Below are 57,257 nucleotides of genomic sequence, written 5' to 3' on the forward strand. Positions count from 1 at the left end.
GTAGACGATCTCCATGCCCCGCCCGCCCAGCACGTACGACGGCCGGACCAGCACCGGGTAGCCGATCTCGTCGGCGATCGCCTTCGCCTCGTCGTACGAGGTGGCCATGCCGTGCGCCGGCGCACGCAGCCCGGCCCGGGCCAGCACCGCCCCGAACGCGCCCCGCTCCTCGGCCAGGTGGATCGACTCCGGGGAGGTGCCGACGACCGGCACGCCCGCGTCCTTCAGCCGCTGCGCCAGGCCCAGCGGGGTCTGCCCGCCGAGCTGGACGATCACCCCGACCACGCCCGGCCCGCCGGCCGCCCGGCCGGACGAGTCCTCGGCGTGCCAGACCTCCAGCACGTCCTCGAAGGTCAGCGGCTCGAAGTAGAGCCGGTCGGCGGTGTCGTAGTCGGTGGAGACGGTCTCCGGGTTGCAGTTGACCATCACGGTCTCGTAGCCGGAGCCCGCCGCCCCGCCGAGCGGCGCGCTGCGCAGCGCCTGTACCGCGTGCACGCACGAGTAGTCGAACTCGATGCCCTGACCGATCCGGTTCGGCCCGGAACCCAGGATCATCACCTTCGGCCGGGCCGACGGCACGACCTCCGTCTCCTGGTCGTACGTCGAGTAGTGGTAGGGCGTGGTCGCCTCGAACTCGGCGGCGCAGGTGTCCACCGTCTTGTAGACGGGGCGGACGTCGAGGCGGTGCCGCAGCGTCCGTACGCCGTCCTCGGCGGCCAGCTCCGGGCGCAGCGCGGCCAGCTGCCGGTCCGACAGGCCGGCCCGCTTGGCCCGGCGCAGCAGCTCGGCGTCGAGCACCGGGGCGTCCACGATCTCCGCGCGCAGCTCGACGAGGGCGGCGATCTGGTCCAGGAACCAGGGGTCGATCCCGCCGGACGCGGCGGTGACCTCGGCGATCGACGCGCCCAGGCGCAGCGCCCGCTCGACGGTGTAGAGCCGCCCGTCGTGCGGCATCCGCAGCGCGTCGAGGGTGTTCTCCTTCGTCGCGCCAGCCGGGTCGGGCAGCGTCCAGAAGCCGCCCGCCTTCGTCTCCAGCGACCGCATCGCCTTGTTCAGCGCCTCGCTGAAGTTGCGGCCCAGGCTCATCGCCTCGCCGACGGACTTCATGGTGGTGGTCAGCTCCGGGTCGGCGCCCGGGAACTTCTCGAACGCGAACCGGGGGATCTTCACCACCACGTAGTCCAGGGTCGGCTCGAACGCCGCCGGGGTCTTCAGGGTGATGTCGTTGGGAATCTCGTCGAGGGTGTAGCCGATGGCCAGCTTCGCGGCGATCTTCGCGATCGGGAAGCCGGTGGCCTTGGAGGCCAGCGCCGACGACCGGGACACCCGGGGGTTCATCTCGATCACCACGATCCGGCCGTCGGCCGGGTTGACGGCGAACTGGATGTTGCAGCCGCCGGTGTCCACCCCGACCTCGCGCAGCACCGCGATGCCGAGGTCGCGCAGCTTCTGGTACTCCCGGTCGGTGAGCGTCATGGCCGGGGCGACCGTGACGCTGTCGCCGGTGTGCACGCCCATCGGGTCGACGTTCTCGATCGAGCAGACCACCACGACGTTGTCGTGCCGGTCGCGCATCAGTTCGAGCTCGTACTCCTTCCAGCCGAGCACGCTCTCCTCGATGAGCACCTCGTGCACCGGGCTGGCGGCCAGCCCGTCACCGGCGATGCGGGCCAGGTCCTCCGGGGTGTGCGCCATGCCGGAGCCGAGGCCGCCCATGGTGAACGACGGCCGGATCACCACCGGCAGGCCCAGCTCGGCGACCGTGGCCTCGACCTCCGCCATCGAGTGGCAGACCCGGGAGCGGGGCACCAGGCCCACCGGGTCGTCGATGCCCAGACGTACGCCGGCCTTGGCGACGATGTCCTTGAACAGCTGCCGGTCCTCGCCGCGGTTGATCGCCTCGATGTTGGCGCCGATCAGCTCCACGCCGTACTTCTCCAGCACGCCCGCCCCGTGCAGGGCGACGGCCGTGTTCAGCGCGGTCTGCCCGCCGAGGGTGGGCAGGATCGCGTCGGGACGCTCCTTGGCGATCACCAGCTCGACGAACTCCGGGGTGATCGGCTCGACGTACGTGGCGTCGGCGAACTCGGGGTCCGTCATGATCGTCGCCGGGTTCGAGTTGACCAGGCTGACCCTGATCCCCTCGCTGCGCAGCACCCGGCAGGCCTGGGTGCCGGAGTAGTCGAACTCGCAGGCCTGCCCGATCACGATCGGCCCGGAGCCGATCACCAGGATGTGCTTGAGATCGGTCCGCTTAGGCATGTGTGCGCCCCTCGCTCTGGGTCCGGCCCTCGATGAGTTCGGCGAAGCGGTCGAAGAGGTAGTCCGCGTCGTGGGGACCGGCCGCCGCCTCCGGGTGGTACTGGACGGTGAAGGCGGGCACGTCCTTCGCCCGCAGCCCCTCGACCACGTTGTCATTGAGGCAGACGTGACTGACCTGGACGCCACCGAACTCGGTCTCGATCACCTGGTCGGGTACGACCGCGCCGTGGCCCGCGCCGGGGACCTCGACCGCGAAGCCGTGGTTGTGGCTGGTCACCTCGACCTTGCCGGTGACCCGGTCGAGCACCGGCTGGTTGATCCCCCGGTGGCCGTAGCCGAGCTTGTAGGTGCCGAAGCCCAGCGCCCGGCCGAGGATCTGGCTGCCGAAGCAGATGCCGAACAGCGGCACCCTGCGGCGCAGCACCTCCCGCGCCAGGGCGACCGGGGCGTCGGCGGTGGCCGGGTCGCCCGGGCCGGGCGAGAAGAAGACCGCGTCCGCGCCGGTGGCGAGCAGGTCGTCGATGGTGGAGCCGGCCGGGAGCACGTGCGTGGTGACCCCGCGGGCGGCGAGCCGGCGCGGGACGTTGCGCTTGATGCCCAGGTCCAGCGCCGCGACCGTGAACCGGTGCGCGCCGGAGGCCGCCACCACGTACGGCTTGGCCGTGGTGACCTCGGCGGACAGGTCCGCGCCGACCATCTCCGGGGCCTGCCGCACCCGGGCCAGCAGCGCCCGGGGGTCGGTCTCGACGCTGGAGATGCCGACCCGCATCGCGCCGCGCTCGCGCAGGTGCCGGGTCAGCGCCCGGGTGTCGACGCCGCTGATGCCGACGACGCCCTCGGCGGCCAGCCGCTCCTCCAGCCCGCCGGTGGCCCGCCAGTTGGAGCCGATGCGGGCGGGGTCGCGGACCACGTAGCCCGCGACCCAGATCCGGCCCGACTCGTCGTCCTCGCCGTTGACGCCGGTGTTGCCGATGTGCGGGGCGGTCTGCACCACCACCTGACGGTGGTAGGACGGGTCGGTCAGCGTCTCCTGGTAGCCGGTCATGCCGGTGTTGAAGACGGCCTCGCCGAAGGTCTCCCCGACGCTGCCGTACGCCTCGCCGTGGAACGTCCGCCCGTCCTCCAGGACGAGGATCGCCGATTGTCTGCGGGTCATGCTGTGTCTCCTTCGATCCGGCCTGCGGGGCTCCGCTCCGCTGCACTCCTCGCTCGGATCACTTGAGGGCCTTTCCGTCCAGGACCGTCGGCTCGCCGCGCAGGAAGGTCGCCACGATGCGACCCGGCAGCGTCATGCGGGCGTACGGGGTGTTGCGGCTACGGCTGGCCAGCTCCGCCGGCTCGATGGTGCGGCGGGCGGCGGGGTCGACCAGGGTCAGGTTCGCCGGCACGCCGGGGGCCGGGTCGAGGCCGTGCCCCTCCAGCCCGGCGATCCGGGCCGGGGTGCGCGACATCCGCTCGGCGATCAGGTCCCACTGCGGGCCGAGCACGTCGAGGGCGATCGACAGCGCCGTCTCCAGGCCGAGCATGCCCGGCCGGGCGTACGCCCACTCGCACTCCTTGTCCTCCACCGCGTGCGGGGCGTGGTCGGTGGCGACGATGTCGATCACGCCCTCGACCAGGGCCGCCCGCAGCGCGGCGATGTCGGCCGCGGTGCGCAGCGGCGGGTTGACCTTGTAGACCGGGTCGTAGGTCTCGGCCCGGGAGTCGGTGAGCAGCAGGTGGTGCGGGGTGACCTCGGCGGTGACCCGGACGCCCCGGGCCTTGGCCTGGCGCAGCACCTCGACGCTGCCGGCGGTGGAGACGTGGCACACGTGCAGGCGGCTGCCGACGTGCTCGGCGAGCAGCACGTCCCGGGCGATGATCGCCTCCTCGGCGACCGCCGGCCAGCCGGTGAGGCCGAGCCGGGTCGAGACCTCGCCCTCGTGCATCTGCGCGCCCTCGGTGAGCCGGGGCTCCTCGGCGTGCTGGGCGATGATCCCGTCGAACGCCTTCACGTACTCCAGCGCCCGGCGCATCAGCCTCGGGTCGGCGACGCAGTGCCCGTCGTCGGAGAAGATCCGCACCCGGGCCGCCGAGTCGGCCATCGCGCCCAGCTCGGCGAGGTGCTCGCCGGCCAGGCCGACGGTGACCGCCCCGATCGGCTGCACGTCCACCAGCCCGGCCTCCCGGCCCAGCCGCCAGACCTGCTCGACCACGCCGGCGGTGTCGGCCACCGGCGAGGTGTTGGCCATCGCGCAGACCGCGGTGTAGCCGCCGAGCGCCGCCGCCCGGGACCCGGACTCGACGGTCTCGGCGTCCTCCCGGCCGGGCTCGCGCAGGTGGGTGTGCAGGTCGACCAGGCCGGGCAGGGCGACCAGCCCGGTGCCGTCGACGACGGTCGCCTCCGGCGCGTCCAGTCCGGCGCCGACGGCCGCGACGACGCCGTCGCGGATCAGCACGTCGGTCGGCGCGGCGCCGACGAGGCTGACGTTGGAGATCAGGTACGAGCTCACCGGTTGTTCCCCCCGAGCAGCAGGTAGAGGACGGCCATCCGCACGGAGACCCCGTTGGCGACCTGTTCGACGATGGTGGAGCGGGGCGAGTCGGCGACCTCGGGCGTGATCTCCATCCCCCGGTTCATCGGTCCGGGGTGCATGACGATCGCGTGTTCGGGCAGCCGGCGCATCCGCGGGCCGTCCAGGCCGTAGCGGCGGGCGTACTCGCGGGCGGACGGGAAGTAGGAGGCGTTCATCCGCTCGCGCTGCACCCGCAGCATCATCACCACGTCCGACTGCGGCAGCACCGCGTCGAGGTCGTAGGAGACGTCGGTGCCGGGCGCGAGTGCCTGCGCGATGTGGACGGGGATCAGCGTCGGCGGCCCGACCAGGGTCACCTTGGCGCCGAGCGTGGACAACAGCAGGACGTTGGAGCGGGCCACCCGGCTGTGCAGGACGTCCCCGACCACCGCGACCGACAGGCCGGCCAGCCGCCCCAGCCGGGAGCGCATCGTGTACGCGTCGAGCAGCGCCTGGGTCGGGTGCTCGTGGGTGCCGTCGCCGGCGTTGACCACCGACCCGTCCACCCAGTCGGCGAGCCGGTGCGGGGCGCCGGAGGCGGGGTGCCGGACGACCACGGCGTCGGCCCCCATCGCCTGGAGGGTCAGCGCGGTGTCCTTCAGGCTCTCACCCTTGGTCACGCTGGAGCCCTTGGCCGAAAAGTTGATCACATCGGCGCTGAGCCGCTTCGCCGCCGCCTCGAAGGAGATCCGGGTCCGGGTGGAGTCCTCGTAGAAGAGGTTCACCACGGTGCGCCCGCGCAGCGCGGGGAGCTTCTTGACCTCCCGGCCGGCAACGGTGGCCATCTCGGCGGCCGTGTCCAGGATCTCGGTGGCGGTGGCGGCGTCCAGGTCGGCGCCCGAGAGCAGGTGCCGGATCACTGTGCCTGCCTTTCGTTCGCGACTGCGGGGCTCCGCTGCGCTGCACTCCTCGCGCTCACCGGGGGGTGCCCCCGTACAACTTGACCTCGTCGGTGCCGTCGGTCTCCGCGAGGGTGACCTTCACGCTCTCCGCGAGGGACGTCGGGATGTTCTTGCCGACGTAGTCGGCGCGGATCGGCAGCTCGCGGTGGCCGCGGTCGACCAGGACGGCGAGCTGGACGGACGCCGGCCGGCCGACGTCGTTGAGCGCGTCGAGCGCGGCCCGCACCGTGCGGCCGGAGAAGAGCACGTCGTCGACGAGCACGACCCGTTTGCCGTCGATGCCGCCGGGCGGCACCTGGGTCGGCCCGACCGCGCGGGTGGCGTGCCGGCGCAGGTCGTCGCGGTAGAGGGTGATGTCGAGCACGCCCACCGGGACGGTCACGTCCTCGAAGGTGCTGATCCTGGCGGCGAGCCGCCTCGCGAGGGGGGCGCCCCGGGTGGGGATGCCCAGCAGCACCGTGTTCTCGGCGCCCTGGGTCTTCTCCAGGATCTGGTGGGCGATGCGGTCGACCACGCGCTGGACGTCGGCGCTGGCGAGGATCACCTTCACCGAGGGTTGTCGCGGCGGCAGCGACTGGGCAGCAGGTGGGTAGGCCACGGCGGACCTCCTTCCCCGCCTCACGGGACGGGTCGTTAAAGGACGTCGGATGCCGGTACCGGGACGCGAGCGGCCCGGACCGGGGCTTCCCGCCACGTTACCAGTGGTCACCGCACTGACCGCCGCCGGCCACTGACCCCCTGGTCAGCCCGGCGAAATGGGGACAACTCCCCCGGTGATCCCAACGGTAAGGTCACGACCACTTGACCAGTTGTGCCAATCCCCGTACCGTCACGCTCCGTAGCGATCGCTGGGAGAACCCCGAGCAGCACTGGGAGTGTTTAATGCCCTCTGAATACGCCAAGTCTCTGGGCGCCCGCCTGCGCTCCATCCGCCAGCAGCAGGGCCTGTCCCTGCAGGGCGTGGAGGAGAAGTCGAACGGGCGGTGGAAGGCGGTGGTGGTCGGCTCCTACGAGCGCGGCGACCGCGCCGTCACGGTGTCGCGCCTGGCCGAGCTGGCCGACTTCTACCGCGTTCCCGTCTCGGAGCTGCTGCCCGACGGCAGCGGGGTTCGCCACGAGCCCACCAGCAAGATCGTCCTCGACCTGGAGCGGCTGTACGACGAGGCCTCCGAGGACCTGGCCTACGTCGCCCGGTACGCGCGTGCCATCCAGCAGCAGCGCGGTGACTACAACGGTCGCGTGCTCTCCATCCGCGCCGACGACCTGCGCGCGCTCGCGATCGTGTACGACGCCTCGCCGTCCGGCCTGATCGAGCGGCTCACCGAGCACGGTGTGCTGGTAGCCGACCCGCGGGCGTTCTTCGCCAGCTGACCCCGACCGCGAGAAGGGCCCGTGCCGGACGGCACGGGCCCTTCTCGTCGTCGTACGGTCGTTCGTGTCGCGTCCCCGCCCGCCGTCACCCGCCGGGTGTGACGCACGTCGGCTGTGACGTGCGCCGCGTCAGCGGGTGGCGTACTCGGCGATGCGGCCGAGGATGCCGTTGAGGAAGCGCGGCGAGTCGTCGGTCGACATCTGCCGGGCCAGCTCGACGGCCTCGCTGATGGCCACCGCGTCGTCGATCTCGTCGACGTAGAGCAGCTCGTAGACCGCGATCCGCGCGAGGTTGCGGTCGACCGCCGGCATCCGGTCCAGCGTCCACCCCTCGGCGTAGCTGGCGATCACCTCGTCGATCCGGTCGAGGTGGGCGGCGACCCCCTCGACGAGGCTCACCGCGTATCCCAGGTGCTCGGGCCGGGGCTTCTCGATCCGCTCGATGTAGCCGGCGAGCACCTCGACCGGCGGACGGTCCCGCAGGTCGGCCTCGAAGAGCACGTCCAGGGCCCGCTTGCGCGCCTTGCGACGCGCAGGCATCTGCTGCTTGGGACCCTCGGCCATCAGGCGCGGCCGAGGTAACGGCCGTCGCGGGTGTCGACCTTGATCTTCTCGCCGGTGGTGATGAAGAGCGGCACCTGGACCGTCGCGTCGGTCTCGACGGTGGCCGGCTTGTTGCCGCCGGTCGACCGGTCGCCCTGCAGGCCCGGCTCGGTGTAGGTGACCTCCAGCACGACGCTGGTCGGAAGCTCGATGTAGAGCGGGACACCCTCGTGGGTGGCCACGGTCGCCTCGGCCTCGGGCAGCAGGTAGTTCGCCGCCTCGCCGACGGTGGCGCCCGGCACGTTGATCTGGTCGAACGTCTCCAGATCCATGAAGACGTAGTCCTCGCCGTCGGCGTACAGATACTGCATGGTGCGCTTGTCCACGGTCGCGGTCTCGACCTTGGTGCCCGCGTTGAAGGTCTTGTCGACCACCTTGCCGGACAGCACGTTCTTCAGGGTGGTACGCACGAACGCGCCACCCTTACCGGGCTTGACGTGCTGGAACTCGACGACGGCCCAGAGTTCTCCGTCGAGGTTGAGTACCAGGCCGTTCTTCAGGTCGTTGGTGGTGGCCATTTCCTGCCTTGATCATCAATTGGCGGACAGACCTGGCAAGTCTACTAGTTGCGCCGAACGCCGCTGCCCGCCGCTTCCCGCCACCCTTCCGCAGCGCTTTCCGCCGCACTCCCGCCGCCCGCCCGCGACGCTTTCCGGCACCCTCCCGCCGCCCGCCCGCGACCTCTCCGGCACCCTCCTGCCGCCCGCGACACTTACCGCCGCCTCCCACCGCTCTCCGCCGCCGCCCCGGGTGCTCCCGCCGGTCCCACCAGTCACCCACCGGTCCCACCACGTCGCCCCACCGGCCCCAACCCATGTCGCCCCACCGGCCCGGCCACCTCACCCCGCCGGCCCGGCCACCTCGCCCTGCCGCCGGCCCAGCCACGTCACAGGATTGCCGGCAACAAGGCGTGCCGACATATCACCCTCCGTGAGCCGAGGCTTCCCCGCCGGGAAGTTCCTGCGCCCCCCTTTGCTCTGCACCTGCGGACGCACCAGTTACGCATGGTCATCTTCTCGCTCTCGACCACGATTCGCCGCCGACAAGAAACCCCAGCTCAGCGCGGTGGTGCGAATCCGGATGCAGAGCAAAGCGTCCGGAGGGCAGCGAGCGGGCACCGCGCGGACGGTTACCCTCAGCAATGAGGGGAGATGTTACTCACCGTCACGGCATCCGAAGCGCGGCGTCGGCACGCATCTCGCCGACTCGCGCGACAGGCGGGCGGCGGGCGGCGGGCGGCGGGCGGCGGGCGGCGGGCGGCGGGCGGCGGGCGGCGGGCGGCGGGCGGCGGGCGGCGGGCGGCGGGCGGCGGGCGGCGGGCGGCGGGCGGCGGGCGGCGGGACAGGGTAGCGGGACGGCGACGGGGTTGGTGGCGGGGTGACGGCCTCAGCGGTTCAGGGCGGCCAGATGGTGCAGGGCCAGGCGGTAGCCGTCGACGCCGAGGCCGCAGATCACCCCGGTCGCCACCGCCGACACCACGGAGTGGTGCCGGAACTCCTCGCGGGCGTGGATGTTGGAGATGTGCACCTCGACCAGCGGCCCGCGCAGCATGGCGCAGGCGTCCCGGACCGCGTACGAGTAGTGCGACCACGCGGCGGGGTTGAGGACCACGGCGGCGCCCTCGTCGGCAGCGGCGTGCAGCCAGCCCAGCAGCTCGTGCTCGGCGTCGGTCTGCCGCACCGTCACGTCCAGGCCGAGTTCCCGCCCGGTCGACTCGCAGAGCGTCACCAGATCCGCGTAGGTGGTCGCCCCGTAGACGTCCGGCTGTCGGGTGCCGAGCCGGCTGAGGTTCGGGCCGTTCAGCACGTGGACCTTCACGCGGCCACCTCGCGGTAGGCCGCCTCCAGCAGCTCGTCGTCCGGGCCCTCGAGGATCGCCGGACGGGCCAGCCCGTCCAGCACGACGAAACGCAGCTGGCTGCCCCGGGTCTTCTTGTCCACCCGCATCGCGGCGAGCAGCCCGGGCCAGGCCTGGGCGGGATAGCTGGTCGGCAGGCCGAGCGCCGCCATGGCCGTCCGGTGCCGCTCCGCGGTGGGGGCGTCCAGCCGCCCCGCCAGCCGGGCCAACTCACCGGCGTAGACGACGCCGACCGACACCGCGTGGCCGTGCCGCCAGCGGTAGCCCTCCGCCTTCTCGATGGCGTGGGCCAGGGTGTGGCCGTAGTTGAGCACCTCCCGCACGCCCGACTCGCGCAGGTCGCCCGAGACCACGTCGGACTTCACCCGGATCGCCCGCTCGATCAGCTCGCGGGTCACCGGGCCGGTCGGGTCGGTGACCGCCGCCCGGTCCCGTTCCACCAGGTCGAGGATCACCGGGTCGGCGATGAAGCCGCACTTGACCACCTCGGCCAGGCCGGCGGCGAGGTCGGCCTGCGGGAGGCTGTCCAGCGTCGCCAGGTCGGCGAGGACGCCGACCGGTGGATGGAAAGCTCCGACCAGGTTCTTGCCGGCGCCGGTGTTGATCCCGGTCTTGCCGCCCACCGCCGCGTCGACCATGCCCAGCAGCGAGGTCGCCACCGGCACCCAGCGCACCCCGCGCAGCCAGCAGGCCGCGACGAAGCCGGCCAGGTCGGTCACCGCGCCGCCACCGACGCCCACCACCGCGTCGGTACGGGTGAAACCCGCCTCGCCCAGCCGGTCCCAGCAGGTCGCCGCGACGTCGATGCGCTTGCCCGCCTCGGCGTCCGGCACCTCGATCAGCAGCGGTGCGACGCCGGCGGCGCGCAGCCGCCCGCCGATCGCCTCGGCCAACTCCCTGAGCGGGTGCGCGTGCAGCACCGCCACCCGGGTCGCGTCCGGCAGCAGCCCGGGCAGCGCGTCGAGCAGGTCGCGTCCCACCAGCACGTCGTACGGGCGCTCGCCGCCGACCGGGATCCGGGTCACCTCGTCCATCGCCGGCAGCCTAGTCCAGCCGCCCGGTCCCGGGCGGGAACTGTCCACTTCGTGGCCATCCGCTCGCGCCGGCCCGCCGCCCTTGCGATCGCCCGCATCGTTCGCATGGCTCGCCAGGCGGCACCGGGCCGGTCACGTCGGCGGGGGGTCACCCGGGCACCCGTACGGCCCAGGCGGCCAACCGGCGGGCGTGCTCGGCGACCTCGTCGCGCAGGGCGTCGGGACGCAGCACGGTGAACGGGCAGCCCAGCCCGGCGAGCAGCTGGGCCATCCCGCCCAGGTTCTCCGCGCGGGCGCGCAACAGCACGCCGTCGGCGGTCGCGCTCAGCTCGGCCACGCTGGGCGGGAGGCGGCGCCGGGCGGCGGCCAGGTCGGTCTCCAGCAGCACCTCGACGTCGTGGGCGTACGGCACGCGGGCCAGCGCGCGGGTCACCCGGGCCACCGGGTCGAAGCCGTCGGGGACGGTGAAGGTCTCCTCCCCCGGCTTTACCTCCCCGATCCGGTCCAGCCGGAACGTGCGCACCTCCCCGCGCAGGTGGTCGTGACCGGTGACGTACCACCGGCCGGCGTGGAAGACCAGCCCATACGGGTCGAGTTCGCGGCGGGTCGCCGCGCCGGAGAAGGAACGGTGGTCCAGCCGTACCCGGCGCCGGTGCCGGGCCGCGTCGGCGAGGGTGAGCAGCGTCGCGGTCGCCGGCCGGGCCTCCGGGACCGACCGGCGCAGGGTGAAGTCGAGGTGCTCCTGCACCGCGGCGAGGCGGTCACCGAGCGTGGGCGGCAGCACCCGGCGGATCTTCGCCAGCGCGGTCGCGGTGGCCGGCTCCTCGGTGCCCAGCCCGAGCCGCTCGGCGGCGACCAGACCGAGCAGCACGGCGACGGCCTCGTCGTCGGTGAGCATCAGCGGCGGCAGCTTGTAGCCGGGGCGCAGCCGGTAGCCGCCGTGGCGACCCCGCTCGGCGGTCACCGGGACGCCCAGCTCCGCCAGGGTCGCGGCGTAGCGGCGCACCGTACGCCCGTCCACCCCCAGCCGGCGGGCCAGTTCCGCCCCGGTGAGCCGGTGATGGCTCTGGAGCAGTTCGAGCATGCCGAGCACCCGGGCGGCGGGGTGTGCCACGGGCCACTCCTCGAAAGCGGGCGGAAAGCGTCCGGATTCGATCGTACGGTGGTCCCGGACGACGAGAGAGGGAGGTCGCAGATGGCGACGTTCGTGCTGGTTCCGGGTTTCTGGCTGGGCGGTTGGGCGTGGCGCGAGGTGACCGCCGCGCTGCGCGGGCGGGGTCACGAGGTCCACCCGGTGACGCTGACCGGGGTGGCCGAGCGCGCCCATCTCGCCGGCCCGGAGGTGGGCCTGGAGACGCACACCACCGACATCGTCCGGTTGATCGAGGTGGAGGACCTGCACGACGTGGTGCTGGTGGGGCACTCCGGCGGCGGGCTGCCGGTGACCCAGGCGGCGGACCGCGTTCCGGAGCGGATCGCCCGGGTGGTCTACGTGGAGAGCGGGCCGATGCCGGACGGCATGTCGCAGTTCGACAGCAACCCGCCGGAGGAGCAGGAGCGGCTGCGCGCCGAGATCGGCGGCGGGCACCTGCTGCCGCCGCCCGCGTTCGATCCGGCGGAGGACCCGGAGAACCTGGCGGGGCTGGATTCCGCCGCGCTCGCGCTGCTGCGCCGGCGCGCCACCGCCCACCCGCTGCGCGCCGCCACCGACCCGGTGCGTCGCGCCGGCGGGCGCGCGGTGCCGACGGCCCTGGTCGCCAGCACCTTCCCGCTCGAGGTGGTCGAGGGCATGATCGCGCAGGGCCACCCGTTCTTCGCCGGGCTGGCCGGCGGCCAACTGCACGCGCTGCCCACCGGGCACTGGCCGATGCTCAGCGAGCCGGAGGGCCTGGCCGACGTGCTCGACCGCATCGCCCGCGACTGACGGCCACCGACGCCCCGCCCGCATGCGGCATCCGGCATGCGGGCGGCCGGACCGACCGTGCACGTGCCCCGGTCCAGCGCCGCAGCGGAAGTGCGGCGGCTCAGCGCCTGAGGAGCGCGGCGGGTCAGCGCCTGAGGAGCGCGGCGATCTCGGCGGCGATCTCCGCCGGGGACCGCCCGTCGGTGACGACCGTCGCGGTGGCCACCTCGGCGTAGAGGGGGCGACGCTGGTCCAGCAGGTACTTCAGCGTCGCCCGGGGGTTGATCGCCAGCAGTGGGCGGCCCATGCCGAGCCCGACCCGCTTCACCGCGTCGGACAGCTCGACGGAGAGGTAGACCACGGGGTGCCCGACCAGGGCCGCGCGGTTCTCCTCGGCGAGGACCGCGCCGCCGCCGAGGGCGAGCACGCCCTCGCACGAGGCCAACCCCGCCGCCACCGCCGCCCGTTCGAGGGTACGGAAGTGGTCCTCGCCCTCGTCGATGAAGATCTCGGGGATCGGCTTGCCGGCCAGCCGGACGATGTCCAGGTCGGTGTCGCGGAACTCCACGCCGAGCAGCTCCGCCAACGCCAGCCCGACCGTGGTCTTGCCGGAGCCGGGCGCCCCGACCAGCACGCAGACCGGCGCCATCAGCGGCACCGCCGGCCGGCAGCGCGCCCCGCCCGTCGACCCGCCGCGCGTTCCGCGCTCACCGGATCACCAGCGCGTCGAGGTAGCCGGCCAGGTTGCGACGGATCTCGGCGACCGAGTCGCCGCCGAACTTCTCGGTCGCGGCCTCCGCCAGCACCAGCGCCACCATCGCCTCGGCGACGACGGCGGCGGCGGGCACGGCGCAGACGTCCGAGCGCTGGTTGATTGCGGTGGCCGGCTCGCCGGTGGTGACGTCCACCGTCGCCAGAGCCCGGTTCAGCGACGAGATCGGCTTCATCGCGGCCTTCACCCGCAGCGGCTCGCCTGTGGTGATGCCGCCCTCCAGCCCGCCGGCCCGGTCGGTGACCCGGCGTACGCCGGTGGCGGTGGGGATGATCTCGTCGTGCGCCTCGGAGCCACGGGAGCGCGCCTGCTGCCAGCCGTCGCCGATCTCCACGCCCTTGATGGCCTGGATCGACATCAGGGCGGTCGCGAGCCGGGCGTCGAGCTTGCGGTCCCACTGCACGTGGCTGCCCAGGCCCGGCGGCACCCCGTACGCCAGCACCTCGACCACGCCACCCAGGGTGTCGGCGGCCTTCTTCGCGGCGTCGACCTCGGCGACCATCCGGGCGCTGGCCTCCGGGTCGAGGCAGCGCAGCGGGTCGGCGTCGATGCGGGCGGCGTCGGCGGGCGTGGGGCGCAGCCCCGGCTTGGCGGCGACCGGGCCCAGTTCCACCACGTGCGAGACGATCTCGATGCCGAGGGCCTGCCGGACCAGCGCCTTGGCGACCGTGCCGACGGCGACGCGGGCGGCGGTCTCCCGCGCGCTGGCCCGTTCCAGGATCGGCCGGGCGTCGGTGTGGCCGTACTTCTGCATGCCGGCCAGGTCGGCGTGGCCCGGACGGGGGCGGGTCAGCGGCGCGTTGCGGGCCTGGCTGGCGAGCTCCTCCGCGTCGACGGGGTCGGCCGCCATGACCGTGCGCCACTTGGGCCACTCGGAGTTGCCGACGCGGATCGCGACCGGGCTGCCGAGTGTCACCCCGTGCCGGAGCCCGCCGATGATCTCGACCTCGTCCTGCTCGAACGACATCCGCGCGCCCCGGCCGTAGCCGAGCCGCCGCCGGGCCAGCTCACCGGCGATCTCCCCGGTGGTCACCTCGACGCCGGCGGGCACGCCCTCGAGCATCGCGACGAGGGCGGGACCGTGCGATTCCCCTGCAGTCAACCAGCGCAACACAGCGGTCAGTCTGTCACGCCCGGTGCCCGCCGCCGTGCGGTGCCCGCCGCGTCCCGCCCTGCGGACGCGGCGCGGCACCGGCGCGACCGCCGGGTGGCCCGGGGTGACTCGTACCGGCCTCAGGTTCCATCTGCTCCGGGCCGGTCACCTCCGATAGCGCTGTGCCACTGCCGCGAAGGCGGCCTTGGGCTCCCATTCCATGTCGGGGTAGGTCTGCCCACGGCGTCCTTCGAGGAGTTTGACGATGCCCAGGCCGGCCCGGTCCAGGTCGTCCCTGGGGTCGCCGTCCGGGCGGTGCGGGTAGCCAGGCAAGGCGAACAGGAACACGAAGGCGCTGTCCACGCCCTCGGTCTCGAAGATCTCCAGGAGTTCGCTCAGATAGGTGGCCTGGCCGGCCTCGTCACGCTCGTATACGCCGTTCAGCCGTACCGGGGCCCTGGTCTCCGGGTCGTGCTCGACCACTTCCAGCACTCGCCCACCGCGGTCCCCCGCGCCGCGGTAGGCCGCGGTGCCGAATCCGGTGATGGCGAGCGGCTTCGGGCCCTGGGCCAGGATGCGCACCGCGTCCCGGAACTGGTCGGCGACCTCGGCGGAGCGGATCAGCTCGAACGCCACGATGTCGAAGGGAGTCCAGTCGACCTGCTCGAACTGGATGGATGCGTAGGTGAGTTTGCCCTCGAAGCGGTCACGGACCGTGGCTACCGCGTCGCGGAGGAAAGCGTTGATTCGCACGCCGAGTTCGCGGATGGCTTCGGCCCGCCGTTCGGGTTGTCTCATCAACTGCCCGACCCGGTCCTCGGGGCTCTCTCCGGGCAGGAACCCGCGGTTCATCACGCTCAGCTCGACCCCTGCGACGAACACGACCGCGGCCCCCTGCTGCCGGAGCCGTTCCGCTCGCTCGGCGCAGTCGCGGAAGAGCGTGAGGATCTGCTGCGGATCCAGCTCCAGCGGATAGGGCGAGAACCAGACCTCCAGGCCGAGTTCGGCGGCGGCACCGGCGGCCAGCTCCAGTCGATCCGGGTCGCCGCCGATGATCTGGACCGCGTTGCAGTGCAGGTCGTCGCGGATGATGGCGAGCTCGCGCCGGACCACCGCAAGGTCGAAGTGCTCGCGGGACGTCTGGCCGTGCACGACGAATCCGGTGTCGTAGGTCATTCCTCTTGCGCGCATGGCGGCGTCCTTTCTGTCGGTCCCGGTAGGGCCGAGACTGACAGGAAACGTGCGCGCACGCAAGTTTACGTACGCGCAACTTTGCGCGTACGCAGCCCTGCGTGGGACGCTGAGACCGTGACGACGCCACCACCAGGGCTGCGGGAGCGGAAGAAGCAGGCCACGCGCGAGGCGCTACGCGAGGCGGCCCTGCGCCTGGCCGTGCAGCACGGACCGGACCAGGTGCGGGTCGAGGACATCGCCGAGGCGGCCGGGGTCTCGCCGCGCACCTACAACAACTACTTCGCCAGCCGCGAGCAGGCGATCGTCTCCGCTGTCACCGCCGACCGGGAGGCGCGCATCGCGGCGGCGGTCACGGCCCGGCCCGCAGGAGCGCGCCTGGCCGACGCCGTCACCGAAGCAGTGGTCGAGCAGTACGCGAACACCGGCGAGCAGGAATACCAGGTGCTGCTGTTGATCACCACCCGGACCGCGCTGCGCGACGCGTTCCTCGACACCACCACCGGCATCGAGCCCCCTCTCACGGCAGCGATCGCCGAACGCCTGGGTGACGCCGGAGCGCACACAGCCCGCGTTCTCGCGGCAAGCGTGGCCGCGGCGGTTCGCATCGCATTGGAAGGCTGGCTCCAGCCGGCCGGGAACGCAGGGGCCGCCGAGGGCTTCGGCGCCGGAGGGCTGGTCGTGCCCTCCGGCTCACTGCCCGACCAGCTCCGCGCGGCGCTGGCCCCGCTCGCGCCCGCGTTCGACGCCGCCGAGCGACGCACCCAGCCCTGAACGCACGCTCAGATACCCCGGCCGCGTTTGTGCAGGGTACGCAGCACCGCGTCAGCGCGGACCATCCGCCCGGCCACGGCGAGGGCCAGGTACGCCCTCGGCTCACGCGGGTTGCGCCGGATGGTGTGCCGGGCCCAGCGCATCGCGCCCCGCCGGTCGCCGGACGCGGCACGGGCGAAGGCGATCTGCCCGGTGACCCGCGCCTCGCCGGCCGGCTGGGTGCCGAACTCGGGGTAGCGCTCCAGCAGCCACTGCAACGCCTCGGAGATGGTGTCCCAGCGCTGCGCGAAGTAGGACCGCTTGTGCCAGCGCACCAGCACGTACGGCGTGCGCAGGTTGACCAGCGGCGCGCTGCGGGCGGCCCGGAGCAGGAACTCGTAGTCCTCCGCGTAGCTGCCCGGGATCTCCTCGTCGACCAGCCCGAACCCGTCGCGCAGCGCGGCGGCGCGGATCAGGAAGGTCGACGGGTGCAGCTCCGTCATCCGGTCCCGCAGCAGGTCGGCCAGGGTGACCGAGTCCTTCGGCAGCGCCCGGTCGACGGTGTGCCCGTCGTAGCTGACCCGGATGCCGCAGCTGACGAACTCCGCGTCGGGGTGGGCGGCGAGCGCCTCGACCTGGGCGCGCAGCTTGCCGGGCAGCCACTCGTCGTCGTCGTCGCAGAACGCGACGAGCTCGCCGGTGGCGGCCAGGACGCCGGAGTTGCGGGCGCCGGCCAGGCCGGGGGCACGCCCGTTGCGGATCACCCGGACCAGCCGGTCCGGGCGGGACAGCTCCGCCAGCGAGGCGTCCGGCTCGGACTGGTCGTAGACCACCACCACCTCGATCGGGCCGGGGTGGTCCTGGTCGAGGATGGCGCGCACAGCGGCCCGGAGCAGCTCCGGGCGGTCCCGGGTGGGGACCACCGCGCTCACGCTCGGGTGTTCGGTCATCGCCGCTCTCCGTTCCGGCCGGGCCGTGCCCACGGCCGCCACCTCGTCCGCTGCCGTCGTCCGGTCGACGCGGCCACCAGGTCCTCCACGATCCGTCCCACCTGCTCGACCGCCGCGCGGCGCGCCCGGGACGCGTCCGGGTCGGCCGCGACGGCGAACCGCGACGGGTCGGCGAGGCCGGCGGTGAGCGCCTCGAACAGCGCCTCCCGGGTCTCGGCCAGCGCCACCATGCCGGCCGCGCCCAGCCGGCGGGCGAACAACTGCTGGTGGTCGTCGACGTGTTCGCCCCGGGTCGGGTCCCGTGGGACGACGATCGGCAGGTGACCGTGCCGGCGGGCCTCCAGGATGGTGGCCGGGCCGCCGTGGCAGACCACGAGGTCGGCCTCGGCCATCGCGGTCTGCAGCTCGTCGTGGCCGAGGAAGGGCATCGCCCCGGGCACCCCGGGGGCCCGGGTGTGTCCGTGCTGGACGGTCATCCCGACGTTCTCGGCGACGGCGGGGTGCCACTCCTCCAGCCAGCCGACCAGGCGGTCGAACGGATGCTTGTCGGTGCCGACGGCGACCAGCAGCCGGGCCCGGACGAGGTCGCCGGGGTCGCGCGGCCGGGGCACCCGGTTGGCGCCCGCCGGCCGGGGACGGCCGGGGGCGACGCGGTGCGCGGGGGCGGTTCCGGTGCTCTCGGCGCTCACAACAGGGTCCCCACGACGGTGGCCTCCGGGTACTGCCGGCGCTGCTCGTCCCACTGCACGAGCATCGCGGAGAGGAACGGCCGGCAGAGCCGGGCGGTCAGGGTCGGGGTGTCGATGCGGTCGTACACCTCGATGTAGACGGTCGGTACGCGCCGGAGCCGGGCCAGCACCACGAACGGGACGGCCACCCCGGCGCCGGTGGTCACCACCGCGGCGACCCGGCGCGACCGCAGCACCCGCCAGGCGAGGACGGCGTTGCGCAGCAGGTTCGGCACGTTGCGGGTGGTCGGGTGGTGCGCCGGGACGAGTTCCTCGCCGGCCAGCAGCGAGAGCGCCTCGGGTGTGTCGAAGGTGACCCAGCACCGCCGCCAGCGTTCGTACCACGGGCGCAGGGCGAGCAGTTGGGCCAGGTGGCCGCCGCTGGAGCCCACCAGGAGCAGGACTCCGGGCTCGCCGGCATCCTCGGTTGTCGTTTCCACGCGACTCCCCACAAGTTCGCTTGGACGTTCGGTGGTCGCCACGCGACAGCAGATCACACGTCCCCGGCTGGTGAAATAGGGCGACCGGGTGACAAGTCGATCTCCGCGGGTGGCGGATCGGGTGCGCCGCGCCGACCATCGGTATCGACGATCGTCACGACCTGGAATTTCTTCGTCACTGTCCGGAGTCAACGGCGGGCCGACGGCTCCGGCGATTTCGGCGGATCAGCCGCTATGTCGTTTCTCGACGATGTCCAGCAGGGCGGGATGCAGTGCGGCGTTCCAGCCCGCGCCGGCGTCGGCGAGGCGCCAGGTGCGCAGCCACATCTCCAGCAGGTAGGCGTCGGCCACCAGCCGCCGGGCCGCCGGTGCGAGCCCGAGGTCGGCGCCGTACCGGTCGAGGTGGGCGTCGACGGCCCGCGCCGCCGCCGCGGCGGGCTCGCCGCGCAGCACCAGGGCCCGCTGGAACGCGTCGTGCGCCAGGTCGAAGCCGAGCGGCACGTCCGGCCCGCTGTGCTCCCAGTCCCAGGCGACGAGGCGGCCGGCGTGCACGCCGAGGTTCCAGGGCACCCAGTCGCCGTGCCAGTGCCCGAACTCGACGGCCGTGTCGCCGTGCCGGCCGGTCAGGGCGGCGACGGCGGCGACCGCCCGGGCCCCTTCCGGCGTGCCGGCGGCGGCGCGTGCGGCCTCGGCGGCGAGCCGGGCCAGGAACGCCGACCCGGCCACGGCGCGCGGTGGGGCCGGCGGGCGGCCCCGGCGGGCCACGGCCAGCAGCGCCGCGATCCGCGGCGGTTCGCCGACCGACACCCCACGCACGGCCGGTGGCAGCGGCTCGACCAGCGCGACCACCTGCCCGGCGGCCGTCGTCTCGGCGAGCAGCCGGGGCGCCGCCGGATGGTCGGGCACGCCGGTCACCGCCGGCAGCTCGCGCAGGGCCGCCGCCTCGGCGGTCACCAGCGCCCGGGTGGCCCCGTTCCAGCCGATCTTCGCGTAGCCGAGGGCCCGGCCGTCCGCGCCGAACAGTTGCAGGGTGGGCTTGTGGTTCGGGTCCGGCGGGCGGACCCCGCAGGCCGCGTAGACCGACGGCGCGCCGAGTGCGGCGCCCAACCGCCCGGCCAGCAGCGCCTCGTCGGCCGCGACCCGCTCGGGCAGCGACACCGTCAGCCGGGGGAACCGGGCCAGGTCGACCGCGCCGACCCGCGCCAGCACGCCGAGCCCGGCCCGCACCGCCCGCACCTTCGGCGGACGCAGCGCGTTGTACGCCAGCAGCGAGGCGGCCGTGGCCCGGGGCGCGCCGAGCGGCAGCAGGAACCGGGCCCGGGCGAGCGACGGGACGACCGCGTACCGGGCGACGACCCGGTGCCCGGGCGGCGGCGGGGCGCCCACGGTCAGGGCGATCCGCTCGTCGCCGAACACGGCCCGGGTGACCCAGCCCAGCCCGTCGGTACGCGAGCGGGGGTCGGCGGCGGTGGCCGGCGCCGTCACGGGGCCCGGTCCGGCCAGTCGAGCTCCAGCCCCAACCGCTGCCGCAACGCATCGTTGTACGGGCGGTAGTACTCGGTCAGCTCGGCGCGCACGGCCGGCTCCAGCGGCGCCGAACGGCGGTCGTTGTAGACCTTGAAGTCGGGCAGGTCGTGCGGGGGCAGGCCGAGGAAGTCCAACGTCCGGCGATAGGTCGACCGGGCGTCGCGGTAGAGGTCCTCGCTGGGCAGGAAGAGGATCTGCTCCCGGTCGAACCGCTCCAGCCACGGCTCCAGGTGCTCCAGGTAGCGGCCTCGGGCCCGGTAGGTGTACCAGTCGTACGGCTCGCTGAAGTACTCCGGCTCGGCGATCAGTCGCTCCCGCTCCCCCGCCGTGCGCTCCTGCTCGGCGGCCAGCGCGGCGGCGAAGTCGAGCGGCTCGATGCCGTGCGTGCGCCGTTCCTTCCAGTGCGAGTACGCCCGCTCCACCGGGTCGCGCAGCAGCACGATCAGCCGCACCGACGGCATCAGCGCCGCGACCCGCTGCGCCGCGAGAGGGTGGAACATGTACAGCGGCGCCGCCTCGCCGACGCGCACGGGCCCGCCGTGCCGCTTCTCCAGCGCCTCCCGGTGGCGCTGCGTCGGGAAGTGCGAGCGGTACCAGGCCTCGCCGCGACGCCAGTGCTCCTCGAAGTAGTGCGAGGACTTGGTGTTCCAGGCGGGAAAGAGCCGGGGCACCAGCGGGTGCTGGATCAGGTAGTTCCACAGCGAGGTGGTGCCGCCCCGCTTCGTGCCGATGATGAGGAAGTCCGGCAGCGGTCGCCGGTCGCTGGTCCGCACCCCGTAGTCGACGAGTGACTCCCGCACCCGCTCCGTCACCTGGGTCGGTACGAGCTGCTTCACCCGGTCTCGGATGGACGGCACGACGGACCTCACCTGCCCTTCGATTCCTCCGGGGCGCGCCCGGTGGCGGCCGGGGCCGCCTCCTGCCGCCCACGGACCTGCACCATGGTCACCCGGATGCGGTGCCGCACCCGGGGCAACGTCAACAAGCCGACGCAGCCGGCGGCCAGCACGCCCAGGGCCACGGCCAGGCCGCCGATCCCCCGGCCGCCGGCCAGCACCCCGACCGCCGCCGCGGCCCCGACTCCGGCGACGGTGGCCGCCCCGGCCCGCAGCATCGCCGCGTCGACCAGCGGCTGGCCGACCACGACCCGGGCGCAGACGACCGCCGTGACGTTCTCGGTGGCGATGCCGAGCGCCCAGGCCAGCGCCGCCCCGGTCGCGCCGTGCGCCGGGATCAGCCAGAGGCCGAGGGAGACGGTGACGAGCAGCCCGGCCAGCGTGGCGGCCAGGTGCAGCCCGCTGCGCCCGCCCATCAGTAGCAGGCTCTGCACGTTGCCGACGCCGGTGTTGACCAGCATGGCCAGCGCGAGCACGGTCATCGCGGTGGCACCGGCGGTGAACTCGGGCCCGAAGAGTTGGAGGAAGGCCAGCCCGAAGACGGCCAGCAGCAGGTAGACCGGCCAGGACAGCACCAGCCCCCACGTGGTCAACTGCCGGTGCACGGCCGCCGCCGCGGCCCGGTCCCCGCGCCCGAGCAGCCGGGACAACTGCGGCGACACCGCCACCCGCAGCCCCTGCATGGCCAGCTGGCCGGCGAGGATGTAGCGCCCGACGGCGCCGAACACGCCGGCGTCGGCCGGCCCGGCGAGCACCGACGTGAGCAGCACGCCCACCCACATGTTGCCGGCGTCGATGGCGGCCGACGCGGCCCGGGGCAGCGCGAAGCGCCAGAACGCCGACCAGTCGCCCGCGGCGGGCCGCAGCGCCGCGCCCCGGCCGACGCCGAGCGGGCCGGCCACCAGCGTCAGGCAGGCCAGCAGGGCGAGCGCCGCCGGCACCAGCCAGCCGGTCATGCCGGCCAGCAGGCCCCCGCCGGCCAGGGCCGCCGCGCCGACCAGCACCGGCCGGGCCACCGGCAGCAGGAAGAACTGCACCCCGACGTACGCCCGGATCGGGCGCGCGCAGCGCAGCGCGGCGAGCAGCAGCGTCATCGCCACCACCACCGGCACCGCGGCGAAGCTCGCCGTCAGCAGGGCCGCGCCGTCGACGCCGGAGCCGCCGAGCAGGCGCGGGGCGAGCGCGTCGGCGGCGAGCACCCCGCCCACGGCGACGGCTACCGCGACCAGCAGCGGCGGGAGCAGCGCCACCGGGAGCACCCGGGCGGCGTCGCCGCGCGCGCCGAGGCGCCGGCGGGGCAGCGCCCACATCAGCCCGGTCTCCGCGCCGAGGGTGCACACGGCGGTGGCGACGGTGACCACCCCGATCGCGGCGAAGAACGCCCCGGAGCCGACCGTGCCGTAGCCGCGGGTGATGACGACCGCGAGCAGGAAGCCGAAGAGTCCGCTGGTGGCCGCGCCGATCAGCCCGGCGACGCCGCTGCGGACGCTGCGGCGGGTCTCCGTGTCGTCGCCGGACGCCCCGGCGGTCCCACCGGGCGCGCCGGTGCCGGCCGGCGGTCCGCCCGGGATCGCCCCGGCCCGGGTCGCCCCGTCCGGTGCGGCGGCCGGGGCGGGCCCATCTGGCACGGCTGCCGGGGCCGGCCCGTCCGGTGCGGCGGCCGGGTGGGGACCGGAGGGCGGGTGGGTGGCGGCGGTCATGCGGGCACCGCTTCCGGGCGCGGGAGACGGGGGCGGTGCAGGCGGGCGGCGGTCTCCCGCTCGGTGAGCGCCATCGCGAAGGCGACCGCGAAGAAGGCGACCGCGAGGTTCTGGTTGGCCATGCCGTAGAAGGGGATCTGCACCAGACAGACCACCGGCACCACGGCCAGCCACTGCCCGGCGGCGGACGTGGCCCGGGCGCAGATCAGCGCGGCGACCACGAACCACGCGAGGAAGCACAGCAGCGCGGGGACGCCGTGGCTGAACAGCACCATCCACAGCTGCCCCTGGGTGCCGATCGGCGCCTCGGCGCTGACGGTGTCGACGTTCACCGGCGCGCCGTAGCCGAGCCAGGGCGACTCCCGTACCCGCCGGATCACCTCCACATAGAGGGAGAGCCGGTCGGTGTTGGTGTCGCTGGACTCGACCCGGTTGCCGATCAGCTGGGTGACCGGGATGAACAGGGTGACGAGGCCACCGGTGACCACCACCCCGACGATCGACGCGGCCACCCGGACGTTGCCGCGCAGGGCGGCCCGGACGCCGAGCACCGCCAGCCCGGCGCCGAGGCTGAGGAACATCGCCCGGTTGAGCGTGAGGAAGGCCGGCGCCAACGACAGCGGCAGCGACGCCAGCAGCGCCCAGCGCAACACGCCGCGCCGGCGCAGCATGGTGAAGGCCACGACGCAGGGCAGCGTCATCGCGTACGCGCTGCCGTAGTTGTTGGTGTACGCGAACGGCGCGGCCGGCCGGTAGATCGGGTTCAACGACCGGGCGCTGTACTCCGCGGTGGTGAGGTGGACCATGTCCTGGATGAACGGGGTGTTGGCCACCCCGCCCGGGAGCAGCACCTCCACCGGGGTGGTCAGCGCGAACCGGGGTGCCAGCACGCCCAGCCAGCCCAGCGCGACCAGCCCGAACCAGAAGGCGCAGAGCGGAACGAGGACCGCGACCTGGTCGGGGCGCTCCCGGGTGACCGCGTAGACGTAGACGCCCACCACGAGGGCGGTGAGGTAGAAGGCGAGCCGCAGGGCGAACGTCAGCACCGAGGCCGGCGTATGCAGTTGGGTGGCGCTGACCACCACGACGGCCAGGAACAGCAGCCAGATCCCGGCGGCCGGAGGCAACGGCACCCGGCCCCGGATGAACAGCAGCGCGAACAGCAGCGCCCCGAGCAGGGGCCACCCGAGGTAGAACGCGCCGGCCAGCCACCAGACGGGCACCATGCCGAACATCAACGCCAGCGGCCAGAGCGGCAACCGTGGCGGGGGCGGCGGCTGCGGCAGCGACGCGGCGGCGCCCGGGCCGCCGCCCGGCTCGGTCGTCGCCGGCGCGCGGGTGACCGGCACGGATCAGCCCCGGCCGCTGCGCGTCAACACGAAGCCGAGCGGGGTGACCCCGGCGGCACGCAGCCGCTCCACGAGGCGGCGCAGGTCGCCCTGCCGGGTCCGGTCCTGTTCGACCACCACGACCGCCGTGCCCTGCCGGGCGACGGCGACCCCGCGCTCGTCGGACTCCGCCGGCGGGGCGTTGAACAGCACCAGGCTGTGGTCGGCGCCCTGCCGCCAGGTGCCGAACCGGACGCTGCCCGCGCCCACGGTCACCGGGTCGGTGCTCGCCACCTTGCCGTTCCCGCCGGTCGCCGTCGAGGTGACCCGGGGCAGGGTCAGCGTGGCGTCCGGGTCGGTGGACGGGCGGGCGCCGATCGGGTGCGGCGACGGGCGTCGGGCCGCCGTCGGCTCCGGGGTGCCGCCGCTCTTGCCGTCCGTCGTCGAGCCGGCCGGCCGGGGCTTCGGGACGAGCGGGCGGGACGGGTCCGCCGTGGCGGGCAGCCGCTCCCGGTCGGCGAGCACGGTGGTGCGCAGCCGTTCGGCGCGCCCGCTGTCGTCGGCGACGAAGACCTCCCGACCGACGGCCGCCAGCGCCACCGCCAGCCCGGCGGTGATGGCCGTGGGGTCCTCCTCGCGGGCGGTCAGCAGCGACACCCGGGCGGGCTGGCGCACCCGCTCGGCGATGGCCATCGCCACGTACCGGATGTCGGCGTCGACCGCCTCCTTGCCGCCGCGCCACCGGCGGCTGCGGACCGTGCCGAGCAGCGGGAGCCCGATGGCGTCCCGGCCGTCGTCGACCGACCGGATCCGCCGGTCCATCGACTCCCAGGCGTACGCGAGCACCACGCCGAGCAGCGTCCCGCCGAGCAGGCCGGCGAGCAGGTAGAGCGGGCGGTTGCCGGCGGAGGAGGCCAGGGCCCGCTCGGCGGTCTGGGTGACCCAGCCGGGGTTGACGTCGACCGCGGCGATCTCGGTGCGCGCGGCGTTGAGCTGGGTGAGCTGGTTGTTGATCCCGGTCAGCTCGGTCACCGCGGCGTCGACGGCGCCCTCCCGGGCGTTGTTGACGCGCTTCTGCAGGGCGGCCTGCTGGGCGGCGACCTTGGCGATGCTCTCGTCGTACGAGCGCAGCATCTCCTCGCGCTGCTTCTCGTACATCGTGCGGCGCACGTCGAGGTAGGCCTGGGCGGCGAGGTTGACGCCCTCGACCGCCTGCTCGGCGGTGGGGGCCTGGTAGACGAAGCGCAGGATCTGCCCGCCGGTGGGCACCTCGACCTCCAGCGCGTCGCGCACCTCGCGCGGGTCCAGGTCCCCCGAGTCGGCCAGCCGCTGCACCACGTCGGTGCCCGTGGCGATGCCGCTCTCCACGTTCATGTTCACCGCCCGGTCGGCGTTGGCGCCGCTGGGCGTGAACGCGTCGGTGACGACGGGGCGGACCGCCACGACCGCGCTGGCGGTCACGGCGGCCGGTACGAGCACCACGTAGCCGAGCGCGGCGAGCAGACCGATCGCGGCGACGGCCCCGACCAGGCGGATCCGGTGCAGCGGGACGCGCAGCAGGTCGGTCAGCGTGACGGTGCGGCCCGGTGTGCCGCCACCGCCGGCGGGGACGTCCGTGGGCCAGGTACCGGGGGAAGCGTCAGTCATGGAACTTCTTCACCGTCTGTTGTGGATTTCCAGCGACCACGACCCGCGGCGGCACGTCCGTACGGACCACCGTGGCGGCGCCCACGACACTGTCCCGGCCGATCCGCACGCCCTTCATCACCAGGGCGTGCGCCCCGATCCACACGTTGTCCTCGATCGTGATCGGGGCGCGGGTGGCCGGGACGGGCGGGTCGTGCCGCTGTTCGGGAGGAAGGTTGTGGAAGTCGTTGTCCAGCAGCTCGCAGTCCGAGAGCAGGCACCGGTCGCCGATCGTGACCGACGTCCAGGTGCCGATCCAGGTGGCGTTCAACAGGCAGTCGGCACCGACGCGCACCTCGCCGGGGCCGGCGAAGCGGACCAGCTTGTTGATCCGGGTGCGGTCACCGATGCTCACCCGTACGCCCCGGCGCAACCGGATCCGGCCGCGGATCTCCACGCCCCGACCCAGCGTCAGCCGGGGATAGCGCAGCGTGTACCAGCCGCGCTTGACCGCGAAGACGACCCGCACCGCGAGCCCTCTGCGGTTGCCACCCGCGCCGACCAACGACCCTCCCCACGTCGTGCGGGCCGGCGACGGCTGATCCGTCGCCGGCCCAACGTGAACAATCTACCGATGTTCCGTTACGAACAGTCGACCGTCACTGCACGGAGAAGAAGGTCGACGGCGTTGACCACGTCACGCCGGCGGTCGCCGGGACCACCGTCGCCGCCGTTCCGTCGACCGCCGGGGCGGCCGTCGGGTCGAACGGCACGCTGCGCAGCGTGCCGTCGGTGGCACCGTACACGACCCGGCCGGCGACCCAGGCCATGCCCCGCACGGCCGACCAGGTGACCCCGGTGGTGGGCAGGGTGAACTCGGTGGCGCCGAGGTAGTTGCCGTCGATCTCGAAGTAGCGGTAGTAGAGACCGTTGGCGCCCGTGCGGGTGTAGTAGAGGCGGCCGTCGAGGTAGAAGGCGCCGGTCATCAGCGCCGGGTTGAACCAGTCGTTGTAGCCGGACGCCTCCCACGGCGCGCCGATCGCGCCGCCGTTGAACAGCGAGATGTCGATCCGGCTGCCGGTGGGGGTGCCGGCGACGGTGTGCGACCAGTAGATCCGGTCGGCCACCCGCCAGGTCGCGCCGGCCGCCGTGTAGTTGGGCTGGCTGACCGTGGTCGGGGTGCCCAGGCTGGCGCCGTCGAACGGCACCTTGGCCAGCTCGCCCGCGCCGGTGCCGACGTAGAGGTTGCCGGTGGCGGCGGTCGGCGCGTTCTTCGGGGTGATGGTGCGCCCGCCGGTCAGCGGGAACATCCCGAGCCGGCCGTGGTACTCGTTGCCCATGCCGTCGGAGTTGTGGCCGAAGTAGAGGCCGTCGCTGCCCCGCCAGAGCACCGGCACCGAGGAGCCCCAGTTGCTGGTGCCGGACGGCATCGACGCGCTGCCGCTGCGGCGCGGGTTCCAGTTGACCGGCATGCCGGTGGCCGGGGTGACCGCGGCGATGCCGAGCCGGTCGATCGCGCCGTTGCCGGCGGTGTCGCTGGCGTTCGGGTTGTTCAGCCAGCGGAAGTGCCCGCCGAGGTAGATGACGTTGTCGGCCACCTCGACGGAGGTGATGGTGTCGTTGCCGGTGTAGTCGACCCAGGTGCCCAGCTGCCCGGTCCCCCGGGCTGCCGTCTCGAAGCGCACCAGCGCGTCGCAGTACGCGGCCGGCCAGCCGGCGCCGCCGTTGGTGCCGACGACGAACCAGCTGCCGTCGCCGCCGAACTTGACGTCCTGCACGTAGTGCACGAAGGTCGCCGGCGCCGCGCACGGCGGCACGAACTTCTCCGTGCTCCAGTCGAGCACCGTCGGGGTGCCCGAGAGGTCGACCAGCGCCATCTGGTTGCGCGGCAGGTCGTTGACGAGCGTGAAGTTGCCGCCGACGGCCAGGGTGCCGCCGTCCGGGGAGACGTCGATCGTCCAGACGTACGAGGTGGTCTGGTGGCGCCCGACGGTGGCGTTGACGTTGAACGTCGGGTCGATCGCGCCGGTCGTGGCGTTGAGCCGGCCGAGGCCGGCGTGCGCGGTGCCGTTTAGCCAGTTGAACGCCCCGGCCACGTAGAGCCAGTTGCCGTGCAGCGCCAGGTCGCGGACGGTGCCGCCGTCGGAGCGGCCGACCCAGCTGTCGACGATCGCGCCCGTGGTGGGGTTGAGCGCCACCAGGTTCTTGCGGGAGACGCCGTTGACGGTCTTGAAGGTGCCGCCGACGATCACCGTGCCGCCGGGCCCGGCGACCAGCGTGTTGACCGCGCCGTCCAGCACCGGCAGGAAGCTGGTCGAGATCGTGCCGGTGGCCCGGTCGTACGCGAAGAGGTAGCGCTGGGTGGTCCACGCCGCGCTGGCGGTCTGGCGGATCTGGGTGAAGCTGCCGCCGACGAACACGGTGGAGCCGACCTGCGCGAAGGCGCGGGTCTCGCCGTCCCTGGCGTGCGGTGTGGCGTCGGCCGGATTGGCCGAGACCAGGGTCGCCGGTTCGGGCGCCGGCACCACGGCGGCGGAAGTCCCGGTGGGGACGGCCAGCACGGCGGCTGCGGTCACGAGTGCGACCACCGCCGCCCGGGTGCGGAGTCCGGCGGATCGCCGAGAGAGCGGGATGTCGGGCACGCTACGCCTCCATGTCGGGAGAGAACCCGCGTAGCGTGCCTGGTCGACCCAGCCTGGCGATATCCGCCGATTGGGCGGTCACTGCATCAGCAACATGACACCGCACACAGAAAGTCGGATGTCCGACTCGCCCGTATCACTTCGGGTGAAACTGTGAACGCGCGGTGTCAGCGGGCGCCCCCGGTGGGCTGCCGCAGGTAGCTGTCGCGGCCGGCGCGGGCGAACCCCGCCACCGACGAGGCGTCGTGGTTCATGGTCATGTCACAGGTGTCCGTCCGGCGGGTCATCCCCGGGGAGTTGAAGTAGATCGCCGCCTTGATCTTCGGGTGCGCCTTCAGCGCCGCCGGGAACTCCTCGAACCAGCGCCGCTTCGCGTCCGGGTCGGCCGCGTCGAAGTTGGTGCCGAACTCGGCGAGCATCCGCGGCTTGCCGACCCCGAGACGGTTCTCGTCCAGCCAGCGGTAGAAGCCGCCGATGGTGGTGGCCGGGCTCTTCCAGACCTTGCTGCCGTTGCAGACGTGGAAGTTGTACGGGTCGTAGCCCACCCAGTCGACGTACCGGTCACCGGGATAGAGACCGGTGTAGCGGTCGTAGTGGCCCGACCAGCCCATCATCGTCCAGACCCAGACCGCGTTGTCAGCGCCCGCCGCGGCGAACCGGTCGTGCACGTGCCGCCAGGCGCGGACGAAGTCGGCGTCGCTGCCCTTGGCCGGCTCGTCCTCCGGCTCGTGGTCGAAGCCCATGAACACCGGCACGCCGGTGTCGCGGATCCGCCCGGCGACCGCGTCGATGGTGGCGTCGTACCGGCCGCTGTAGACGTCCTGCCAGGTCAGCACCGTGCCGGAGGAGAAGATCCGCGACTCCCAGGCGAAGAACATCAGCCGCCCCTCGCGCATCTGCTGCCGCTGGTAGGCGTCGGGGAAGGCGCCGTTGCTGCCGGCGTTGGAGAAGTCGTGGTAGCGGTGCACGATGTCGAACTTCCGTCCGACCTGCGCCTCCACCTCCGCGACCGCCGCGCCGTGGTCCCAGCCGTCGCCGGCGCTCGACGGGGAGTACATCCCCCACCAGGCGCCGCAGGAGGGCACCAGCCTGCTCGACACCTCGCCGCACCGGTCCGTACCGGCCGAGGGGCTCGCCGACGGGCTCGGGGTGCCGCGGGTGGGGCTGGCGCTGGGCGTCGGCCGCGGCGCGGGGCTCGGCGCGACCGTCCGGGTCGGCGACGGCGCGGCGCTGGTCACCACCGGCGTGGGCCGGGTGCCGACGTCGTAGCGGATCTCCAGGCGCGGGCGCAGGTCGGGATTGCGGTTCTCCGTCGACGCCCAGTAGATCCTGCTCTCCAGGCCCGTCTGCGCCAGCGACACCGTCCAGGTGCCGTTGCCCTTCACCAGGGCCGAGACGTCCCACTCGTTGAAGCCCTTCGCCACGCCGGAGACGGTGTCGAGCACCGCCCCGGGCAGCATCGGCGTCGGCCGTGCCGCGCGGGCGTCCACCGCGGAGGCGTGCGCGGTCACCGTCGCCGGGAACTCCTGCCACGCGTGCACCCGCAGCGTGGCCCGCACGTTGACCGCCGTCGCCGGCAGGGTGGTCACCGCGAACTGGACGACCGCCTCCCGGCCGCCCCGCGGGTTGCCGTCGCAGCGGACCGCGCAGGTCGCCAGCGTCGTCTTCGCGCCGTTGTCGCCGTCCTGCGGCACCATGGTCGCCGTGGTGTCCGCGGTCGCCGGGATCGACAGGTCGTCGGCGGCCAGCAGCGGCATCGTGGTGGCCACGATCCCGGCCACCACGGTGGCACCGGCCACGCCGAGGACGACGGCCTTGCGCCGTGGGCCGGCGTGCCGTGGGATGCGGTGCAGTCCGTGCCTGCTCAAGGAGTACTCCCTGTGTGTCGGACGGTGACGGTCAGCAGCGTAACCACGGCCACGGCGTGACGTGGGGACGACAGTCGGACCTAAGCGCGTCTTAACCGTCGCCTAAGGATGCCCTGGATGGCCACAGGGGACACTCCCGCCCCGGAGCCGTCGGTCAGGCGGCGCGGGCGGCGGCCAGCGCGGCGGCCATCGCGGCCCGGGGCGCGGCGACGCCGGTGAAGTGCTCGAACTGGCCCACCGCCTGGGCCAGGAGCAGGTCGATCCCGGAGACGATCCGGCAACCGGCATCCTGGGCCGACGCCGCCAACGGCGTCGGCCACGGGTCGTAGAGCGCGTCGAAGTACACCGCGCCGGGCCGCCAGGCGGCCGGCCCGGCGAGCGGGTCGGCTACCCCCTTCGGCACGGTCGCGACCACCACGTCCGCGTCGAGGCGTCTCGCGGCGGCGTCCCAGGCCGCCGCGCGCATCTCCACGTCGACGGCGCGGGCCACCGGGCGCAGTTCCTCGGCCGCCGCCGGGCGGCGGGCCACGACGGTCACCGCAGCGGCGCCGAGCCGCCCCGCCGCCGCCACCGCAGCCCGGGCCGTGCCGCCCGCGCCCAGTACCGTCACCGTCGCGCCCGGGCGCACCCCGGCGTCGGTGAGCACCTCGACCATGCCGACCACGTCGGTGTTGTCGGCGTACCAGGAGCCGTCCGGGCGGCGTACCAGCGTGTTGGCGGCGCCGACGGCGGCGGCGAGCGGCGAGACCTCGGCGGCCACCGCGAGCGCCGCCTCCTTGCCGGGCATGGTCACCGACAGCCCGGCCCACTCCGGGCCGAGGCCGGCGACCACGTCAGGCAGCTCCGCCGCCGCGCACTCGATCCGGGTGTACGACCACCCGGTCAGCCCGGCCGCCGCGTAGCCGGCGTGGTGGATCACCGGGGAGAGGGAGTGCGCGATCGGCTTGCCGAGCACCCCCGCCCGCCGTGCGTCCGTCATCAGATGACGCCGTTCTCCCGGGCCTTCGCCTCGTTCTTCAACTGTTCGTCGTAGGTCTCGGCGAACTCCGTGGTCCCCTTCTTGTCGACCGCCACGAACCAGAGCCACTTCCCCACGGGCGGGTCCATGGCTCCCGCCATGGCGTCCTTGCCCGGGTTGTTGATCGGAGTGGGGATCATCCCCCGCAGCTTGCGGCTGTACGGGTTCTTCGTGTCGAGGAGCTCTTCCCTGGTCATCTCGGCGGAGGTCTTGGTGTCCTGGCCGGTCAACTCCAGGTAGTAGTTGACCGTGACGTCCATCTCCAGGCAGTTGCACGGGAACTCGCCGTAGGCCCGGTTGTAGGCGACCCGGGCGACCTTGCCCAGGTCCTCCTTGCGGCCGGCCTCGGCCTGCGCCAGCGACGCCACGATCAGCGCCTCGTACGGGCTGATCTTGCGCTCCTTCTGCACCCGGTCGGCGAACTCCATCTCACCGGCCACGCTGAGGAAGTTCTCCACCATCAGCTCGATGATGCTCTCGGCGGTCGCCTTCGGCGGGATCTCGTAGGTGTCCGGGTAGAGGAAGCCCTCGATCGACGGCTTGACCTTCTTGTCGTCGGTGCGCTTGAACCACCAGTCCGGCACGCCCCGCGCGATCGGGTCCTTCGCCGCCGCCTCGAAGTCCTTCACCGGGATCTTGGTCTTCTCGGAGAGCAGCTTGTAGATGTTCTTCGCCGTCCGGCCCTCCGGGATGGTGATCCCGTTGACGATCCGGTTCTTCAGGTCGAGCATCGCGGTGACGGCGCTCTCGCCGCTCATCTGCTTGCGCAGCTTGTACGTGCCCGGCTGGATGTTCTTGCTACGGGCGTTCGCCTCGGCGGCCTCGATGAACGCCTTGGCGCTCTTCACCACGCCGGCGGTGACCAGCGCGTCGGCCATGTCGGCGATCAGCGCGCCCTGCTTGATCTCGACCGTCACCTCGCCGGTGCCCACGCCGTCGTAGTCGGGGGTGACGAAGTAGCTCTGGATCCGGTCGAAGCCGTAGAAGGCGCCGCCGCCGATGCCGCCCAGCAGGACCAGGGCGAGCAGCAGCGCCAGGACGGTCTTGCCCCGCCCGCCACCGCCGCCGGAGCCGCCCTTGCGCTTGCGCACCGCACCGCGCCGGTGCTTGCCCTTCTCACCCCGGTCCTGCTCGTCGAACCCGAGGTCAAGATCGTCCATCATCGCGTCCGCCTCCGCTGCGCGTCCAGCCAGCTCTGCAGAATCTCCACCGCGGCAGCCTGGTCGACCACCGCCCGTTGCCGTTTACCTCGGACACCACGCTCGGCAAGCCTACGAGACGCCACGACCGTGGACATCCTCTCGTCGGTGAGCGCCACCGGAACGGGCGCTATTACATCGGCCAGTCGGTCAGCGTACGCCTTCACGTGTACGGCGGCCGGACCGTGCTTGCCGGCGAGATTGACCGGAAGGCCGACGACGACCTCCACCGCCTCGTGCTCGACCACCAGCGCCCCGAGCGCGGCGATGTCGGCCGGCACCGCGTCCGGGGCGGCCGTGAGGTCGCGGGCGAGGGTCACCAGCGGGGTGGCCAGCACGCCGTGCGGGTCCGAGCGGGAGACCCCCACCCGTACCTGCCCGACGTCCACCCCGAGCCGGACTCCCCGGGACAACTCACTCACGGCCGGTGACTCCCTCGAAATGGCGAACCAGGGCGGACCGCGCGGGTCCGCCCTGGCCGCTGCCAGCGCGCATCACGCCTCGGCGATCGCCTTCTCGACCGTGAGCAGCAACTTCGGCGCCTCGGCGGCCGGCAGGCCACCGCCCTGGGCCAGGTCGGGGCTGCCCCCGCCGCGCCCGGAGAAGGCCGCCTTGACCAGGTCGGAGGCGGCCAGGCCCCGGCTGCGCGCGGCCGGGTTCACCGCGACGACCAGCGACGCCTTGCCGTTGGCCCGGGCCGCCACCGCGACGACCGCCGGCCGCGCCGGGTCGATCCTGCCCCGGATCTCCTGGGCGAGGGTCCGCACGTCGTTGCCGGCCGCGCCCTCCGGTGCCTCGGTGCCCACGTACGCGACGCCCCGCACGTCCTTCGCCTGCGCGGCGAGCGCCGACGCGCCGCCGAGCACCAGCTGGGCCCGCAGCTTCTCCAGCTCCTTCTCGGCGTCGCGCAGCTGCGTCACGGTCTGCTCGACCCGGTCGGCGACCTGGTCGTTGGGCACCCGGTACAGCTCGGCGAGGCGGGACACCAGCAGGTGCTCCCGGGCCAGGAAGTTGAAGGCGTCCATGCCGACCAGGGCCTCGACCCGGCGCACCCCGGAGCCGATCGACGACTCGGAGAGGATCTTGACCAGGCCGAGCTGGCCGGAACGGGAGACGTGGGTGCCGCCGCACAGCTCCCGGGCGTAGTCGCCGACCTCGACGACCCGCACCTCCTCGCCGTACTTCTCGCCGAACAGCGCCATCGCGCCGATCCGCCGCGCCTCGTCCAGCGAGGTGATGAAGGCGTGCACCTCCAGGTCGGCGAGGAGCACCTCGTTGACCTGCTGCTCCACGTCGCGCAGCACGCTCGGCGCCACGCCCGTCGGGGTGTTGAAGTCGAACCGCAGCCGGCCCGGCGCGTTCAGCGAACCGGCCTGGGTGGCGGACTCGCCGAGGAAGTTGCGCATCGTCTGGTGCACCAGGTGCGTCGCGGTGTGCGACCGGGAGATGGCCCGCCGGCGGGTGGTGTCGATCTCGGCGTAGCCGGTCTCCCCCGCCCGCACCTCGCCTCGCAGCACCCGGGCCCGGTGCACGATCAGCCCGGGCACCGGCTGCTGCACGTCGAGCACCTCGACCTGGCCGCCGCCCACCGTGATCATGCCGAGGTCGGGCTGCTGCCCGCCGCCCTCGGCGTAGAACGGGGTGGCGTCGAGCACCAGCTCGATCGTGTCGCCCTCGACCGCCGCCTGGCGGGGGCCGTCGACGCCGAGCACCGCCCGCACCGTCGACTCCCGCGACACCTCGCCGTAGCCGGTGAACCGCACCGGGCCGCCCGAGTCGAGCACCGACCGGTACGCCGACAGGTCGGTGTGCCCGGTCTTGCGCGCCTGGGCGTCGGCCTTGGCGCGGGCCCGCTGGTCGGCCATCAGCCGGCGGAAGCCCTCGGCGTCGACCGCCAGGCCCTGCTCGGCCGCGATCTCCAGGGTCAGGTCGATCGGGAAGCCGTAGGTGTCGTGCAGCTGGAACGCCTTCTCGCCCGACAGCGCCGGCTTGCCGGCGGTGCGGGTCTCCGCGATCGCCGTGTCCAGGATCGTGGTGCCGGCCCGCAGGGTGGACAGGAAGGCGTCCTCCTCCGCGTACGCGTAGTCGGCGATCCGGTCGAAGTCGGCGGCCAGCTCCGGGTACGACGGGGCCATGCAGTCCCGGGCCACCGGCAGCAGCTCGGGCAGCGCCCGCTCCTGCCAGCCCAGCAGCCGCACCGACCGGATCGCCCGGCGCATGATGCGGCGCAGCACGTAGCCGCGCCCCTCGTTGCTGGGGGTGACGCCGTCCCCGATCAGCATCAGCGCGGTACGCACATGGTCGGCGATCACCCGCAGCCGCACGTCGTCCGGGTGCGACTCGCTGGCGACCTGGCCGGAGTGCGCGCCGTAGCGCTTGCCGGTCAGCTCGGCGGCCTTGTCGAGGATCGGCCGGACCTCGTCGATCTCGTAGAGGTTGTCGACGCCCTGGAGGATGGAGGCCATCCGCTCCAGGCCCATGCCGGTGTCGATGTTCTTCGCCGGCAGGTCACCGAGGATCGGGTAGTCCTCCTTGCCGGTGCCCGGGCCGCGCTCGAACTGCATGAAGACGAGGTTCCAGAATTCCATGTAGCGGTCCTCGTCGACCGCCGGGCCGCCCTCGCGGCCGTACTCCGGGCCCCGGTCGTAGAACAGCTCGGAGCACGGGCCGCACGGGCCGGGGATGCCCATCGACCAGAAGTTGTCCGCCTTGCCCCGGCGCACGATCCGCTCGGCCGGCACGCCGACCGAACGCCAGATCTCGAACGCCTCGTCGTCGTCGAGGTAGACCGTCGGCCAGATCCGCTCCGGGTCGAGGCCGAAACCGCCCTGCTCCTGGGACTTGGTGACCAGGTCCCAGGCGAGCGGGATCGCCCCGTCCTTGAAGTAGTCACCGAAGGAGAAGTTGCCGTTCATCTGGAAGAACGTGCCGTGCCGGCTGGTCTTGCCGACCTCGTCGATGTCGGGCGTGCGGATGCACTTCTGCACGCTGACCGCCCGCCGGTACGGCGGGGTCTGCTGCCCCAGGAAGTAGGGGACGAACTGCACCATGCCGGCGTTGACGAACAGCAGGTTCGGGTCGCTGATGGCGGGCAGCGGAGCGGACGGCACCACGGTGTGGCCGTTCGCCTCGAAGTGGGCGAGGTACCGCCGCTTGATCTCCGCCGTCTTCATCGCTGGTGTTCCTCCGGAAAGATCTCTCGGTCGCCGAGGCGCGGGTCTTCCCGCAGCTCGGCGAACTGGTCGTCGAACGCCTCGCCCTGGGCGAACGCCTCGTGGATCTCCTGCTCGCGCTCGGCCATCGCGATCCGGACGTCCTCCACGAAGCTACGCAGCGACTCCGCCAGCCCGCCAGCGGATTCGGTCACCGTGCTGGCGATGCCGGCCGGGGTGTACGCCTGCGCGGTGCGGGTGGCCTTGCGGACCACCACCACGCCCACGGCCAACCCGATGCCGAGCCAGAACAACCGCCTCATCTCCGAGCTCCTCCTGGTCGTGGCGGGTCAGCGGTTGCCGCGCTTGGCGGCCCGCCGCTGCTGCTTGATGGTGTCGCGCACCTCGCGCTCGGTCTCGGCGTGCCGCCGGGCGGAGGCGGCCTTGCGTACGCCGTAGCCGAACGCGGCCACCTTGACCAACGGGGTGGCGGCGGCGGCGGAGACGACGGTCGCCAGGTTCGCGACGTTGGCGGTGACGTTCTGCGCGTGGCTGGTCATGGTGTCGACCTTGGCGAGCTGGAGGTTGACCCCGTCGAGGGAGGTCTGCACCTGCTCCAGTGCGGTGTTGACGTTCTTCACGGTGGTGTTCACGTCGCCGAGCAGCGGCGCGGTCCGGTCGTTGAGGTCGTTGATCATCCGGGTGGTGGCGTCCACGGTGTGCCGCAGCCGCAGGATGGGCAGCGTCAGGATCAACACCAGCATCGCGAACGCGATCGCCGCGATCAGCGCCGCGACCTCGAAAAAGCCCACGCCTGTCCTCCTCAAGCAGAGTTCCGGGAACCCGACGCCCCCGGAACGCGCGACCGTCCTGCCCACACCGCCGTCCGGCACCCGTGAGGGGCCGGCGGGAGCTGGCGGTCCGCCAGCCCCAGACCCTACCGTCCGTGATGGAAACCGGCTCAGGACGGTGAGGGTGTCGGTGTCGCTAGCGGATCCTCGCTGACCGTCGGGAAGGGATCCTCGCCGGTGAGTGACGGGTCGGTGGTGGGCTGGGGCCGGGTCCGCTCGTCGTCGATCGCGTTGCGGACCTTCACCGACACCAACGAGCCGGAGCACTGCTCCGCAGCGGTCGCCGGGTCGGGCGACGGCACGACCGCCGGCTCCCCGTCCACCGGGGGCGGCACGCAGGCGGGCTCGCGCACCCACAGGTCGAGGGTCAGCTCGTCCCGGCGCCAGCACGTGTAGCTCCCCTTCGCCGGCTGCTCGGGGCAGCGGCTCACCGTCCACGGCCGCCAACCGTCGTCGGCCAGCGCCCGCTCGTAGACCTGCGCCGTCTCCGCCGGCGACCGCTCGGACGTGGCCGTGCGTTCGCGCAGGCGGCAGTCGAGCAGACACCACCGGCTGCCGCTGACGTCGTCGACGGTCTGCACCGCCGCCCAGCCCGGCACGTCCAGCTCGTCCAGGGTGTCGAAGACCGGATCGCGGCTGAGCGTGCGGATGCCGAAGTAGAGCGGGATCGCGCCGAGCAGCACCACGCTGACCAGCGCGAGGATGCCCATCCGCAGCCGCCGCCGCTCACGCATCCGGCGACGCAGCTCGGACCGTGCGCCGCGCAGCCCGCCGGGGCCGGCCGCGTCGTCGTCCGGCGACTCCGGCTCCGCGGGCCGGCGCAGCGCCGCTCCGTCGGCCGGCTCGGCGGGCGGTACGACCGCCGCGGCGGCCCGCGCCACCACCGGCTCGCCCGCGGCGCCCGGCGGCGGCACGGGCGCGACGCCGGACGGCTCCGGCCGTCCCGGCTCGCGGTGTGGCGGGATCGCCCGGCCGGCGGCGCGGTCGTCGGGCCCGGGGCGGGGCGCCGGGGCAGCCGCCCGGGCCACCCCGGGCGGACCGACGGGGCCGGGTCGGGGCCCTTCGCCGGACGTCGGCTCGGGCCGCTCCCGCCCGCCGACCGGCGGCCGGACGGCACCGGAACCCGCACCGGGCCGGGCCGGGCCCGGCGGAGTGGCGGCCGGACGGACCGGGCCGGGCGAGGTCTGTCCGGCCCCGCCCGGTGCGGACGGGTTCGCCCCCGGACCGGCGAGGCCCGACGGCGCCTCGTGGCCGTGCGGGCCGGGCCCGGGTCGGCGCGGACCGGGCGGCGCGCTCGGGCTCGCGGCGGCCGTGGACGGCCCGGCCGCGGACGGCCCGGTGGCGTTGCCGGGTGACGGCGCGACGGACCGCGCGGGCCCGGCCGGGCCGGCGTCGGGGCGCGCGGCACCCCGGGCGGGACCCGCCAGGCCAGGGTCGGGACGCGCGGCACCCCGCGCGGGACCCGCCAGGCCAGGGTCGGGACGCGCCGGACCCGCCAGGCCTGCGTCCGGACGCGCGGCACCCCGGGCGGGACCTGCGTCGGGACGCGCGGCACCCCGCGCGGGACCCGCCAGGCCAGGGTCGGGACGCGCCGGACCCGCCAGGCCGGGGTCGGGACGGGCGGCACCCCGCGCGGGCCCGGCCGGGGTGGGGTCGGGGCGGGTCGGGTCGGGATGGGCCCGGCCGGCTGGGGTCGGGGCGCCGGTCGGCGGCGGTGGACCGGCCGGCGTGGGGCGGGCGGCGCCCCGGGCCGGCGGCCCGGGATGAGGGGTGTCGGCGGGCCGGGGCGGCTCGGCGACGGGTCGGGCCCGGCCTGCCGGCCGCCCGGGTTCGGTGGCGTCGGTGGGTCGCGGCGGCTGCGCGCCGGGCCGCGCCCGGCCCACGGGGATGTCGCCGGTCCCGGCGCCGTCCTGCCCCGGCCCGGGCGGCACCGGCGACGGACCGCCCGGAGCTGGCGGCGCCGACCGCTTGACCGTCGGCAGGGCGGGATCGGTGTGGTGGGCACGGCCGGCCTGCCGCAGCCAGTCGGCCGGGCGCTCCGGTCGGCCGGCCCGGGAGTCACCGGGCTGGCGTCGCCGCCCCGCTTCCCCGTCGGCCGGGAGCGGCGCGTGCGGCGGGTTCTCCGCCTCGTCCGGGACGGCGGGACGGCCCGGGGTCGGGACCACCCCGTCGTCCCCACGGCGCGCGGAGGGCTGACCGCCGACCGTGGCGCGTCCGGCCCGGCCGGAGGTCTCGTCGTCGCCGGCCGCACGCCGACCCCGACCCGTGACCTCGACGTCGTCGGGTGCGGCGCGTCGGCCGCGGGGGGCGGGATCGTGGGGCGGCTGCACCCCGACGCCGGGAGGCGCGGCAGGCGCGCCGGGCACGGGTGGGGCGTTTCCGGAGCGCGGTACCGGCGGAGCGTTGCCGGAGCCGGGCACCGGCGGAGCGTTGCCCGAGCCGGGCACCGGCGGAGCGTTGCCCGAGCGGGGTACCGGCGGCACGTCTTCCTCGGCGGCGCGGCGTCGGCCGGTCGGCCCACCGGGGCGTCGACCCCGGTCGGCCCCGTCGCCGTCCGGCACCGGCGGGGCTGCCGTCGGCACGGGTCCGGTGCCGTCCGTCGGGACGGCCACGCCGGCACCGACGGGGCCCCGCCGCATCCGGCCGGACCGGGGGTCACGTGCGTCGGCCGGGGCCCCGCGCAGCTCACCGGTCGGCGGACCGGCTGGCGGCTGGGGGGCACCGGGGTCCGGGACACCGACCCGGGCGGCGCCCACGGCACCGCCGGGCCGCCCGGCGGCACCCGGTGGCGGCGTACCGCCCGGCACCGCCGCCCGTCCGTCGGGGCGGTGCCCGGGCACCGCCCCGGCCGGGTGCGGCGCGTTCGGCGCGCCGGCGTGCGGGGGCACCGGCGCACCCGGACGCGGTCCGGTCGGCGCGCCGGCGTGGGTGCGCGGGGGCGTGCCGGGAGGCGGCCCGACGGTGGGGCCGGCCGCCGGACCGGGCTGCGGCCCGGTCCGCGGGTCGGCCTGCGGAGCCGCCGGGAAGCCGGCCTGGGGATGCGCTGGGAAGCCGGCCTGCGGATGCGGCGCGGGAACCGGCTGCGGGCCGGTCGGCGCGCCGGCCGGAGGAGTCGCCTGCGGGCCCGTCGCGGTGCCGGCGGGCGGACCCGCCGACGGACCGGCCTGCGGACCCGTCGATGCGCCCGGAACGGGGCGCGGCCGTCGGTCCGGGCCGTCCGGGCCGGGTTGCGGACGACCGGCCGCCGGGGGTCGACGGACGGGCTGGTGCGGGGGGACGGCCCCGGGGGCGGCGGGTCCGGCCGGCCGGGGTGGTTCCGGCGCACCGGGCCAGGGTCCGTCCACCGGGCGCGAGCGCGGAGGCTCGGCCTCGCCGCGGCGTACCGGGGGCGCGGCGGCCGGACCGGGGCCGCGGTGGGGCGGCGGCCCGGCAGGGCCGGGAGCCGTCGGGTCACCCGAACGCGGGCCGGGAGGCGAGGCGGGATCCAGCCCGTCCGGCCCCAGCTCGGTGCGCTGCTGCTTGGCCGAGCGCAGGTCGTCGATCCAGCCGAACTCCTCGCCGCTGATGGGCTCCTCGGGCTCGGCCTCGGCCTTGCCCCGCCCCCAGCGGCGACCCTTGGCGCGGGAGTCGCGCCGCTCTTCGGGGCCGTCCTCCGGTCGCTCCGAACCACGCGATTTCACTACTGACCCTCCCCGGCGGTGTCACTGCCGCCCTCTCGCGCCGCGTCGGCGCCGCCCGTGTCCGTCTGTCGGCGGCCGTTGTCCGCCGAACCGCTCCCGGCCGCCGCCGCCGAGGGCGCGGCCGGAGCGGGCAGCCCCCGGACGATACGGCGCAGCAACGGCAGCCGGGTGGCGACCGAGCGTTCGGCGCCGTGCTGGCTGGGCCGGTAGTAGTCGGTGCCGGCGAGATCGTCGGGGGCGTACTGCTGGGTGACCACGCCGCGCTGGTCGTCGTGGGGATAGCGGTAACCGGTCCCGTGCCCCAGCCCCTTCGCGCCCGAGTAGTGCGCGTCGCGCAGCCCGCGCGGCACCGGCCCGCCCCGGCCGGCCCGCACGTCGGCGATGGCCGCGCCGATCGCGGTGGTCGCCGAGTTGGACTTCGGCGCGGTGGCCAGGTGGATCACCGCCTGGGCGAGGTTGAGCTGCGCCTCGGGCAGCCCGACGTACTCCACGGCGTGGGCGGCGGCGGTGGCCACGCCCAGCGCGGTCGGGTCGGCCATGCCGACGTCCTCGCTGGCGAAGATGACCAGGCGACGGGCGATGAAGCGGGCGTCCTCGCCGGCGACCAGCATCCGGGCCAGCCAGTGCAGCGCGGCGTCCACGTCGGAGCCGCGCATGCTCTTGATGAAGGCGCTGGTCACGTCGTAGTGGGCGTCGCCGGCCCGGTCGTAGCGCACGGCCGCCACGTCGACCGCCTGCTCGGCGGTGGCGAGGTCGATCCGCCCGGCGCCGAGGGCCGTGGCGGAGGCCGCCGCCGCCTCCAGCGCCGTCAACGCCTTGCGTACGTCGCCGGCCGCGAGGCGTACGAGATGGTCCTCGGCCTCGGTCTCGAGGGTGAGCGCGCCGCCGAGGCCGCGCTCGTCGGCGACCGCGCGGCGCAGCAGGTCGCGCACCGCCGCGTCGTCCAGCGGCTGGAGGGTGAGCAGCACGCACCGCGACAGCAGGGGCGAGATGACCGAGAAGTACGGGTTCTCGGTGGTCGCCGCGAGCAGCGTGACCGTGCGGTCCTCGACGGCGGCGAGCAGCGAATCCTGCTGGGTCTTGCTGAACCGGTGCACCTCGTCGATGAAGAGCACCGTCTGCGGGCCGCCGGAACGACGCTGGCGGCGGGCGGTCTCGATCACCGCACGCACGTCCTTGACCCCGGCGGTGAGGGCCGACATGGCGACGAACCGGCGGTCCGTGGCCCGCGCCACCAGGTGCGCGATGGTCGTCTTGCCGCTGCCGGGCGGGCCCCAGAGGATGACCGACATCGGCGCCGTGGCCGAGACGAGCTGGCGCAGCGGGGCTCCCGGCGCGAGCAGGTGGTCCTGCCCGACCAGCTCGTCGATGCTGCGCGGGCGCATCCGGACGGGCAGCGGCGAGTCCTCCCCCACCGCCGTGAACCCGTCCACACCGACGGAACCCGCGGGCGTGGGGGGCGCTCCGGCGGGTTCACCGAGGGAGAAGAGGGCGTCGGACTCCATCACGGGAACAGTACCGGGCCCGGCCCACGGCGCCGGAAGCGCGCCGTGGGGCCGGGCCCGCGATGATCGATCGCGGTCAGCCGCGGCCGGGGCGCCGGCCCCGGTACCACCGGCCGCCACCGCCGCCGCCACCGCCGCGCGGGCCACGGCCGACGCCGGCCAGGTAGAGGGAGAGCAGCAGCAGGCCGATGAGCACGAGGGTGTTCCAGTTGAACAGGTCGGGAGCACCGAAGTTGGTGTCCAGCAGGTCGATGAGCAGGGCGAAGCCGAAAACGACCGCCGCGAGAATGGCGAGCATGGCGTTCCTCCGGTGGGGGTTCCCAGTGGGTCGGCGCGGGATGTACCCAATCGGTCCGCTCGTCAATCTCCACCTGGATCGGCACGGTCTCCGGGCAGGTTCCGCCGGCGGCCGGACGCCGGGTCCCCCGGCAGGAGACCGGAGCGCGTCCTAGGCTTGCTGACATGATCATCGCCGACCAGGCCCTGGAGGGGCGGGACGCCATCCTGACGGCCGCCGGCCACCACCCGTACGCCCGGCACGCGCTCACCCGCGGCGAGGTGCCGCGCGGCTGGCGGCGCGGCGAGGCGGTGGGCTGGCTGCTGCCGGCGGAGCACGGCCCGCGCGGCGGCGCGGTCGGCGCCCCCGGGCCGGCGGTCGAGCTCTTCGCCGACCTGGTCGCGCGGGGCGCGCTGCGGCCCGGCCAGTGGCTGCACCTGCCGCGGCTCGACCCGGCGGCGCTGCCCGGCCGGCTGGCCGTGGCCCGGCACGACGAGTGGGACTTCCTCTGGACCACCGTCGCGCCGCCGCGCCAGCCCGACGAGGAGCGGGTGGTCCGGCTCACCGCAGCCGACCACCCGGCGCTGACCTCCCTCATCGACGAGGCGTTCCCGACCACCACCTCCCGGCCGGGCGACCCGCGGATCGTCGACTGGTACGGCATCCGCGACGGCGACCGGCTCGTCGCCTGCGGCGCCGACCGCAGCCGGGGCGACATCGGCTTCCTCGCCGGCCTGACCGTCGCCCCCGACCTGCGGGGGCGAGGACTGGGCGCGGCGCTGACCGCCGCGATGACCCGGGCCCTGCTCGCCCGCCACGACACCGTGGCGCTCGGCGTCTACAGCGTCAACGTCGGGGCGATCCGGCTCTACCGGCGGCTCGGCTTCACCGGCGCCCTGGCCCGCAGCTCGGTGCACCTGGCCTGAGCGCCCGGCGCTGTCAGGCGCCGCGCGTCGGGGCGGAGGCGGGCGCCGCCACCGCGTCGGGGACCGGACCCGACCCGGTACGGGCGCCCGGGACCGCATCGGTGGCCGGGACCGGACCAACATCCGGGACCGGACCAGCACCCGGGACCGCATCGGTGGCCGGGGCGCGGTGGCGGGCCCGCCAGGCCGGCAGGTAGAGCGGCGCGGCGAGGGCCAGCACCACGGCGCCGACCAGCATCGCGGCGCTGACGCTGACGGTGTCGGCGAGCGCGGTCAGCACGATGGCGCCGACCGCGAACCCGGGTTGGCCCATCATCGAGTTCAGCGAGATCACGCTGGTCCGGTACGGGCCGTCGACCTGCCGGTGCAGGAGCCCCATGTGCAGGGGGTTGGACGCCCCGTGCACGGTGTAGCAGGCGAGGTAGGCGACCAGCACCCCGACCGGCCCGGCCAGCAGGCCCATCCCGACGATGGTCGCGCCCTGCACGATCCGCAGCAGGGCGGCGCTCGGCGCCGCACCCAGCCACCGCAGCAGCAGCGGGGTGAGCGCCGCGCCGGCCGCGCCGGCGAGCCAGGCCGCCGAACTGGCGGGCCCCAGCAGCGCCGCCGCCCGGTCCGGATCGCCGACCACCTCGGCCAGCCGGACCGGCAGGAGCGACTCGAAGGTGACCATCCCGAAGCCCCAGAACAACTCCACGCAGACCAGGGCCAGCAGCACCCGGGACCGGCGCAGCAGCCCGAACGCCTGCCCGACCATCCGGGGCGCCTCGGCGACCGACGCCCAGAGCGCGCCGGCACCCTTCGCCGGGCGGACCTCGACCAGCAGCACCAGCAGGGCGACCAGGGCCGCCGCCTGGAGCGCGATAGCGACCAGCACCGGCACGGTCAGCGCGCTGATGGGCCCGATCGGCCCCAGCGCGACCAGGCCGCCGCCGAGCAGGGCGCCCGCGGCCATGGCGACGCCGACGACGGTGCCGGCGTGGCCGAGGCCCGGTTCGTACTCGGCGTCCGGGTCGGCGGCGAGCGTGGCGTCGACGTACCAGGACTCCATCGGGCCGCTGTCGAGCGCGCGGAAGACGCCCTGCAACGCCCAGACCAGGAAGAACAGCGCGAACGAGTCGGCCACGGCGAAGAGCGCGAGCGAGCCGAGGTTGACCAGCCAGGCCACGACCAGCACCGGGCGGCGCCCGAGGGCGTCGGCGAGGCCGCCGGTGGGCAGCTCCAGGGCCAGCACGACGAGGCCCTGGGCGACCGTCACCAGGCCGATCTGCGACAGTGTCAGGCCGCGCTCCTGCATCAGCAGGATCATCACCGGGACCATCAGGCCGGTGGGCAGCCAGCGCAGCCCGTGCAGCACCAGGAAGCGGCGCCGGACCTGGCGTACGGACAGGGCGCTCACCGCCCCTCCTCCACCCGGGGGAACGCGGCCAGGAAGACGAGCACCGACTCCGCTTCCGGCTCGTCGGCCACCGGTTCGTCGCGGTAGCGCTGGAGCAGCTGCCACACCTCGTCGTTGAGGGCCCGCAGGCGCGCCGGGCCGAGCCTGAGCAGCACGTCGCTCATCCCGGCCGCGTCGCGCCACTGCCGGGAGTAGCCGTGCTCGACGGCCATCCAGCGCTCGGCCTGCTCGGCCAGCAGCCGCACCTGGTCGGCCTGGATCCACTGCACCGCCGCCCGGGCGTCCGGGTCGTCGTCGAAGTCGGTCGGCTCGAAGTCGCTGATGTCGTGCGCCGCCCGCCACCACCGCTGCCGGCCGGTGCCCCGGTCGAGGTCCTCCGTCACCAGCCCCACCTCGGCGAGCTGGCGCAGGTGGTAGCTGGTCGCCCCGGTGTTGGTGTCCAGCATGCCGGCCAGCGTGGTCGCGGTCGCGGGACCGTCCACGCGCAGCGTGCCGAGCAGCCGCATCCGCAGCGGATGGGCGAGGATGCGCACCTGCCGGGCGTCCAGGCGGACGGTACGCGGGGCGGCGGGTCGCTCGTTCTCCATGGGATGCACAATAGCTATGCACAGACTCTGTGCACAATAGTTGTGCATAGAAACTGTGCGTCGTCGCCACGGGGCCCGGGCGGGTCAGGGGGTCAGTAGTTCGCGCACCCCGCGCAGGCGGGTGCGGAGCAGTCCGGCGGCACGGGTGGAGTCGAGGCGCACCTCGGCCGGACGGAGCACGCCGGCAGCGGCGCCGGTGATGGTCTTCATGCCGGCAGCCGGGTCGAGGCCGGTGTGCGCGGCGACCAGCAGGCCCAGTTCCGCGCGGCTGACCGCGTCCGGACCGGCCACGTTGAGCGGGCCGGCGTAGTCGGTGCCGAGCAGTTCCAGCACGGCGGCGGCCAGGTCGGTGACGTCGATCGGACAGCGCAGTTCGTCGGTGAACAGGCTCGCCCGGCCGGCGAGCGCGTCGCGGCAGAGCTGGATCTGCTTGCTCCCCTCCCCGACGATCAGGGAGGTACGCACCAGCGCCGCGCCCGGGTCGAGGACGCGCACCGCCGTCTCGGCCGCCGCCTTGGCCGCCCCGTACGGGAACACCGGGCTGGGTGGCTCGTCGTCGCCGTAGGGCTCCGGGCGTCCGGCGTGCACCGCGTCGCTGGAGACGTGCACCAGCCGGGCTCCCGCCTCGGCGGCGGCGTACGCCACGTGGGCGGCCCCGTCGGCGGTCACCGCCCAGTCGCCGTACCGGTAGGGGGTGCCGACCACGGCTTCGGGGCGGACCCGGGCGACCAGCGCGCGCACGGCGGCCAGGTCCGTCACGTCGAGCCGGCGCGTCTCGACCCCCGGCACCTCGACCCGGCCCGAGTGGTAGGTCCCCACCACCCGCTCCCCCGCCGCGACCGCCCGCCGGCAGACCTCGCCGCCGAGGTACCCGCTGGCTCCCACCACGAGCAGCGTCATGTCCCTCCCCCTCCGCTCTGCACTCCCACGGACGATCAAGAGGTTTGCGTCATGTCGTCGCGCAGATCATGACGCAAACCTCTTGATCGACACACGGGCGCGAGCCGGGGCGGGCGCGAGCCGGGGGTCCGGGCCCGGGACGGGAGGGCGTCGGTCAGGTGGGGTCGGCGACCGGGGCGGCCGGGCCGGCCGTGCCGGTGTGCGGCGCCGCCGCGGCCTTCGGCTTGGCGTCGATGCCGGCCTCGGCGCGCTGCTGGCCGGTGATCGGCGTCGGCGCGCCGGTCAGCGGGTCGAAGCCGCCCCGGGTCTTCGGGAAGGCGATGACCTCGCGGATCGAGTCCGCGCCGGCGAGCAGCATGCAGACCCGGTCCCAGCCGAACGCGATGCCGCCGTGCGGCGGGGCGCCGTACTTGAACGCCTCCAGCAGGAAGCCGAACTTGTCCTGCGCCTCCTCGGGGGTGATGCCGAGCAGGTCGAAGACCCGCTTCTGCACGTCGCCCCGGTGGATACGGATGGAGCCGCCGCCGATCTCGTTGCCGTTGCAGACGATGTCGTACGCGTACGCCAGCGCCCGGTCCGGCGCCTCCTCGAACCGGTCGACCCACTCGGCGTTCGGCGAGGTGAACGGGTGGTGCACGGCCGTCCAGCCGCCCTCGTCCGTACGCTCGAACATGGGCGCGTCGACCACCCAGCAGAACGCCCAGGCGCTCTCGTCGACCAGCCCGGCCCGCTTGGCGATCTCGATGCGGGCCGCGCCCAACAGCTCCTGCGCCTCGCGGGTATTCGTGCTGGCGGCGAAGAAGACCGCGTCGCCCGGCTTGGCGCCGACCGCGTCGGCGAGCCCGCCCAGGTGCTCGGCGGAGAGGTTCTTCGCCACCGGCCCGCGCGCCTCGCCGGTCTCCGCGTCGAGCACCACGTACGCCAGGCCGCGCGCGCCGCGCGCCTTGGCCCAGTCCTGCCAGCCGTCGAGTTCCTTGCGGCTCTGCGACGCGCCGCCGGGCATGACGACCGCGCCGACGTAGCCGCCCGCGTCGATCGCGCCGGCGAAGACCCGGAACTCGGTGCCGCGCAGGTAGGCGGTCAGCTCGGTCAGCTCGACGCCGTAGCGCAGGTCGGGCTTGTCGGAGCCGTAGCGGGCCATCGCGTCGTGCCAGGTAATGCGCGGGATCGGCCGGGAGATCTCGTGGCCGGCCAGGTCCTTCCAGAGCGCCGACACGATCGCCTCGCCGAGGTCGATGACGTCGTCCTCGGTGACGAAGGACATCTCGATGTCGAGCTGGGTGAACTCCGGCTGCCGGTCGGCGCGGAAGTCCTCGTCGCGGTAGCAGCGGGCGATCTGGTAGTACCGCTCCATGCCGCCGACCATCAGCAGCTGCTTGAACAGCTGCGGCGACTGCGGCAGCGCGTACCAGCTGCCGGGCTGGAGGCGCACCGGCACCAGGAAGTCGCGCGCGCCCTCCGGCGTGGAGCGGGTCAGCGTCGGGGTCTCGATCTCAAGGAAGTCCCGCTCGTGCAGCACCGTGCGGGCGAGCTGGTTGGCCCGCGAGCGCAGCCGCATCGCCTTCGCCGGGCCGCTGCGGCGCAGGTCGAGGTAGCGGTAGCGCAGCCGGATGTCGTCGCCGGCCTCGACCTGGTCGTCGACCGGCAGGGGCAGCGGCGCCGCCTCGGAGAGCACCTCCAGCTCGGCGGCGGTCACCTCGATCTCGCCGGTCGGCAGCTCCGGGTTCTCGTTGCCCTCGGGGCGGCGGGTCACCTCGCCGGTCACCCGGACGCAGAACTCGTTGCGCAGCGCGTGCGCGTCCTCCTCGCGGAACACCACCTGGACCACGCCGGACCCGTCGCGCAGGTCGACGAAGATCACGCCGCCGTGGTCGCGCCGGCGGGCCACCCACCCGGCGAGCGTCACCGTGGTGCCGGCGTCCGTCGCGCGCAGGCTGCCGGCGTCATGGGTACGGATCACGACTAGCGTCTCCTCATCTGCGGTACACCGTTACCCCTGGCATTCTGTCAGCCCTGCCCCGCACCCCGTTGCGGGGTGAGGGGAGGTGGGGTCCGGCCAGCGACGCGGATCCGTTCCCGCCTCTACAGCGGGATGTCCCAGGCGCTGACGGTCAGCACCACCGTGCCGTCGTCGTTGACGTCCGTGACGTGCACCCGGGCCATCTTCCAGGTGTCGCCGCGCTCCCGCGCGTCGCTGAGGGAGGTCTTGACGCAGATCACCACGCCCTTGCGGGCGGGCACGTTGATGTCCGGGCCGATCGAGCCCTTATCGATCCGTTCGTTGCAGTCGGCTGGGCTGAGCGACGCGGCGTCGACCTGGCTGCCCCGCGCCTTGGCGTCCAGGTTGAAGTAGGACGAGTTGCCGCCACAGCGGGCGGTGAACCGGAGCTCCTCGCCGGCGGTGACCCGCACCTCGGGCTTGTCCAGGTCGATGTCCAGGTCGCTGCCGCAATTGGCCCGCAGGGTGAGGCGCTCGTCGACGTACTTCTCCTTGTACGGCGTCTGCGGGTCGAGCGACGGCTCGGCGCTCCCGCTGAGGCTCGGCTCCGGCGGCGGCTCCGCCCCGGTCGTCCCCGGCGCCGGCGCGGTCGGCGTCTCCGACGACTCGCCGGATCCCGCCGGCCGCTCGTTGGCTCTGGCCGCGCCCGCCGCCTGGGCGATGTCCCGGGCGTCGTTGGCCTGGTCGAGCGCCCGCAGCGACAGCACCGTGGCGAGCAGGCCGAGGACGACGGCCAGCGCGGCGGCGCCGACCGCCACCAGGGGCCACCGGCTGCCGCCACGCGGCTTCGGCGGCGGTGGGCCGCCCGGTCCGGGAGGCGACGGCAGCGCAGCGCCCTGCTGGTCCGAGCTCATCTCGTGCTCCTCACGTCGGTGGCCGTCCGGCCGCCGTCCGGCGTCATGCGACGGGTGGCGGCGGGGCACGGGGCGCATTTATCCCAGAAAGCCGGCAAGATCGCTGTCGGCAACCCGTCACCGTTCGCGAACACCTCGTCACCGCCGAGTCGGGATAATAAACCGCCCCTCGATCTTGTGCAGGTGAATTCCCCATGACCGAGCCGTCGACCGGCACGGACTCCTCCCGCCGCCGGCGCGGTCTGACGCCCGGCGAGAAGACCGGTGCGGCGATCGGTCTGGCCAGCCTGCTCGTCGCCGTGCTCGCCTGGCAGTGGCCCCGGCAGGGCCAGGACGCGCGGCCCACCCCGACGCCGAGTCCGTCCCGGGTGTCCACGAGCGCCACCGCGCCAGCCACCACCCCGGCCACCACCGGCAGCGTCGAGCCGGGCCGGACGTACCTCGACGCGCTGACGCCCGAGACCGGCGCCGGCTACCTGCGCCCGCTGCCGCGCACGCTCGCCGGCCGGACCGACCTGCCGCACCCGGTCGCGCTCTCCTGCCCGACCAACGACGGCGAGGACCGCAGCCGCTCGGTCAGCTACCCGCTGAAGCGGCGCTACCTCGAATTCTCGGCCACGTTCCGGGCCTGGTACCCGCCGGGGCAGGACCCGGAGTCGGCCGTGCGGATCAGCGCCGTGGTGACCGTCCGGCAGCCCGACGACACCCTGACCCGGCAGCCCAGGCCGGGCCGGACGACCACCATGTCCCGCCCGGCGGAGACGCTCTCCTTCTCCGTGGAAGGGGCCGACCTACTGACCCTGACCGTGGAGTGCGACCTCGGCGAGGGCCTCGCCGTGCTCGGCGACGCCGGGCTGACCCGCTGACCGGCGGCGGCGCGTCGCCGCCGGCGGGCGGCTCCCGACGAAGCCGGACAGCCCCCGCCGGGAACCGGGCGGGGCACAGCGCGGTCAGTCGCGTGGGTCGGCCGGCAGGAGGTGGTTCACCACGATCTCCCCGACGGTCAGCGCCCGGGCCCGCTCCTCGACCCCACGGTCGGCGCCGGTGAGCCGGCCGCCGTGCTGGCGCAGGTGCTCCTCCCAGGAGGGCACCTGGTAGACCTCGACGAAGCCGTCCGCCCGTTCGCCCGTGCGGAACAGGCCCCAGCGCATGGCCCCCGTACGCCGTCGGGACCGCCCCACCAGGCGCATCGCCGCGACGAACTCCGCCTGCCGCTCCGGCGGCACCGTGTAGGAGACGGTCACCAGCACCGGCCCGCTGCGCGGGTCGGCGGGCAGCGTCAGGTGCGGCTCGGGCCACCAGACCGCCGGGTCCCGGTCGAGGCCCCGGGTCTCGCGCAGCGGCCAGAGCAGCACGGTCACCGCGCCGACGGACATCGTCCCGGCCGCCACGGCGAGCGCCACCACGAGGCTGGTCAGCTCGCCGAGCGCACCCCAGGCGACCGCGCCGAGCGCCTGCCCGCCGGCGAAGACCATCTGGTAGACCGAGAGGCCGCGGGCGCGTACCCAGCCGGGCAGGAAGAGCTGCATGGCGGCGTTGACGCTCGACAGCACGGTCATCCAGGCCATGCCGGCGGGCACCAGGGCCAAGGCGACCGGCACCGGGCCCGGCGCCAGGGCGAGCACCACCAGGACGGCGGCGTAGACCAGGCCGGCCAGCAGCAGGAGCCGGTTGGTGCTGAGCGCCAGCCGGATCCGGGGCAGCACGAGGGCGCCGGCCACCGCGCCGACGCCGAGCGCGGCGAGCAGCACGCCGTACCCGCCCGCGCCCAGGTGCAGGCGGCGGCTCGCGACCAGGGGCAGCAGCGCCCACAGTGCGCTGCCCGGCACCACGAACAGCGCCGCGCGCAGCAGGATCCGGCGGACCACCGGGGAGTGCCGCACGTACCGGCCGCCGGCGCGCAGCGCGGCCGTGAACCGCTCGGGCAGGTCGTCGCCGCCGGTCCGTTCGGGCCGCCAGCGCAGCAGGGCCAGCGCGAAGACGGCGAACGACACGGCGTTGACGGCGAATACGGTGGCGACGCCGGCCCGGGCGACCAGCACGCCGGCCACCGCCGGTCCGACCGCGCGGGCCAGGTTCACACTGATCGACCCGAGCGCCGAGGCCGAGACGAGCTGGGAGCGGGGCACCAACTCGGGGATGACCGCCTGCCAGGCCGGCAGGGTCAGCGCCTGACCGACGCCGAGCGCGAAGGTGAGGGTGAGCAGCAGCGCCGGCGGCATCCGGCCGGCGGCGGTGAGGCCCGTCAGCAGTACGCCGACGGCGGCCAGGAAGCACTGCACGCCGATCAGCAGCCGGCGGCGGTCGAGGGTGTCCGCCAGCGCGCCGGCGGGCAGGGCGAGCAGCAGCACGGGCAGCATGCTGGCGGTCTGCACCAGCGACACCAGGGTCGAGGCGTTGGCCTCGTCGACGAGCAGCCACTGGGCGCCGACGGTCTGCATCCAGGTGCCCACGTTGCTGGCCAGCACCGCCAGCCAGAGGCTGCGGAACGCGGCGAGTCGCAGCGGGGCCCAGGCGGACGCGGTGGCGTCCGCGGGCGGGTTCACGGGGGCGCTCACCGACGGGAACGTACCCCGTCCTGCCCGCTCCAGTCCGGCGAACCGCTCCGGGCACGCGGACGGGCCGCCGGGATCACCCGGCGGCCCGTTGCGGTGCGATCGATCAGAAGATGCTGACGCCGTAGCGGCTCAGCGCCTCACCGACCGGCTGGAAGTAGGTCGTGCCACCGGTGCGGCAGTTGCCGCTGCCACCGGAGGTCAGGCCCAGGGCGATGGTGCCGCTGAACAGCGAGCCGCCGCTGTCGCCCGGCTCGGCGCAGACGTTGGTGCGGATCAGGCCGGAGACCGAGCCCTCGGCGTAGTTCACCGTGGCGTTGAGGGCGGTCACCGAGCCGCTGCGCAGGCCGGTGGTGCTGCCGGAGCGCTGCACCGACTGGCCGACGTAGGCGTTGCCGGCGGCGGTGATGTCCCGGAAGCTGCCGTTGTAGAGGGAGACGTTGCCGGCGGCGTTGGCGGAGTTGTTGTGCCGCACGATGCCGTAGTCGTTGCCCGGGAAGCTGGTGCCGGTGCGGCTGCCCAGCAGGTTGGTCTGGGCGGAGTTGCTGTACCAGCTGGCCGAGATGTTGGTGCAGTGCCCGGCGGTCAGGAAGTAGTAGGTGCTGCCGCTGCGGACGTTGAAGCCGAGCGAGCAGCGACCGCCGCCACCGGCGTAGATGGCCTGGCCGCCGGAGATGCGGGTGCCGAGCACGCCGGCCTCGGCCTCGATCCGGATCGCGCCGTTCATCCGCTCGGCGGCGGCCTTGACGCGCTCCAGCTTGGCGCCGGTGACGGTGCTGTCGACGGAGACGACGACCTGGTTGGTGGCCGGGTCGGTCCACCACGCGGTGCCGGGGATCTTGGCGGAGCGGTCCAGCTCCGAGGTGGCCCGGGCCAGCTCGCTGGCGCCGCGCTTGACGATCTTCGGGGTGGCGCCGGCGGCGCTGACCTGCCGGGCGGCGAGCGCGTCGGTCACGGTGACGACCATCTTGCCGTTGACGTCGGCGTACGCGCCGGCGGACCGGTCGCCGAGGCGCTCGGCCAGGCCGGCGGCGGCGTCGGGCGAAGCGAACGAGGGTGCGGCCTGGGCGGGCGCGCCGATCAGCGAGCCGGCGACCATGGCGCCGGCCGCGGCGACGACGGCGGCACGACGGAGCGAGGACCTCGTGGGTCGCATGCAACAACCTCCAGAAGGGGGTGACTGACCCGCGCCGGGGCGACACGAGCCGGGAGCAGCCCTGCCGATCTGGGGGTACCGGCCGAGCTCACTGAAGTATTCACATACTTGAGTACGTATGCAAGACCCGACTTTGTCCTTTTCGCCCCGGCTGCCGCGGCCATCGACCCGAAACATTGTGGACACAGGTGGACGTCTATATGCTTCGCCCGCCGTCCCACCATCCGGTACGCGCGACCGGGCGGAACCCATGACGTCACCCTGCCGGTCGGGCGCCGACGACGCGCGTCGCGGCCCGGCCTCAGCCGCCGGCCGATCCGCCCGCCGACGGAGGGTCAGCCGGCGCGGCGGCGTGCCCCGGGCCCCGGACGCGGCACCACGTCGCGCGGCCGGGCGACCTCGTGCCCGCGCTCGCAGTGCAGCTCGACGCGGACCTCGCCGCCACAGTCGCGGTGCGCGACCGTCAGCGGCGAGCCCTCCGGGTCGGCCAGGTAGCGGTCCCCCCAGCCGAGGACGGCGACCAGCACCGGCCACAGGTCGAGCCCCATCCCGGTCAGCCGGTACTCGTGGCGCTCCCGGCTGCCGGGCTCACGGTAGGGCTCGCGCCGCAGGACGCCCCGCTCCACCAGCATCGCCAGCCGGTTGGTCAGCACCTGTCGGGGAACGCCGGTGCGCACCCGCATGTCGTCGAAGCGGCGGACGCCGTTGAAGACCTCGCGCAGGACGACGAGGGTCCACCGTTCGCCGAGGATCTCCATCGCCCGGGCGATGGTGCAGTTCTCCACCGACCAGTCCAGTGCCGCGGGTCTCATGCGCTCCAGGCTAGGTCTGATTGACAGACTCAGCAACGCGCTGCCAGGCTGAGTCCATGACGCAGACGCAGGATCCGGCGCGCAGCCGCACCTTCTCGTGGTCCGACCCGGGCATCAACGCCGCGCACGTCGGCCGGCGCGGCGGCCTGGAGCTGCTCCGCGCGATGATCGCGGGCGAACTGGCGGCGCCGCCCATCATGCACCTGGTCGACATGTCCCGGATGGAGGCCGACGAGGGATGGGTGGCCGTCGAACTCGTCCCGCAGGAGTTCCACTACAACCCGCTCGGCACCGTGCACGGCGGGGTCATCTCCACCCTGCTGGACACCGCCGCGGCGTGCGCGGTGCACACCACCCTGCCGGCCGGGATCGGCTACACCTCGCTGGACCTGAACGTGAAGTTCCTCCGCCCGGTCACGGTCGCGAGCGGCACGCTGCGCTGCGAGGGCACCGTCCTGCAGAGCGGTCGCCGCACGGCCCTGGCGGAGGCGAAGCTGCTCGACGCGAAGGCGCGCCTGGTCGCCCACGCCACCTCGACCTGCCTCCTCTTCCCCCTGGACCCCGCGCCCACCGAGTAGCCGATCATGCAGTTGTGGTGCCGGGATCCCGGTGGTTCAGGCGTTCCGTCCCCCGCCGCGACTGCATGATCGACGGTCCTGTCGCCGGGCCGGGGGTCAGCGGGCGGCCAGGCGGGCGGCGCGGGCGTCGCGCTTCTCCTCGAAGCGGGCGGCGGCGCGCTCCAGGTCGTCGAGGTGCGCCGCGATCTGGTCGCGGGCGGCCTCGCCGTCGGCGTCGAGCCCGGTCACGTTGAACACGTCCCACTGGCGCAGCACCGGCGCCACCACGTCGTCGCGGTGCTGACGCAGGTCGTAGATGCCGGCGAGGGCGATCGCCACCGACTTGCGGGCGAAGCCGTCGATGCCGTTGCCGGGCATCTGGAAGTCCGCCACCACGTCGGCGACCGCCCGCATCGCCTGGCTCGGCGCCAGCTCGAAGGCCCCGGCCAGCAGGTTGCGGTAGAAGACCATGTGCAGGTTCTCGTCGGCCGCGACCCGGGCCAGCAGCGCCTCGCACCCCGGGTCGCCGGTGACCCGACCGGTGTTGCGGTGCGAGATCCGGGTGGCCAGCTCCTGGAACGAGACGTACGCCAGGGAGTGCAGCACCTCGTCGTCGTGGACGTTGGCGTAGCCGGCGGACATGTGCGTCATGCGGGCCCGCTCCAGCGCCACCGGGTCCACCGCCCGGGTGACGGTGAGGTAGTCGCGGATGGCGGTGCCGTGCCGCCCCTCCTCGGCGGTCCACCGGTGCACCCAGGTGCCCCAGGCGCCGTCGCGGCCGAAGAGGGTGGCGATCTCGTGGTGGTACGAGGGCAGGTTGTCCTCGGTCAGCAGGTTGACGATCAGCGCGGTACGGGCCACGTCGGGGATCGTCGAGTCGCTCTCCGCCCACGCCTCGCCGCCCAGCGGCCCGTCGAAGGTACGCCCCTCGCTCCACGGCACGTACTCGTGCGGGAACCACTCCTTGGCGACGGCCAGGTGCCGTTCGAGGTTCTTCTCGACGACCGGTTCCAGTTCGAGGAGCAGGGCGGTCTGGCTGAGTGCGGTCACGACGATCTCCCTACGGTGGCGTAACTTACGCCACCGTAGGTCCGATCGCGCGTACGCGCCAGTAATGTCTCAGCTGACCAGCGGCCTGAGGTCCGCCCGGGGCGGCGTCCACTCCCCCGCCGCGGCGGTGGCCTGCTCGCCGGAACGGATGTCCTTCACCTCGTCGGCCGCGCCGTCCACCCCCGGGAACCAGACGTACGGGATGCCCCGCCGCTCGGCGTAGCGGATCTGCTTGCCGAACTTCGCCGCGCTCGGCGACACCTCGGTCGGCACGCCCCGCGACCGCAGCGCCTCGGCCACCCGGTTGCTGGCGGCGCGCTGCTCCTCGCTGGTCACCGCGACCAGGACGCAGGTCGGCACGTCCCGCGACACCGACAGCGCGCCGGCGCCGAAGAGCAGCCCCAGCAGCCGGGTCACCCCGATCGAGATGCCCACCCCCGGGAAGCGGGTGGCACCGGCGCTGGCCAGGTTGTCGTACCGGCCGCCGGAGCAGATCGAGCCGAACCGCTCGTAGCCGACCATCTGCGTCTCGTAGACCGTGCCGGTGTAGTAGTCCAGGCCCCGGGCGATGCGCAGGTCGGCCACGCACAGGCCCGGGGAGTGCGCGGCGGCGGTCTCCACCACCCGGACCAGCTCCTCGACACCCTCGTCGAGCATCGGGTCGCTGACGCCCAGCGCGCGGACGGCGTCGGCGAAGGAGGCGTCCGGGGCGGAGATCTCCGCCAGCGACAGGACCGCCTTGGCCTGCGCCTCGTTCGCCCCGGCGGTCTGCGCCAGCAGCTCGGCCACCTTCGCCGGGCCGATCTTGTCGAGCTTGTCCACCGCGCGCAGGGCCGACTCCGGGTCGGTCAGCCCGATGCCCCGGTAGAAGCCCTCGCAGATCTTGCGGTTGTTGACCTGGATCGTCACCGGCGGGATCGGCAGCGAGCGCAGCGCGTCGCCGATCACCAGCGGCATCTCCGCCTCGTGGTGCGGGGCGAGGGTGTCGCGGTCGACGATGTCGATGTCGGCCTGGAGGAACTCGCGGTAGCGCCCCTCCTGCGGCCGCTCGCCCCGCCACACCTTCTGGATCTGGTAGCGGCGGAACGGGAACTGAAGCTTGCCGGCGTTCTCCAGCACGTAGCGGGCGAACGGCACGGTCAGGTCGAAGTGCAGGCCGAGCGCGTCGTCGCCGGCCGGGCCGTCGGCGTCGGCCTGAAGGCGCCGGATCAGGTAGACCTCCTTGGAGGTCTCCCCCTTGCGCAACAGCTGGTCCAGCGGCTCCACCGCGCGGGTCTCCAGCGGGGCGAAGCCGTACAGCTCGAAGGTGTCGCGGATCCTGTCGAGGACGTACTGCTCGATCATCCGCTGCGCGGGCGTCCACTCCGGGAAGCCGGAGATGGGCGTGGGCTTGCTCATGATGCTCCGTTCGCGGTCCCGCGCGGTAGGCGCGGGCGAAGAGTCGGCGCGGCCGGCCACGGCCGCGGGGCGAGAAGTCGGTGCGGCCGGCTAGAGGCCGCGGGCGGGGGCCGACGGTCGCGCGCCGCCACCCGCCACCTCGAGGAGGTACGGGTTGGTCGCGCGCTCGCGGCCGATGGTGGTCGCGGGGCCGTGGCCGGGCAGCACGACGGTGTCGTCGGCCAGCGGGAGGATCTTGTCCCGGAGGCTGGTGACCATCCTCGTCATGCTGCCGCCCGGCAGGTCGGTGCGGCCGATGGAGCCGGCGAACAGGACGTCGCCCGAGAGGCAGAGCTGCTCCGCCTCCCACGACGAGCCGGCGGCCGGCAGTCGGAAGAGCACCGACCCGCCGGTATGGCCCGGGGCGTGGTCGACGGTGATCTCCAACCCGGCGAGGGCGAGCGTGGCGCCGTCGGTCAGCTCGGCGACGTCCTCCGGCTCGGTGTACGGCAGCCGCCCACCGAAGAGCGAGGTGAGATCCGCCGACAGCCCCTTGGCCGGGTCGGCGAGCATCTCCCGGTCGCCGGGGTGCACGTACGCGGTGATGCCGCGTGCGCCGCAGACCGGCGCCACCGAGAACGTGTGGTCGAGGTGGCCGTGGGTGAGCAGGACGGCGGCCGGGTGCAGCCGATGCTCGGCCAGCAGGGCGTCGAGCCGGTCGAGCACCCCGATGCCGGGATCGACCACCACGCACTGCTCCCCCGGCGCGGCGGCGACCACGTAGCAGTTGGTGCCGAAGGCGTCCGCGGGAAAGCCGGCCACGAGCACGTCCGCTCCCCTTCCGTCGAGCTTGTCCCCTGTGCCCAGCCTATCGGGCGGCGCGAGCCGGTTCTGCGCGTCCGTCCCGGGCGTCCCACGGGGCACCATCCGCCCGTCCCGGAGTCCCACGGGGGCACAGTGAAGCGTCCCGATAAACCCGGCCCGGACCTCGTACACCACTTTCCCAGCCGGTAGCCGTACACTCTGGCGGGCGTGTGGCGTGGCGCACCCGCCGTCGAACGGGCGCAGGACGCCCGACCACCGGTGACGACCAGGGTAGAGGAAGGGGAGCACGGGTGGCTTCCAGCAGGGACCGGCAGCGCAAACTGGCGCGCGCCAAGCTCGACCGGCAACTCGCCCGCCGGGCCGCCGCCGTCAAACGCCGTCGGCAGATCCAGGCCGGCGTCGGCGTCGCCGTCGTCCTCGCGCTGATCGTGGCCGGCTCGGCGTGGGCGCTGGGCGCCTTCGACGACGAGCCGAAGGAGAACACGGCCGCCGAGGACGTCTGCCTGTGGACGCCGCAGGACGCCACCGCGAACACCAATCTCAAGGACGTCGGCACCCCGGCCACCCAGGGACTGCC

The 57,257-nt window shown here is 74.2% G+C and carries 51 protein-coding genes (2 of these 51 cut by a window edge); 7 read left to right on the forward strand and 44 right to left on the reverse strand.

What is annotated here, in order from left to right:
• The 5 genes in view from carB to pyrR are tightly spaced (at most 58 nt apart) and all read right to left on the reverse strand, a layout consistent with a single transcriptional unit that may run on beyond the window.
• Positions 1-2,262, reverse strand: the 5' portion of a protein-coding gene (gene carB / locus DER29_RS00290) for a carbamoyl-phosphate synthase large subunit (RefSeq protein ID WP_121395239.1). It extends 1,110 nt beyond the left edge of the window; the window shows 2,262 of its 3,372 coding nt (coding positions 1-2,262); the start codon lies at positions 2,260-2,262; its stop codon lies off the left edge, out of view.
• Complete coding sequence (gene carA / locus DER29_RS00295; protein WP_121395241.1) at positions 2,255-3,418, reverse strand: glutamine-hydrolyzing carbamoyl-phosphate synthase small subunit; 1,164 nt, start codon at positions 3,416-3,418, stop codon at positions 2,255-2,257. Before carA ends, carB begins: the two co-directional genes overlap by 8 nt.
• A 58-nt stretch (positions 3,419-3,476) precedes the next feature.
• The gene (locus DER29_RS00300; RefSeq protein WP_121395243.1) at positions 3,477-4,754 is read right to left on the reverse strand and encodes a dihydroorotase; all 1,278 of its coding nucleotides are present in this window, start codon (positions 4,752-4,754) and stop codon (positions 3,477-3,479) included.
• Positions 4,751-5,677, reverse strand: coding sequence for an aspartate carbamoyltransferase catalytic subunit (locus DER29_RS00305; protein WP_121395245.1), 927 nt, complete (start codon positions 5,675-5,677; stop codon positions 4,751-4,753). Before DER29_RS00305 ends, DER29_RS00300 begins: the two co-directional genes overlap by 4 nt.
• A 55-nt stretch (positions 5,678-5,732) precedes the next feature.
• On the reverse strand, positions 5,733-6,317 hold the full coding sequence (gene pyrR / locus DER29_RS00310) for a bifunctional pyr operon transcriptional regulator/uracil phosphoribosyltransferase PyrR (protein ID WP_121395247.1): 585 nt from the start codon (positions 6,315-6,317) through the stop codon (positions 5,733-5,735).
• A gap of 284 nt (positions 6,318-6,601) precedes the next feature.
• Between pyrR and DER29_RS00315 the strand changes: the two genes are divergently transcribed.
• Positions 6,602-7,090, forward strand: coding sequence for a transcriptional regulator (locus tag DER29_RS00315; protein WP_013285505.1), 489 nt, complete (start codon positions 6,602-6,604; stop codon positions 7,088-7,090).
• Between the two features lie 129 nt (positions 7,091-7,219).
• On the opposite strand, the gene nusB is transcribed toward DER29_RS00315, so the two are convergent.
• The 5 genes from nusB to DER29_RS00340 form a co-directional block, all read right to left on the reverse strand.
• The gene (nusB, locus tag DER29_RS00320; protein ID WP_172896683.1) at positions 7,220-7,630 is read right to left on the reverse strand and encodes a transcription antitermination factor NusB; all 411 of its coding nucleotides are present in this window, start codon (positions 7,628-7,630) and stop codon (positions 7,220-7,222) included.
• Positions 7,631-7,653: 23 nt separating this feature from the next.
• Positions 7,654-8,211, reverse strand: coding sequence for an elongation factor P (efp, locus tag DER29_RS00325; protein ID WP_121395249.1), 558 nt, complete (start codon positions 8,209-8,211; stop codon positions 7,654-7,656).
• 868 nt (positions 8,212-9,079) lie between these two features.
• Entirely contained in the window at positions 9,080-9,511 is a 432-nt protein-coding gene (gene aroQ, locus DER29_RS00330; RefSeq protein ID WP_121395252.1) for a type II 3-dehydroquinate dehydratase, read from the reverse strand.
• Positions 9,508-10,584, reverse strand: coding sequence for a 3-dehydroquinate synthase (gene aroB / locus DER29_RS00335; RefSeq protein ID WP_121395254.1), 1,077 nt, complete (start codon positions 10,582-10,584; stop codon positions 9,508-9,510). Before aroB ends, aroQ begins: the two co-directional genes overlap by 4 nt.
• A gap of 148 nt (positions 10,585-10,732) precedes the next feature.
• The gene (locus DER29_RS00340; RefSeq protein ID WP_121395256.1) at positions 10,733-11,698 is read right to left on the reverse strand and encodes a YafY family protein; all 966 of its coding nucleotides are present in this window, start codon (positions 11,696-11,698) and stop codon (positions 10,733-10,735) included.
• A gap of 81 nt (positions 11,699-11,779) precedes the next feature.
• Between DER29_RS00340 and DER29_RS00345 the strand changes: the two genes are divergently transcribed.
• On the forward strand, positions 11,780-12,508 hold the full coding sequence (locus DER29_RS00345; protein ID WP_121395258.1) for an alpha/beta fold hydrolase: 729 nt from the start codon (positions 11,780-11,782) through the stop codon (positions 12,506-12,508).
• Between the two features lie 124 nt (positions 12,509-12,632).
• Here the strand turns inward: DER29_RS00345 and DER29_RS00350 are convergent, their stop codons facing one another.
• The 3 genes from DER29_RS00350 to DER29_RS00360 all read right to left on the reverse strand — a co-directional run bounded on the left by DER29_RS00350 (position 12,633) and on the right by DER29_RS00360 (position 15,528).
• Entirely contained in the window at positions 12,633-13,136 is a 504-nt protein-coding gene (locus tag DER29_RS00350) for a shikimate kinase (RefSeq protein WP_121398851.1), read from the reverse strand.
• A gap of 58 nt (positions 13,137-13,194) precedes the next feature.
• A complete protein-coding gene (gene aroC / locus DER29_RS00355; RefSeq protein WP_121395260.1) occupies positions 13,195-14,373 on the reverse strand; it encodes a chorismate synthase in 1,179 nt (392 codons plus the stop codon).
• A 144-nt stretch (positions 14,374-14,517) separates the two neighbouring features.
• Positions 14,518-15,528, reverse strand: coding sequence for a hypothetical protein (locus DER29_RS00360; RefSeq protein ID WP_121395262.1), 1,011 nt, complete (start codon positions 15,526-15,528; stop codon positions 14,518-14,520).
• Positions 15,529-15,660: 132 nt separating this feature from the next.
• Between DER29_RS00360 and DER29_RS00365 the strand changes: the two genes are divergently transcribed.
• Positions 15,661-16,317 carry a TetR/AcrR family transcriptional regulator gene (locus tag DER29_RS00365; protein ID WP_121395264.1) on the forward strand — a complete coding sequence of 219 codons (657 nt, stop codon included), beginning with the start codon at positions 15,661-15,663 and terminating at the stop codon, positions 16,315-16,317.
• An 8-nt stretch (positions 16,318-16,325) separates the two neighbouring features.
• On the opposite strand, the gene DER29_RS00370 is transcribed toward DER29_RS00365, so the two are convergent.
• The 20 genes from DER29_RS00370 to DER29_RS00465 all read right to left on the reverse strand — a co-directional run bounded on the left by DER29_RS00370 (position 16,326) and on the right by DER29_RS00465 (position 41,704).
• The gene (locus DER29_RS00370) at positions 16,326-17,246 is read right to left on the reverse strand and encodes a glycosyltransferase family 2 protein (RefSeq protein ID WP_121398853.1); all 921 of its coding nucleotides are present in this window, start codon (positions 17,244-17,246) and stop codon (positions 16,326-16,328) included.
• A complete protein-coding gene (locus DER29_RS00375; RefSeq protein WP_233599971.1) occupies positions 17,243-17,857 on the reverse strand; it encodes a glycosyltransferase in 615 nt (204 codons plus the stop codon). The genes DER29_RS00370 and DER29_RS00375 overlap by 4 nt, the downstream gene beginning before the upstream one ends.
• Positions 17,858-17,931: 74 nt before the next feature.
• Positions 17,932-18,414, reverse strand: a complete 483-nt coding sequence (locus DER29_RS00380; protein WP_121395268.1) for a UDP-N-acetylglucosamine--LPS N-acetylglucosamine transferase — start codon at positions 18,412-18,414, stop codon at positions 17,932-17,934.
• A gap of 225 nt (positions 18,415-18,639) precedes the next feature.
• Positions 18,640-19,899: a hypothetical protein gene (locus DER29_RS00385; protein ID WP_121395270.1), complete on the reverse strand. Its 1,260-nt coding sequence runs from the start codon at positions 19,897-19,899 to the stop codon at positions 18,640-18,642.
• A complete protein-coding gene (locus DER29_RS00390) occupies positions 19,896-20,798 on the reverse strand; it encodes a sulfotransferase domain-containing protein (protein ID WP_121398854.1) in 903 nt (300 codons plus the stop codon). Before DER29_RS00390 ends, DER29_RS00385 begins: the two co-directional genes overlap by 4 nt.
• Positions 20,799-20,806: 8 nt before the next feature.
• Positions 20,807-22,537 carry a lipopolysaccharide biosynthesis protein gene (locus DER29_RS00395; RefSeq protein ID WP_233599595.1) on the reverse strand — a complete coding sequence of 577 codons (1,731 nt, stop codon included), beginning with the start codon at positions 22,535-22,537 and terminating at the stop codon, positions 20,807-20,809.
• The gene (locus DER29_RS00400) at positions 22,534-23,772 is read right to left on the reverse strand and encodes an O-antigen ligase family protein (protein ID WP_370040232.1); all 1,239 of its coding nucleotides are present in this window, start codon (positions 23,770-23,772) and stop codon (positions 22,534-22,536) included. Before DER29_RS00400 ends, DER29_RS00395 begins: the two co-directional genes overlap by 4 nt.
• Positions 23,773-23,889: 117 nt before the next feature.
• Positions 23,890-25,512 (reverse strand): lipopolysaccharide biosynthesis protein, encoded by a 1,623-nt coding sequence (locus DER29_RS00405; RefSeq protein WP_121395273.1) that lies wholly within the window; start codon positions 25,510-25,512, stop codon positions 23,890-23,892.
• On the reverse strand, positions 25,505-26,056 hold the full coding sequence (locus DER29_RS00410) for a DapH/DapD/GlmU-related protein (protein ID WP_121395275.1): 552 nt from the start codon (positions 26,054-26,056) through the stop codon (positions 25,505-25,507). Before DER29_RS00410 ends, DER29_RS00405 begins: the two co-directional genes overlap by 8 nt.
• 94 nt (positions 26,057-26,150) lie before the next feature.
• Positions 26,151-28,079, reverse strand: coding sequence for a hypothetical protein (locus DER29_RS00415; RefSeq protein WP_121398858.1), 1,929 nt, complete (start codon positions 28,077-28,079; stop codon positions 26,151-26,153).
• Positions 28,080-28,300: 221 nt separating this feature from the next.
• The gene (locus DER29_RS36045) at positions 28,301-30,001 is read right to left on the reverse strand and encodes a glycosyl hydrolase (RefSeq protein ID WP_121395277.1); all 1,701 of its coding nucleotides are present in this window, start codon (positions 29,999-30,001) and stop codon (positions 28,301-28,303) included.
• Between the two features lie 154 nt (positions 30,002-30,155).
• The gene (locus tag DER29_RS00425) at positions 30,156-30,980 is read right to left on the reverse strand and encodes a shikimate dehydrogenase (protein WP_121395279.1); all 825 of its coding nucleotides are present in this window, start codon (positions 30,978-30,980) and stop codon (positions 30,156-30,158) included.
• The gene (mltG, locus tag DER29_RS00430; protein WP_121395280.1) at positions 30,980-32,182 is read right to left on the reverse strand and encodes an endolytic transglycosylase MltG; all 1,203 of its coding nucleotides are present in this window, start codon (positions 32,180-32,182) and stop codon (positions 30,980-30,982) included. The genes DER29_RS00425 and mltG overlap by 1 nt, the downstream gene beginning before the upstream one ends.
• Positions 32,179-32,640 (reverse strand): Holliday junction resolvase RuvX, encoded by a 462-nt coding sequence (gene ruvX / locus DER29_RS00435; RefSeq protein ID WP_121395282.1) that lies wholly within the window; start codon positions 32,638-32,640, stop codon positions 32,179-32,181. The genes mltG and ruvX overlap by 4 nt, the downstream gene beginning before the upstream one ends.
• 72 nt (positions 32,641-32,712) lie before the next feature.
• Positions 32,713-35,391 (reverse strand): alanine--tRNA ligase, encoded by a 2,679-nt coding sequence (gene alaS, locus DER29_RS00440; protein WP_121395284.1) that lies wholly within the window; start codon positions 35,389-35,391, stop codon positions 32,713-32,715.
• The gene (locus tag DER29_RS00445; protein WP_121395286.1) at positions 35,388-35,693 is read right to left on the reverse strand and encodes a hypothetical protein; all 306 of its coding nucleotides are present in this window, start codon (positions 35,691-35,693) and stop codon (positions 35,388-35,390) included. Before DER29_RS00445 ends, alaS begins: the two co-directional genes overlap by 4 nt.
• A gap of 27 nt (positions 35,694-35,720) precedes the next feature.
• A complete protein-coding gene (locus DER29_RS00450; RefSeq protein ID WP_121395288.1) occupies positions 35,721-36,182 on the reverse strand; it encodes a DUF948 domain-containing protein in 462 nt (153 codons plus the stop codon).
• A gap of 149 nt (positions 36,183-36,331) precedes the next feature.
• Positions 36,332-36,955 (reverse strand): hypothetical protein, encoded by a 624-nt coding sequence (locus DER29_RS00455; protein ID WP_121398860.1) that lies wholly within the window; start codon positions 36,953-36,955, stop codon positions 36,332-36,334.
• 2,945 nt (positions 36,956-39,900) lie between these two features.
• Complete coding sequence (locus DER29_RS00460) at positions 39,901-41,406, reverse strand: replication-associated recombination protein A (RefSeq protein WP_121395290.1); 1,506 nt, start codon at positions 41,404-41,406, stop codon at positions 39,901-39,903.
• A gap of 76 nt (positions 41,407-41,482) precedes the next feature.
• Complete coding sequence (locus DER29_RS00465) at positions 41,483-41,704, reverse strand: hypothetical protein (RefSeq protein WP_089000992.1); 222 nt, start codon at positions 41,702-41,704, stop codon at positions 41,483-41,485.
• 164 nt (positions 41,705-41,868) lie between these two features.
• Between DER29_RS00465 and DER29_RS00470 the strand changes: the two genes are divergently transcribed.
• Complete coding sequence (locus DER29_RS00470; protein ID WP_121395292.1) at positions 41,869-42,609, forward strand: GNAT family N-acetyltransferase; 741 nt, start codon at positions 41,869-41,871, stop codon at positions 42,607-42,609.
• A 13-nt stretch (positions 42,610-42,622) separates the two neighbouring features.
• On the opposite strand, the gene DER29_RS00475 is transcribed toward DER29_RS00470, so the two are convergent.
• From DER29_RS00475 to DER29_RS00495, 5 genes are all read right to left on the reverse strand, one after another.
• A complete protein-coding gene (locus DER29_RS00475; RefSeq protein ID WP_121395294.1) occupies positions 42,623-44,008 on the reverse strand; it encodes an MFS transporter in 1,386 nt (461 codons plus the stop codon).
• Entirely contained in the window at positions 44,005-44,595 is a 591-nt protein-coding gene (locus DER29_RS00480; RefSeq protein WP_121395296.1) for a helix-turn-helix domain-containing protein, read from the reverse strand. Before DER29_RS00480 ends, DER29_RS00475 begins: the two co-directional genes overlap by 4 nt.
• Before the next feature lie 84 nt (positions 44,596-44,679).
• Positions 44,680-45,495 carry a sugar nucleotide-binding protein gene (locus DER29_RS00485; RefSeq protein ID WP_121395298.1) on the reverse strand — a complete coding sequence of 272 codons (816 nt, stop codon included), beginning with the start codon at positions 45,493-45,495 and terminating at the stop codon, positions 44,680-44,682.
• A 154-nt stretch (positions 45,496-45,649) separates the two neighbouring features.
• Entirely contained in the window at positions 45,650-47,455 is a 1,806-nt protein-coding gene (gene aspS, locus DER29_RS00490) for an aspartate--tRNA ligase (RefSeq protein ID WP_121395299.1), read from the reverse strand.
• A gap of 122 nt (positions 47,456-47,577) precedes the next feature.
• Positions 47,578-48,348 carry a hypothetical protein gene (locus DER29_RS00495; protein ID WP_121395301.1) on the reverse strand — a complete coding sequence of 257 codons (771 nt, stop codon included), beginning with the start codon at positions 48,346-48,348 and terminating at the stop codon, positions 47,578-47,580.
• 194 nt (positions 48,349-48,542) lie between these two features.
• Here DER29_RS00495 and DER29_RS00500 point away from each other — a divergent pair, with 194 nt between their 5' ends.
• A complete protein-coding gene (locus tag DER29_RS00500; RefSeq protein WP_121395303.1) occupies positions 48,543-49,214 on the forward strand; it encodes a hypothetical protein in 672 nt (223 codons plus the stop codon).
• A gap of 84 nt (positions 49,215-49,298) precedes the next feature.
• Here DER29_RS00500 and DER29_RS00505 read toward each other — a convergent pair whose 3' ends face one another.
• The 3 genes from DER29_RS00505 to DER29_RS00515 all read right to left on the reverse strand — a co-directional run bounded on the left by DER29_RS00505 (position 49,299) and on the right by DER29_RS00515 (position 52,871).
• Positions 49,299-50,906, reverse strand: coding sequence for an MFS transporter (locus DER29_RS00505; RefSeq protein ID WP_233599596.1), 1,608 nt, complete (start codon positions 50,904-50,906; stop codon positions 49,299-49,301).
• A 103-nt stretch (positions 50,907-51,009) separates the two neighbouring features.
• Positions 51,010-52,059 carry a S1 family peptidase gene (locus DER29_RS00510; protein ID WP_121395308.1) on the reverse strand — a complete coding sequence of 350 codons (1,050 nt, stop codon included), beginning with the start codon at positions 52,057-52,059 and terminating at the stop codon, positions 51,010-51,012.
• Between the two features lie 335 nt (positions 52,060-52,394).
• Positions 52,395-52,871, reverse strand: coding sequence for a helix-turn-helix domain-containing protein (locus DER29_RS00515; protein ID WP_121395310.1), 477 nt, complete (start codon positions 52,869-52,871; stop codon positions 52,395-52,397).
• A 56-nt stretch (positions 52,872-52,927) separates the two neighbouring features.
• On the opposite strand from DER29_RS00515, the gene DER29_RS00520 reads away from it, so the two are divergent.
• Complete coding sequence (locus DER29_RS00520; protein ID WP_121395312.1) at positions 52,928-53,449, forward strand: PaaI family thioesterase; 522 nt, start codon at positions 52,928-52,930, stop codon at positions 53,447-53,449.
• A 96-nt stretch (positions 53,450-53,545) separates the two neighbouring features.
• Here DER29_RS00520 and DER29_RS00525 read toward each other — a convergent pair whose 3' ends face one another.
• The 3 genes from DER29_RS00525 to DER29_RS00535 form a co-directional block, all read right to left on the reverse strand.
• The gene (locus tag DER29_RS00525; RefSeq protein WP_121395313.1) at positions 53,546-54,478 is read right to left on the reverse strand and encodes an acyl-ACP desaturase; all 933 of its coding nucleotides are present in this window, start codon (positions 54,476-54,478) and stop codon (positions 53,546-53,548) included.
• Positions 54,479-54,547: 69 nt separating this feature from the next.
• A complete protein-coding gene (gene hisS, locus DER29_RS00530; RefSeq protein ID WP_121395315.1) occupies positions 54,548-55,876 on the reverse strand; it encodes a histidine--tRNA ligase in 1,329 nt (442 codons plus the stop codon).
• Between the two features lie 90 nt (positions 55,877-55,966).
• A complete protein-coding gene (locus DER29_RS00535; RefSeq protein ID WP_121395317.1) occupies positions 55,967-56,683 on the reverse strand; it encodes an MBL fold metallo-hydrolase in 717 nt (238 codons plus the stop codon).
• 287 nt (positions 56,684-56,970) lie between these two features.
• On the opposite strand from DER29_RS00535, the gene DER29_RS00540 reads away from it, so the two are divergent.
• A protein-coding gene (locus DER29_RS00540; protein ID WP_121395319.1) for a peptidylprolyl isomerase crosses the window boundary here: on the forward strand, positions 56,971-57,257 show its 5' end (the start). It continues 601 nt past the right edge of the window; only the first 287 of its 888 coding nucleotides appear in the window; its start codon is at positions 56,971-56,973; its stop codon lies off the right edge, out of view.

This window comes from Micromonospora sp. M71_S20 (assembly GCF_003664255.1).
Classification (GTDB): Bacteria; Actinomycetota; Actinomycetes; order Mycobacteriales; family Micromonosporaceae; genus Micromonospora.

What these genes read in the sequence shown, in the direction of transcription:
- carA (WP_121395241.1), bottom strand. Translation starts at nt 3,418, where the DNA reads ATGACCCGCAGACAATCGGCGATCCTCGTCCTGGAGGACGGGCGGACG.
- DER29_RS00315 (WP_013285505.1), top strand. Translation starts at nt 6,602, where the DNA reads ATGCCCTCTGAATACGCCAAGTCTCTGGGCGCCCGCCTGCGCTCCATC.
- nusB (WP_172896683.1), bottom strand. Translation starts at nt 7,630, where the DNA reads ATGCCTGCGCGTCGCAAGGCGCGCAAGCGGGCCCTGGACGTGCTCTTC.
- efp (WP_121395249.1), bottom strand. Translation starts at nt 8,211, where the DNA reads ATGGCCACCACCAACGACCTGAAGAACGGCCTGGTACTCAACCTCGAC.
- aroB (WP_121395254.1), bottom strand. Translation starts at nt 10,584, where the DNA reads ATGGACGAGGTGACCCGGATCCCGGTCGGCGGCGAGCGCCCGTACGAC.
- DER29_RS00345 (WP_121395258.1), top strand. Translation starts at nt 11,780, where the DNA reads ATGGCGACGTTCGTGCTGGTTCCGGGTTTCTGGCTGGGCGGTTGGGCG.
- DER29_RS00350 (WP_121398851.1), bottom strand. Translation starts at nt 13,136, where the DNA reads ATGGCGCCGGTCTGCGTGCTGGTCGGGGCGCCCGGCTCCGGCAAGACC.
- DER29_RS00360 (WP_121395262.1), bottom strand. Translation starts at nt 15,528, where the DNA reads ATGACCTACGACACCGGATTCGTCGTGCACGGCCAGACGTCCCGCGAG.
- DER29_RS00370 (WP_121398853.1), bottom strand. Translation starts at nt 17,246, where the DNA reads ATGACCGAACACCCGAGCGTGAGCGCGGTGGTCCCCACCCGGGACCGC.
- DER29_RS00395 (WP_233599595.1), bottom strand. Translation starts at nt 22,537, where the DNA reads ATGACCGCCGCCACCCACCCGCCCTCCGGTCCCCACCCGGCCGCCGCA.
- DER29_RS00400 (WP_370040232.1), bottom strand. Translation starts at nt 23,772, where the DNA reads ATGTTCGGCATGGTGCCCGTCTGGTGGCTGGCCGGCGCGTTCTACCTC.
- DER29_RS00405 (WP_121395273.1), bottom strand. Translation starts at nt 25,512, where the DNA reads ATGACTGACGCTTCCCCCGGTACCTGGCCCACGGACGTCCCCGCCGGC.
- DER29_RS00425 (WP_121395279.1), bottom strand. Translation starts at nt 30,980, where the DNA reads ATGACGGACGCACGGCGGGCGGGGGTGCTCGGCAAGCCGATCGCGCAC.
- mltG (WP_121395280.1), bottom strand. Translation starts at nt 32,182, where the DNA reads ATGATGGACGATCTTGACCTCGGGTTCGACGAGCAGGACCGGGGTGAG.
- alaS (WP_121395284.1), bottom strand. Translation starts at nt 35,391, where the DNA reads ATGAAGACGGCGGAGATCAAGCGGCGGTACCTCGCCCACTTCGAGGCG.
- DER29_RS00445 (WP_121395286.1), bottom strand. Translation starts at nt 35,693, where the DNA reads ATGAGGCGGTTGTTCTGGCTCGGCATCGGGTTGGCCGTGGGCGTGGTG.
- DER29_RS00455 (WP_121398860.1), bottom strand. Translation starts at nt 36,955, where the DNA reads ATGCGTGAGCGGCGGCGGCTGCGGATGGGCATCCTCGCGCTGGTCAGC.
- DER29_RS00460 (WP_121395290.1), bottom strand. Translation starts at nt 41,406, where the DNA reads ATGGAGTCCGACGCCCTCTTCTCCCTCGGTGAACCCGCCGGAGCGCCC.
- DER29_RS00465 (WP_089000992.1), bottom strand. Translation starts at nt 41,704, where the DNA reads ATGCTCGCCATTCTCGCGGCGGTCGTTTTCGGCTTCGCCCTGCTCATC.
- DER29_RS00470 (WP_121395292.1), top strand. Translation starts at nt 41,869, where the DNA reads ATGATCATCGCCGACCAGGCCCTGGAGGGGCGGGACGCCATCCTGACG.
- DER29_RS00480 (WP_121395296.1), bottom strand. Translation starts at nt 44,595, where the DNA reads ATGGAGAACGAGCGACCCGCCGCCCCGCGTACCGTCCGCCTGGACGCC.
- DER29_RS00485 (WP_121395298.1), bottom strand. Translation starts at nt 45,495, where the DNA reads ATGACGCTGCTCGTGGTGGGAGCCAGCGGGTACCTCGGCGGCGAGGTC.
- DER29_RS00495 (WP_121395301.1), bottom strand. Translation starts at nt 48,348, where the DNA reads ATGAGCTCGGACCAGCAGGGCGCTGCGCTGCCGTCGCCTCCCGGACCG.
- DER29_RS00500 (WP_121395303.1), top strand. Translation starts at nt 48,543, where the DNA reads ATGACCGAGCCGTCGACCGGCACGGACTCCTCCCGCCGCCGGCGCGGT.
- DER29_RS00510 (WP_121395308.1), bottom strand. Translation starts at nt 52,059, where the DNA reads ATGCGACCCACGAGGTCCTCGCTCCGTCGTGCCGCCGTCGTCGCCGCG.
- DER29_RS00515 (WP_121395310.1), bottom strand. Translation starts at nt 52,871, where the DNA reads ATGAGACCCGCGGCACTGGACTGGTCGGTGGAGAACTGCACCATCGCC.
- DER29_RS00520 (WP_121395312.1), top strand. Translation starts at nt 52,928, where the DNA reads ATGACGCAGACGCAGGATCCGGCGCGCAGCCGCACCTTCTCGTGGTCC.
- hisS (WP_121395315.1), bottom strand. Translation starts at nt 55,876, where the DNA reads ATGAGCAAGCCCACGCCCATCTCCGGCTTCCCGGAGTGGACGCCCGCG.